This window comes from Pseudomonas shirazensis, assembly GCF_050496565.1.
Taxonomy (GTDB): Bacteria; Pseudomonadota; Gammaproteobacteria; order Pseudomonadales; family Pseudomonadaceae; genus Aquipseudomonas; species Aquipseudomonas shirazensis_A.
Genome location: NZ_JBNWAE010000016.1, coordinates 1 through 56219, shown reverse-complemented (window position 1 = coordinate 56219; position 56219 = coordinate 1). Strand labels below are relative to the sequence as shown.

The window sequence follows — 56219 nt, the reverse complement described above, 5'->3', positions numbered from 1 at the left end:
ACCCACCTGCTGGCCCTGTTCGAAGCCGACGCCGAGCCTGAGCAGGTGTTCGCTCACCTGCGCCTGCTGACCAACGCCGAGCTGCCCGAGCATCAGGCCGAAGTCATCGAAGACCAGGACTGGGAACGCAGCTGGATGGACAACTTCCAGCCCATGCGTTTTGGCCAGCGTTTGTGGATCGTGCCAAGCTGGCACGCAGCCCCTGAGCCGGAAGCGGTCAACCTGCTGCTCGACCCGGGCCTGGCGTTCGGCACCGGCACTCACCCGACCACTGCGCTGTGCCTGGAGTGGCTCGACGGCCAGCAGCTGACTGACGTGCAAGTACTGGACTTCGGCTGTGGCTCGGGCATCCTGGCTATCGCTGCGCTGCTGCTGGGCGCCCGTGAAGCGGTCGGTACCGATATCGATGTACAGGCGCTGGAAGCTTCGCGCGACAACGCCGGGCGCAACGGGATCGAAGCCGAGCGCTTCCCGCTGTACTTGCCTGAGGACATGCCGGCGATGAAGGCCGACGTGCTGGTGGCCAACATTCTGGCAGGCCCATTGGTCTCGCTGGCGCCGCAGTTGTCGGGCCTGGTACGACCGGGCGGCCTGCTGGCGTTGTCGGGGATCCTCGCCGAGCAGGGTGAAGAAGTCGCCGCCGCCTATGCTGCAGACTTTGACCTGGACCCGATCGTCGTCCGCGACGGCTGGGTTCGCATCAGTGGCCGCCGTCGCTCGGCAGGCCTGAAATAATTACCTGCACAGCCACCCGGATCGCCGCATGACCGACAGTTTCGTCACCCAGTGCCCGCATTGCCAGACCAGCTTTCGCGTCACGCATCATCAATTGAGCGTGGCCCGCGGGGTGGTTCGCTGCGGCCAGTGCCTGCAAGTGTTCAACGCCGCCAAGCAGCTGCTCGAGCAAAACCGCGCAGCCACTGCCGAGGCCGCGCCTGCGCAGCCGGAGCTGGCTACCCCGGTCGAAGCGCCAGCGCCTGCCGGGCCGGCGCCGAGCCAGGACGACTGGCAGGCCAGCGCTCAGGCCTTTGATGAAATCGACCTGGACCAGGCGCTGGCCAATCTGGAGCGGCGCGATCAGGCCAGCGAAGGCCAGAGCGAGGCGCGCAGCGATGCCCTGCAGGCACTGCGCGAGGTGCATGACCCGGACGAAGACGTCGACCGCCCGTTCGGCAACGCCACCGATGAGCCGCTGAGCGAGCCTTCGCCGCTGGTGCTGGAGCCGCCGCTGATCGAGACCGAAGCGCTTGAACAAGAGCCGCTTGAGCAGGAGGCCCTTAAGCACGAGCCATCGCCCCGGGAGCGCACCGAGCCACGCATTGACCTGGTGCTTGACCCGGACGATCAACCCAGCCGCCAGCAGCCCACGCTGGGCGCGCCGTTGACCGCAGCCGAGGCGCTGAGCCGCGAATCCCTGGCCGCCGACGACGACCAGGACACTGTGGTAAGCGGCCTGTCGGCGCTCGATGACGGCCGCCGCAAGGAAAACCTGTCAGCGCTGGACGCCCACGACGATGAACTCGAGCAGCCGCTCGATGAGCGCATCGAACCGGGCCTGAACAGCCGCGCCAACCGGCGCAAGGAGCCACTGATCGATGTGGTCGACGACCCGCTCCAGCTGGACTGGCAAAAACCCCAGGTCAACTGGGGCAAGCGCTTGCTGTGGGGCACCCTGACCCTGCTGGCGGCCGGCTTGCTGGCGTTCCAGTACGTGTGGTTCCACTTCGATGAAATGGCCCGTCAGGACCAATACCGGCCGTGGTTCCAGCAGCTCTGCCCGACGCTTGGCTGCAAGGTGCCGACCCGGGTCGACATTGCCCGGATCAAGAGCAGCAACCTGGTGGTGCGCAGCCATCCGGACTTCAAGGGCGCTCTGATCGTCGACGCGATCATCTACAACCGCGCGCCGTTCGCTCAGCCGTTCCCATTACTCGAGCTGCGCTTTGCCGACCTCAACGGCCAGTCGATTGCCAGTCGTCGCTTCAAACCCAGCGAGTACCTCTCCGGTGAACTGGCCGGGCGCGGCGAAATGCCCAGCCAGACGCCTATCCATATCGCCCTGGACATCCTCGATCCGGGCCCCAAGGCCGTCAACTACAGCCTGAGCTTCCGCTCGCCGGAATGACAAATGCCTGCAGACGCCGGTTTACCGGCGCCTGCAGCTTGTCCAGAACTGCGAGGCATAAGGCCGCAGCTGTTCAGATTTTATCCAAATTGACCTTTATCCAGTCATCCAGAGCGGGTATTATGCCCACCCTTTTTGACCTCAATGATCCGGCCCCACAACAGGGAACACCTATGTCGGCGGTACGCATCGGCCCATATACGCTTCGCAACAACCTGATCCTTGCGCCCATGGCCGGGGTTACGGACCAGCCTTTCCGCACGCTTTGCCAGCGCCTTGGCGCAGGCATGGTGGTGTCGGAGATGGTCAGCAGCGACATGAGTCTGTGGGACAGCCGCAAGTCACGTCTGCGCCGCATCCATGAAGGTGATCCCGAGCCGCGCTCGGTACAGATCGCCGGGGGTGACGCGCAGATGATGGCGGCGGCGGCCCGAGCCAATGTCGAGGCCGGTGCGCAGATCATCGACATCAACATGGGTTGCCCGGCAAAAAAAGTCTGCAACAAAGCTGCAGGCTCTGCTTTATTGAGAGATGAAGTGCTGGTCAGCGAGATCCTCGATGCCGTTATTGGCGCTGTGGATGTCCCGGTGACCCTGAAGATTCGTACCGGCTGGGACCGGTCGAGCAAGAACGGCCTGAACGTGGCAAAAATTGCCGAACAGGCCGGCATCCAGGCGCTTGCGGTGCATGGCCGCACACGCGCCGACCTGTACACCGGTGAAGCCGAGTACGACACCATTGCTGCGATCAAGCAGGCAGTGTCGATCCCGGTCTTTGCCAATGGCGATATCACCTCGCCAGATAAAGCCCGGGCGGTGCTGCATGCCACCGGTGCCGACGGCCTGCTGATTGGCCGTGCGGCCCAAGGCCGGCCGTGGATCTTCCGCGAGATCGAGCATTACCTGCAGACCGGCGAATACCTGCCGGCACCAGGGCTGGACGAAGTTGAACGCATTTTGCTGGAGCACCTGGCTGCGCTGCATGCCTTCTACGGCGATGTAATGGGCGTACGTATCGCCCGCAAGCACGTTGGCTGGTACCTGGCAACCCGACCCGGCGGCAAGGAGTTCCGCTCCCGGTTCAACGCTTTGGATGAGACACACGCGCAATGCGCCAACGTTCGCGAGTTTTTCTCCGAATGCCGACAGAGCCTTGAAACAAAGGACGAACAAGGGGTGGCCGCATGACGATGATGACCGAGACTTTAGTGAGTGGAACAACGCCCGTGAGCGACAACGCCAACCTCAAGCAGCACCTGAACACGCCGAGCGAGGAGGGCCAGACCCTGCGCGACAGCGTCGAGAAGGCGCTGCACAACTACTTCGCCCACCTCGAAGGCGCCTCCGTCACGGACGTGTACAACCTGGTGCTCTCGGAGGTCGAGGCGCCGCTGCTCGAAAGTGTGATGAATTACGTCAAGGGCAACCAGACCAAAGCCAGCGAGATGCTCGGACTCAACCGAGGCACCCTGCGCAAGAAGCTCAAGCAGTACGATTTGCTCTAAGGCCAGAATCCCAATCAGAAAAGGCGGCTCCCGCAGGAGGCGCCTTTTTTGCTGACTCCACCGCGTTATGGAATCCGAAATGACCGACCAGACTACCCGCCTGCCGATCCGCCGCGCCCTGATCAGCGTCTCCGACAAGACCGGGATCCTCGAATTCGCTCGCGAGCTGCAACAGCTCGGCGTCGAGATCCTGTCCACCGGTGGCACCTACAAGCTGCTCAAGGACAATGGCGTCGACGCGGTGGAAGTGGCCGACTACACCGGCTTCGCTGAAATGATGGACGGCCGGGTGAAGACCCTGCATCCAAAAATCCACGGCGGTATCCTCGGTCGTCGCGGTACCGACGACGCGATCATGAACGAGCACGGCATCAAGCCGATCGACCTGGTGGCTGTCAACCTGTACCCGTTCGAAGCCACCATCGCCAAGCCTGGCTGCGACCTGCCGACCGCGATCGAGAACATCGATATCGGCGGCCCGACCATGGTTCGCTCGGCCGCCAAGAACCACAAGGACGTGGCCATCGTGGTCAACGCCGGTGACTACGGCCAAGTCCTCGAAAGCCTCAAGGCCGGTGGCCTGACCTACGCCCAGCGCTTCGACCTGATGCTCAAGGCGTTCGAGCACACCGCCGCCTACGACGGCATGATCGCCAACTACATGGGCACCGTGAACCAGGCTGCCGAGACCCTCAGCACAGAAGGCCGCAGCCTGTTCCCGCGCACTTTCAACAGCCAGTTCGTCAAAGCCCAGGAAATGCGCTACGGCGAGAACCCGCACCAGAATGCGGCGTTCTACGTTGAAGCGAACAAGGGCGAAGCGAGCATCTCTACCGCCACCCAGCTGCAGGGCAAAGAGCTGTCGTTCAACAACGTGGCCGACACCGATGCCGCCCTCGAGTGCGTCAAGAGCTTCGTCAAGCCGGCCTGTGTGATCGTCAAGCACGCCAACCCGTGCGGCGTTGCCGTGGTTCCGGAAAACGAAGGCGGCATTCGTCAGGCCTACGAGCTGGCCTACGCCACCGACACCGAGTCGGCCTTCGGCGGCATCATCGCCTTCAACCGCGAGCTGGACGGCGAGACCGCCAAGGCCATCGTCGAGCGCCAGTTCGTTGAAGTGATCATCGCACCGAAGATCTCCCAGGCTGCCCGTGACGTCGTAGCCGCCAAGCACAACGTGCGTCTGCTCGAGTGCGGCGAGTGGCCAGCCGAGCGCAGCGCTGGCTGGGACTTCAAGCGGGTCAACGGTGGCCTGCTGGTGCAGAGCCGCGATATCGGCATGATTGGCGCCGACGACCTCAAGATCGTTACCCAGCGCGCACCGAGCGAGCAGGAAGTTCACGACCTGATCTTCGCCTGGAAAGTGGCCAAGTTCGTTAAGTCCAACGCTATCGTCTACGCCAAGCAGCGCCAGACCATCGGTGTCGGCGCTGGCCAGATGAGCCGCGTCAACTCGGCACGCATTGCTGCAATCAAAGCCGAGCATGCTGGCCTTCAGGTGCAAGGTGCGGTCATGGCCTCGGACGCGTTCTTCCCGTTCCGCGACGGTATCGACAACGCTGCCAAGGCCGGCATCACTGCAGTGATCCAGCCAGGTGGCTCGATGCGCGACGCTGAAGTGATCGCTGCAGCCGACGAAGCCGGCATCGCCATGGTATTCACCGGCATGCGCCACTTCCGCCACTAACATCAGCCGCCCCACCGCTCCCCGTAGGAGCGGCCTTGCGTCGCGAAAGGGTCGCGTAGCGGCCCCAAGATTTGTGCTGCAACGACAATTTTGGGGCCGCTCCGCGCCCCTTTCGCGACACAAGGCCGCTCCTACAGAGAAAAGCACGGGGTCGTCGCTAAACAGTTTTCGAGGTTTTAGACATGAAAGTTTTGATCATCGGCAACGGTGGCCGTGAACACGCCCTGGCCTGGAAAGTTGCCCAGGACCCACGCGTTGAAAAAGTCTTCGTCGCCCCAGGCAACGCTGGCACCGCCACCGAAGCCAAGTGCGAGAACGTCGACATCCAGGTGACCGCTCTGGAGCAACTGGCCGACTTCGCCGAACAGAACGTCGACCTGACCATCGTCGGCCCGGAGGCGCCACTGGTTGCCGGCGTCGTCGACCTGTTCCGCAGCCGCAAACTCGACTGCTTTGGCCCAACCAAGGGCGCAGCACAGCTGGAAGGCTCCAAGGCATTCACCAAGGACTTCCTGGCCCGTCACCAGATCCCTACCGCTGACTACCAGAACTTCACCGAAGTCGAGCCAGCTCTGGCCTACCTGCAAAAGGTCGGCGCGCCGATCGTGATCAAGGCCGACGGCCTTGCTGCGGGCAAAGGCGTGATCGTTGCCATGACCCTGCAGGAAGCCGAAGACGCCGTGCGCGACATGCTCGCCGGCAACGCCTTCGGTGATGCCGGTTCGCGGGTCGTCATCGAAGAGTTCCTCGATGGCGAAGAAGCCAGCTTCATCGTCATGGTCGACGGTGAAAACGTCCTGCCGATGGCCACCAGCCAGGACCACAAGCGCGTCGGCGACGGCGACAGCGGGCCGAACACCGGCGGCATGGGCGCCTACTCGCCAGCCCCGGTAGTGACCGCCGAGGTGCACCAGCGGGTCATGGACCAGGTGATCTGGCCGACCGTGCGCGGCATGGCCGCCGAAGGTAACGTCTACACCGGCTTCCTCTACGCCGGGCTGATGATCGACAAGGCCGGCAACCCCAAGGTAATCGAGTTCAACTGCCGCTTCGGCGACCCGGAAACCCAGCCAGTCATGCTGCGCCTGGAGTCGAGCCTGGTGCTGTTGATCGAAGCCGCCTTCGCCAAGGCCTTGAACAAGGTCGAAGCACAATGGGACCCACGGCCAAGCCTGGGTGTGGTGCTGGCTGCCGGCGGTTACCCGGCCGACTACGCCAAGGGCGCTGCCATTCATGGCCTCGACGCTGCGGCCAAGCTGGAAGGCAAGGTCTTCCACGCCGGCACCGCGCTGCAGAACGGCCAGGTCGTGACCAACGGCGGCCGCGTGCTGTGCGCCACGGCCCTGGGCAACACCGTTGCCCAGGCTCAGGAGCAGGCTTACCGCCTGGCCAGGGAAGTCAGCTGGGACGGTAGCTTCTACCGTACCGACATCGGCTACCGGGCAATTGCCCGCGAGCGTGGTGAAGCGCAGTAACAGCGCTCTGGCGAATGGCCGTGACACCCTTTGGTGCACGGCCTTCGGCTCGTCGACAGGATGCCGATGGGCCTTGCCTTCGCCTTCACCCGCCGCGCATAGTTGTGCTTCGGCACCCCCGCTAAGAAAGGATCTCGTCTTGCGTCGGCTTCGGATTGCCCTTGCCCTGTTCGTCAGCTTGCTGACCCTGCTCTGCCTGCTGCCGGCCTCGGCCGAGCAGAGTGACGGCTGGTCGCTGCTGCTCGATGAGCAGGCCAACCTGCAACTGAGCGACGTACGCTCCGAACGCTACCGCAACCAATTCAGTCCCCTCGAGCTCGACGAGCTGGAGGCTGCCGAGCCTGATCAAGCGCTCTGGCTGCATTACCGCCTGGAACCGGATGACCAGCAACGTCTGCTGCGCATCTTCGCTCCAGACCTGTCCCGCCTCGATCTCTACGTTCTTAACGGCGACAAGCTGCTGCGCCAGCGTCACCATGGCCCGCAGGCCAACACCGCCAGCGAGCCTACCCTGATCGGTAGTGACCACTTGCTGACGTTACCCAACAGCAGCCAGCCACTGGACGTGTACCTGCACCTGGTCTCGGAACACCAACTACGCCCGGCCATCAGTCTGTTGTCTGCCGCCCAAGCTGCGGGCGATCAACACTTGTTGCTGTTGTTCGGCCTGTTGTTCGGCGGCCTGGTCATGCTGATCCTGCACAACGTGATCCGCTTCCTCTACGTGCGCTCGAGCACCACCCTGATTCTTGCCCTTTACCACGGCCTGATGCTGCTCAGCGCGCTGATCCTGCTCAACCTCAGCGGTCCCTGGTGGCACGTCTGGCACAGTGCGCAAACGCCTGCCGCCTACCTGACCCTGGTCATGGCCGGGCTGGCCGGTCTGTACTTCACCCAGCACTTTTTCAGTGCCGGCAATTCGCCGCGGCTCAATCGGCTGTTGCAAGGCGAGATGCTGCTGGTTGGCGTCAGCAGCCTGATCCTGCTGTTCGTCGACACCCTGCCGCTCAACCTGATGACCTACGCCCTGCTCGCCCTTGGCAGCGCCAGCATGCTGCTGGTCAGCAGCTATCACTGGTACAAGGGCTACAGCCCGGCACGTTTGTTCGCGTTGGCGATGCTGGTGTACAACCTCGGCGGGCTGGTGTTGCTGCCAGCGTTGCTCGGACTGACCCGCACGCCGACGCCATGGTTGCTGTGCATTCTGATGGCACTGACGGTAAGCAGCGGCCTGCTGCTCAACCTGGCGGTGAGTGAGCGCCTGCGACGCATCAACGAGGACCGCTTCCGCGCCAGCCGCGCGCTGGCAGCCAGCGACGCCGAGCTCAACGCCAAGGCCGAGTTCCTGGCCAAGATCAGCCATGAAATCCGCACACCGATGAACGGCGTGCTGGGCATGACCGAGCTGTTGCTGGGCACACCGTTGTCAGTCAAGCAGCGCGACTACGTGCAGACTATCCACAGCGCCGGCAACGAGCTGCTGACCTTGATCAACGAGATCCTCGACATCTCCAAGCTGGAGTCGCGGCAGATCGAACTGGACGATGTGCAGTTCGACCTCAACGCCTTGATCGAAGACTGCCTGAATATCTTTCGGGCCAAGGCCGAACAGCGCAACATCGAGCTGATCAGCTTTACCCAACCGCAAGTCCCGCGGGTCATCAGCGGCGACCCGACGCGCTTGCGTCAGGCCCTTTCCAGCCTGCTGGAAAACGCCCTGAAAAATACCGAGCAGGGCGAAATCCTGCTGGTGGTGGCGCTGGATCAACGCGGCGAGCTGCCGCGCCTGCGCATTGCCGTGCAAGACAGCGGCAGCGCCATGCCACCGGCCGAGCGCGAAGCCTTGCTGCTGGCCGAGCTGCACAGCCATCAGTTTCTTTCCAGCAACAAGCTCGGCGGCCACCTGGGGCTGGTGATCGCCAAGCAATTGATTGGCCTGATGCAGGGCGAATTCGGCATCAAGAGCAGCAGCAACATGGGCAACACCCTGTGGTTGACCCTGCCGCTCGACCCGTCGCGTCTGGAGCAGCCACCGGCCGACCTGGACGGCCCGCTGCGCGACGCACGGGTATTGGTGGTCGACGATAACGACACCTGTCGCAAGGTCCTGGTGCAGCAATGCAGTGCCTGGGGCATGAATGTCAGTGCCGTGCCCTCGGGCAAGGAAGCGCTCGCCCTGCTGCGGACCAAGGCGCACCTGCGCGACTATTTCGACGCGGTCCTGCTCGACCAGAACATGCCCGGCATGACCGGCATGCAACTGGCCGCCAAGATCAAGGAAGACCCAAGCCTCAACCACGACATCCTGGTGGTGATGCTGACCGGCATCAGCAACGCCCCGAGCAAGGTCATCGCGCGCAACGCCGGGGTCAAACGCATCCTCGCCAAGCCGGTGGCCGGCTACACCTTGAAGACCACTCTGGCCGAAGAGCTGGCCCAGCGCGGGCGCGAGCAGGCTACGCCGCCGGCCGCGCTCGGCATGCCGCCGGCAACGCTGGAAGTGCCAGCCGACTTCCAGGTGCTGGTGGCCGAAGACAACAGCATTTCTACCAAGGTCATCCGCGGCATGCTCGGCAAACTCAACATCGAGCCTGATACCGCCAGCAATGGCGAGGAAGCGCTGCGGGCGATGAAAGCCCGGCGCTACGATCTGGTCCTGATGGATTGCGAGATGCCCGTGCTGGATGGCTTCTCGGCGACCGAACAACTGCGTGCCTGGGAAGCAGAGAGTCAGCGCCCGCGCACCCCGGTGGTGGCCCTGACCGCGCATATCCTCAGCGAGCACAAGGAGCGGGCCCGCCTGGCCGGCATGGACGGGCACATGGCCAAGCCGGTCGAGCTGTCGCAATTGCGCGAGCTGGTTCAGTACTGGGCCGGCCAGCGCGATGCACGCGCCGCTGCAGTAGACCCTTCCTGAATCGCGCCGGGCAAACCCTGCGCCCGGCGCCTGAGCTGCTGATACACTTGCCGCACCCTCCCCTTGCCACGGACCCTGGCCATGCTTCATGAGTTGTTCAGTGTTTACCTGAAGATGCTCGTGCTCTACAGCCCGTTCTTCGTGCTGTCCTGCTTCATCAGCCTGACCCGCGGTCACTCCAGCAAGGAGCGCAAGCAACTGGCCTGGCGTGTGGCGATCGCCGTGCTGATTGCCAGCGTACTGTTGTACCTGTTTGGCCGGGTCATCTTTGGCGTGTTCGGCATCACCGCCGACGCCTTCCGTATCGGCGCCGGCAGCGTGCTGTTCATCTCGGCGCTGGGCATGGCCCAAGGCAAGCCGGCAGTGCAAAGCGACAATGTGCAGCAGGATGTCACCATCGTGCCGCTGACCATCCCGCTGACCGTCGGCCCCGGCACCATCGGTGCGCTGCTGGTGATGGGGGTCAGCCAACCGCATTGGGATGACAAGCTGCTGGCCATCGTCAGTATCGCCCTGGCCAGCTTCACGGTCGGCCTGGTGCTCTACCTGTCCCACCGCATCGAGCGCATCCTCGGTGATCAGGGCCTGCAGATCGTCAGCCGCCTGATGGGTCTGTTCGTCTGCGCCCTGGCCGCGCAGATCATCTTTACCGGGATCAAGGGCTACCTGGTGCTGTGAGGTTCAGGTTACGCAGGAAGCTGGTGGCCTTGCCCTGCAACCGCGCCTGCACCCGCTGTTTGTGCTGATCGCGGAACAACCGCAGATTGAAGCGCACCAGTTGCAGGCGCGACTTGCTGTAGTCAATGTGCGCGACTACCGGGTTGTACAGCAAGGTGCGCGCATTCCACGTGCGGTCGACGACGGTCTCCATGTGGTACAGCACCATATCGAAGTAGTCGCCTGAATGGCGCACGCAGGGCATGAACTGCAGGTGCGCCTGCGTGCCATGGCGCATCGATACATCAAACAGGTCCAGTGCCTGGGGCTCGCGTGCGAGGGCATCGAGCGCATTACCGGTGGCCGCAGCGAGCGCCGCCGAGCCGTACTGCTTGATCTGCGCCAGCGCATTCAGTTTGACCCCGACCCGGTCCGGACCAGGCAGAGCCACACCCGGCGGCGGCGCTGCATCCCAACCGAGAAAGCTCAACTTGCGCCGATAATTGGCGAACCAGTCGGGTACCAGACCCTCGGCGTACTCCTCCCGTGCAGTCACCTGGGCGAACAGATTGCCGAGCAGAATATCTTCGCGATCCGCCGCACTCACTCCCGGCAGAAACACGGCCAGACTGCCAGCCACCACAGTGGCCTGCACATCGCTGACATTAGTCATGCTGATCTCCTTGATCAAAGCGATGGACGCCTGCCGCCCACACTGGGTGCAGCGTCCCGGTTCAAGCGCGCACCGGCAGGGCCGATGCGCAGCCCCTCACAGCTTGAGTGCCATGGTCAGCAGCGAGGTACGCGACTGGCTGGTAACGCGCGACACCAGCACATCACGCACCGCTTCGTACAGCCCACGATGGAACACCAGCGCGGCGGTGTTGGTCACCGTCACCTTGGAGTGGTAGCTCCAGCTGAACAGCTTGTTCTTGTGCTCCATCACCGGGTCGCCATCGCTCTGGATCGAAACCAGGAACATGGTGATTTCACCGCCGGCCGACTGTTCGCATTGAGCCAGGGTCAGCGTCGAGCCATCGACTTCGGTGGCGTCATGGGTGAACAGGTTGACCGCTTCCGGTGCATTGGCGATGGCCTCCAGGGCAGCCTCGCCGGCTTTTTTGACGCTGTCGCCGACGCCTGCGCCCATGCTGCCGACCGCTAGCTGCAGGGCTTTGCCCACCAGGTTGCTGATGTCCATGGCGAGGCCGCCGTTGGTGACGATTTCGGTCTTGTAGTGGACTGTCAGCCAGCCGCACTGCTGCATGACCGAGGTGTAGTTCTGGAACCACTCTTCGGTCTGAGCCAGGGGATTGAATGCGGCAGAGGCCGCGGCCATGGCGAACACATGGCACTCTTTGGCAGCAGCGCGATTGGCTGCATCCATGTTGTCGGGAAACACGAACAAATTGCGCTTGGGCAATACTTCAAGATCGTGGCTGGTCTTGTCGGTCATGAGCGTAGGCTCCTCGGTAGGGTGTGGATCGGAGCCGCATAGGCTCCGATCCACACCCTACTCAAGCGCCTGTCCGCTGAGCGCTGCGTAACGCTTCCCGCCCGGCTGCTTGTGCCCTCAGGCCTCGCGGCCGTACCAACGCGGCGTGTACACCCACTCGCCACCACCGGCTCGGTCGAAGCGGCAGGTCGTCGATGAGCCCACCAGCACCATGGTGCGCATGTCGACCATCTCGGGCAGCAGTTCGGCCAGGGTGACGACCCGCAGCGTCTGCCCCGGCCTGCCGATATCACGGCCAAGCACCACTGGCGTGTGCCCGTCACGGTGGCGCCTGACGATGCCCAGGGCCACGCCCAGCTGCCAGGGCCGAGCCTTGGAGATCGGGTTGTAGAAGGCCAGAACCAGGTCAGCCTGAGCGGCCAGATCAAGCCGGGTTTCGATGATCGACCAGGGTTTGAGGTTGTCGGACAGCGACATTACGCAGAAGTCATGGCCCAACGGTGCACCCGCCTGCGCAGCGGTCGCCAGCGATGCCGAGACGCCTGGCAGGATTTCCAGATCGACCTGATGCCAGGCCGGATCGGTGGACTCATGCAGCGCTTCGAGCACGGCAGCGGCCATGGCGAACACGCCGGGGTCGCCCGACGACACCACGACCACCGAGCGGCCCTGTGCGGCCAGCTCGAAGGCGTGGCGAGCGCGCTGCATCTCTTCGCGGTTGTCGGTGTTGTGCAGGGTCTGATCAGGGCGGAACGGGCCAGCCATGCGCACGTAGGTCTCGTAACCGAGCACATCCTGAGCCAGCGTCAGTTCGCGTTTGACCGCAGGCACCATCAGCTCGGCGGCGCCTGGGCCGAGGCCGATCACCGCCAGGCGGCCACGGCTGCGACCAACCTGCGCGGGTTCGACCGGTACACTGCCGACGGCCACCGCCAGCCCCGCATGTTCACTGACGCGCGCACCGGGCAGGGCCCGTTGCGCCAAGTCGACAAGGCTGGCCGCCGGCGCCGCAAAACGCAGCGCCACGCCCAGCACTTGCGCTGCCTGATGCAACGCGGGCTCAGCCATCTGCTGCTCGCTGGCGAGCAGGCAGGCCAGCGCGGGCTCGGCGATATTCGCCTCACGCAGGGCAGCACGCACCTGCTCGGCCAGGTCGGCAACCTCAGTGCTGACGGCAATCAGCACCGAACGCGGGTGGATCAGCAACTCATCACGGCTGGCCGGGCGCGCTTCGCAACCGACATGAATAGTCCGCTGCGCGGCAGCATCCGCGGGCAGTTGTGCCTGCGCCAACCACGGCGCATCACCTTCGATACGCACGCTTTCACCAGCCAGCAGGTCAGAGACAAAACGCTTGCCCTGCTCAAGGTCCGCAAGGGCGTAACCCGCCGGCGGGTTGAGCAGGCAGGTGCCAAAACGTAGCTCGCCACTGGTGGTGATCGCAGCAGCCACGCCCAACGCGCCAGCAATCTCGCGGGCCATGACATTGACCCCGCCCAGCCCACCGAGCAGCGGCACCACCGCGCTGCCGTCTTCGGCAACCACCAGCACCGGCGGCTCGACATCCTTGTCGCTGAGCATGCTGGCCAGGCTGCGGATGACGATGCCGGCGGCGCACAGGGCAATGATCGGGATGTCCTGCTGGTACAGCTCACGCAGGGTTGCGCCAAACGACTCATAGCCCGTGTCTGCGCCGACCACCCGGCCGTTGAGGCCATGGATGGTGGCATCGGCGTACAGCTGCTTGAGGCGCTGCGCGGTGGCCAGGCTGGCCTGGCCGAGGATGATGATGGCCGGTGCCTTGCGCATGTTCAGCCCTGCCATTTTTCACCCGGCACGATGATCAGCGAAAAGTACGGCGAGGACGAAGGGTCGACCGCATCCAGGGCGACGATCTTCTGGTTGGCCATGGTTGCGCGTTCGACATACAGCGCGCGCTGATCCAGACCCAGCTCGGCGAGCACCTGGCGCACCTTGGGGAAGTTACGCCCAAGCTTCATGATCACCGCCGCATCGGCATCGGCCAGCCGGCGCTTGAGCTCCTCGCCGGGCAGCACGCCCGAGAGCACGGTGAGGGTCTGGTTGCGATACACCAGCGGTGCGCCCAATACCGAGGCGCCACCGAGCATCGAGCAGACACCGGGGATCACTTCGGCCTCGAAGCGCTGGGCCAGGCGATCGTGCAGGTACATGTACGAGCCATAGAAGAACGGGTCGCCTTCGCAGATCACCGCCACATCGCGACCGGCATCCAGATGCGCAGCCACCTGCTCGGCAGCTTCATCGTAGAAATCGCTGATCACCTGCTCATACGACAGCGGCGCCGGCAGCGCCTCGGTGGTTACCGGGTAGACCAACGGCAGCAAGGTCTGCTGCGCCTGCAAGTGCGCCTCGATGATGCCGAAGGCATTGCCGCGCTTGCCCTTGGCGACGAAGTACGCCACCACCGGCGCCTCGCGCAGCAGGCGCAGCGCCTTGACTGTGATCAGTTCTGGATCGCCGGGGCCAACGCCGAGGCCGAGCAGTCGTCCGCGAGGGTTCATCATTCCACCTCCGTGGCCAGCGAGTTGACCGCGGCGGCGGCCATTGCGCTGCCGCCGAGGCGGCCCTGCATGATCACGAACGGCACCCCGCGGCTGTCGGCAGCCAGCATCGCCTTGGACTCGGCAGCGCCGACGAAGCCTACCGGGAAGCCAAGAATCAACGCTGGTTTCGGGGCACCCGCGTCGATCATTTCAAGCAGGTAGAACAGCGCCGTCGGCGCGTTGCCGATGACCACCACGCTGCCTCCCAGGTGCTCGCGCCACAGCTCCAGCGCGACTGCCGAGCGGGTATTGCCCTGCTCTTTGGCCATGGCCGGCACGCGCGGGTCGCGCAGGGTGCAGATCACCTCGTTGTTGGCAGGCAGCCTGGCGCGGGTAATGCCCTCGGCAACCATGTGCGCGTCACACAGAATCGGCGCGCCCTTGGCCAGGGCTTCGCGCCCGGCAGTGCCGGCGCCTGCGGAAAACTGCAGACCATCGATCGCCTCGACCATGCCGCAAGCGTGAATCACCCGCACCGCGAGCTTTTCCAGATCGGCCGGGATCCGCTCCAGGCGGGCCTCCTCGCGGATGATCCGGAAGGAATTGCGATAGATCTCCTGACCATCGCGAATGTAGTCAATCATCAAGGTGCTCCGTGAGCAGGTCGAGCATGGCGCCTGCTGCTTTCAAGGTAAGGTCGGTCGCGCGCAGGGCACCGAAACCGGGCTGCTGCGCGTCACGCAAATAAAGGTCGTAGCGGCCCGGCGAGCGGGCCAGCAAGGTCGCGGGGGCGACATGGGCCACGGCGCAGGAGCGCGGGCAGCCGCTGAGGTGCACGCTGGCCGGTGCGCCGGGCGCAATCAGCGCGGCGAGCTGGACGGCATCGGCCTTGGTCTCGGCCAGTGCCTTGGCACAACCGCTGGCGCCGCTGCAGGCGGTCACTCGCGCCAGTGGCTCGCGGCTGGAGCAGACCAGGCCAAGCGCTTGCAGCTGGGCTTGTGCGGCCTGCAGCTGATCTGCCGAGATGTCGCTCAACACCAGGCTCTGCCAAGGGCTCAAGTGCAACTCGCCGTCACCACAGGCGCGTGCTACCTCAGCGGCGCCACGCAGCATCGCCGGGGTAAAGCGGCCCAGCGGTGGGGCAACGCCAAACGCAGTGCCCTGGGCTTGCGCCAGCGGCCCGAGCCAGTTGGCGCAGGCCTTGGCCCGTCGCCATTGGAGGACTGCCGGGTCGCGCCGCAGCTCGATGCCGAGGCCTTCGATGAAATGCTCGACTGCGCAGGTCTGCAGCAACTGGCGCATGCGCGACTGCTCAGTACTGGCCAGCTCGAGAAAGCGCTCCAGCACCGCCCTGACCAGCGCCAGCCCAGCGGCCAACGGCACCGCCCCCAGCGGTCGATCGGTGCCTGGGCAACCGGCCAGACCGAAGGCCAGCCAGGTCTGCTGCTCCAGCTGCAGCGGCGACAGCCACAGGTCATGCGGGTGATCGAGCATGGTCAGGTGCTCGCCGCCATCCAACTGCACAGCAAACTTGGCCGACAGTTGATGCAGATGCGGCGTGCTTTCGAGCATCTCGAGGATTTGCCCGGCCAGCGGCCGGGTATCCAGCAGCATGGCCGGGTCGCGCCCGGCCAGCGGGCTCAGCATCAGGTTGCGGACATCATCACCAGCTGCCTGCCGCGGGCCGAGGCCAGCCGCCAGCAAGTGTTCGATCAGCTCTGCATGCTGCGCGCCGACCCCGCGTATCTGCAGATTGCCGCGGTTGGTCGCTTCGATCACGCCGCCGGCAAAGCGCTCGGCAGCCTCGGCCACAGCGTCAGCCTGATCGGCCAGCAGCAGGCCACCCGGCAGCTTGATCCGGCAGATGCCGCCATCGCGAGCGGCGACGATGCGCCACAACCCCGGGCAAGCCGAGGGGCGGGGCGAAACGGCAGGGTCAAGAGGCGGGGTCAAGAAGGCATCCGGCAATCGTCAAAGTGCGCTTGAGTATAGAAGGCGCGGTATTATGCCTGCTTTGCTCGACGGCATGAAAAACCGGCGGTCGAAGATCGTGTGATTTCCGGGCCGACGCGGCCCATTCAGGCTTGATGAGGAAGCAGATGGCCCCCTGGCTGACAGTTGTAGGCATCGGTGAAGACGGTTTCAGCGGCCTGGGCAAACCCGCCCGGCGTGCCCTGCTGGCGGCTTCGCGGATCTTCGGCAGCCCGCGCCAGTTGGCGCTGTTGCCCCACTGTGTCAGCGCTGAGCAGCTGCCCTGGTCGAGCCCGTTCAGCCTGGAACCGGTGCTGGCCCTGCGCGGCGAGCCGGTATGCGTATTGGCCAGCGGCGACCCGATGTTCTTCGGCGTTGGCGCCAGCCTGGCGCGGCAGGTGCCAGCCGAGCAGCTGCGAGTTCTGTCGGCGCCATCGTCCTGCTCCCTGGCCGCCGCGCGCCTTGGTTGGCCACTGCAAGAGGTGCAGATTGTCTCGCTGGTCGCCCGCCCGCTGGCCGCACTCAACGCCTACTGCTACACGGGCTTGCGTCTGTTGGTGCTGAGCAACGATGGCGACAGCCCGGCACAGATCGCTGCGCTGCTGCGCGACCAAGGCTTCGGCCCAAGCCGCTTGCAGGTGTTCGAACACCTGGGCGGGCCGCAGGAGCGGCATGTGCAGGGCACTGCCGAAGATTGGCTACACGGTCAGCTGGCGGCGCTGAATGTAGTCGCCATCGAATGCCTGGCTGCAGCGGACACACCGCGCTTGTCACCCGCTGCCGGTTTACCGGACTCGGCCTTCGAACACGACGGCCAGCTGACCAAGCGCGATGTTCGCGCGATCACCCTCGCCCGCCTGGCACCGCAACCCGGCGCGCTGTTATGGGATGTCGGCGCCGGCTGTGGCTCGATCGGCATCGAATGGATGCGCGCCCACCCCAGCTGCCGCACCCTGGCGATCGAAGCCGATGCAGGCCGGCAAGCGTTGATCGAGCGCAACCGCGACGCGCTTGGCGTCCCGGGGCTGCGCCTGATCCGCGGCAAGGCCCCGCAGGCGCTGGCCGAACTGGAGCGGCCCGACGCGATCTTCATCGGTGGAGGCGTCACCGGCGAAGGCATGCTCGCCCTGTGCTGGGAGCGCCTGCGCCCCGGTGGCCGGCTGGTGGCCAATGCCGTCACTCTGCAAAGCGAACTGGCCCTTGCCCAGTTTCGCGAAGCGCACGGCGGTGAGCTGACCCGCATCCACATTGCCCACACGCAGCCGCTGGGCAACTTCGACACCTGGCGCCAGGCCTTGCCGATCACCTTGCTCGACGTAGTGAAAGCCCTGGATGCGTGAAGAAACCCGCGAACAACCCGCGCCACTGCGCAGCGGCCTGACCACCGGCAGCTGCGCCACGGCAACCAGCCTCGCCGCCGCACGCCTGCTGCTGAGCGGCGTCGACGCCGACGCGGTGCACATCACCCTGCCCAAGGGCAAGGTGGTGCAGATGCGTCTGGAGTTCTGCAGGCGTAGCGGCGACTGCGCCGAGGCCGGCACCCTCAAGGACGCCGGTGACGACCCCGACGTGACCCACGGCGCCCTGCTCTACAGCCAGGTGCGCCTGCTCGCCACGCCCGGCGTGCAGTTTGTCGCAGGTGTCGGTGTCGGCACCGTAACCCGACCCGGACTAGTGCTGGCAGTCGGCGAGCCGGCCATCAACCCGGTACCGCGACGGATGATCAGCGAGCACCTGCAGCAACTGGCCAACGACTGTGGTTACAGCGGCGGTTTCGAGGTCACGGTGAACGTGCGTGACGGTGATCAGCTGGCCCTGAAAACCATGAACCCACGCCTGGGCATTCTTGGCGGGCTGTCGATTCTCGGCACCAGCGGTATCGTCCGGCCGTTCTCCTGCGCGGCCTACATCGCCTCGATCCAGCAAGGCATCGACGTCGCCCACAGCAACGGCTACACCCATGTCGCAGCCTGCACCGGCAATGCCAGCGAAGACACCATGCGCCGTGTCTACAATCTGCCGGAAATCGCCCTGATCGAGATGGGCGACTTTGTCGGCGCGGTGCTCAAGCACCTGCGCAAGGTGCCGATGGCGCGCCTGAGCCTGTGCGGCGGTTTCGGCAAGATCAGCAAGCTGGCGGCGGGCAACATGGACCTGCACAGCCGTCATTCCAGTATCGACCTGCCGCAGTTGGCCGGTTGGGCCGCGCAGCTTGGAGCCGATCAGGCAGTGCAACAGGCAATCCTTGCCGCCAACACTAGCCAGCAGGCGCTGGCGCTGGCACATGCAGCAGGTATTCCGCTGGGTGACGCAGTGTGCGCTCATGCCCGCGCCTTCGCCTGCAGCGTGGTGCCGACGCAGGTGCAGGTCGAGGTGTTTGCCATCGACCGCCAGGGCGGCATCGTCGGCCAGGCGGGTGTGCAATGAGCGAGCGGATTCTGCTGCTAGGCGGCGTCACCGAGGCCTTGGCGATTGCCAGGCGCTTGGGCCCACAGCACGTCTACAGCCTGGCCGGCGTCGGCCGTGTGCCGCAGGATTTGTCCTGCCAGCTGCGCGTCGGCGGCTATGGTGGCGCTGAGGGCCTGGCGCACTACCTGCGCGAAGCCGGCATCAGTTTGCTGATCGATGCGACCCACCCCTATGCGGCGCAGATCAGCGCCAATGCCGCGCAGGCTGCGCGCAGTGCCGGTGTGCCCTGCTGGGCACTGCGCCGGCCGGCCTGGCAGCCTCAGCCGGGAGATGACTGGCGCGAGGTGGCCGACTGGGCCGAGCTGATCACGGCACTTTCGCCGTTTGCCCGGCCTCTGTTCACATTGGGCCGCGAACCCCTTGCTCATCTGGACGAAATACCTGAGCAGCAGTTCTGGACCTTGCGCGCCCTCGACAACTACCCGGGCAATGACCGCTGCGAAGTCATCGGCGCCCGCGGGCCATTCGCGCTGGCGGATGAGCGTGCACTGTTCGCCCGCCGCCAGATCGACGTTCTGGTCAGCAAGAACAGCGGCAGCGTCGCCACCGAGCCCAAGCTTGAGGTCGCCCGCGAACGGGGCATACCGGTGCTGGTACTCAAGCGCCCGCAACTGCCTGCAGTGGACCGGGAATTTGCTCAGGTAGACACACTGCTGGCCGCGCTGGGGCTTTGATCGCGTTGCTACTGGCGCCGACGCCCAGGATGCCGAGGAAATTTCCTGCACGGTTTTAGGAACCGGCTTAATGGCCGCCATCAGGCCATCTGCCGTAAACTGCGCATTCCCCTTCTGGAAGGCCACCCATATGGAAATGCAATGGTGGATCTGGCTCGTCTTCGGCGTCGCCCTGGTCCTGCTTGAACTGGTCCTGCCCACGTTCTTCATTCTCTGGTTCGGCATCGGCGCCGTGCTGGTGGCTTTGATCGCCCTGATCGCGCCCAGCCTGCAACTGGATAGCCAGGTGCTGCTGTGGGTGCTGTTCTCGTCGGCCACCACTCTGCTCTGGTTCAAGCTGTTTCGCCGGAAAAAACCCGACGTGCGCTGGACTGGCGACAGCGTGATCGGCGAGGTCGGCCTGCTTACCGTGGCCGTCTCGGAGTTCCAGAAGGGTCGTGTGCGATTCCAGAAGCCGATCCTCGGCAACGAGGAATGGGTGTGCATCGCCGACAGTGACATCGCCGCCGGCGAGCGCGTGCGCCTGACCGCCATCGAAGGCAACACCGCCCGGATCACCCGGGCCTGAATCCGTACTTAAAGGACGCTGCACCATGACCAGCCTTATCGTCGTCGCCTGCCTGGCACTGTTTGTTCTGATCACCCTGTTCAAAGGGGTGCGCATCGTGCCCCAGGGCGAAGAGTGGATCGTCGAGCGCCTGGGCCGCTACCACAGCACACTCAAGCCCGGCCTGAACATCCTCATCCCGTACATGGACGTGGTTGCCTATCGCCTGCCGACCAAGGACATCATCCTCGATGTCCAGCAGCAGGAAATCATCACCAAGGACAACGCCGTCATCGTCGCCAACGCGCTGTGCTTCGCCAAGGTCATCGACCCGCAGAAGGCCTCCTACGGCGTGCAGAACTTCTCGTTTGCCGTGACCAGCCTGACCATGACCTCGCTGCGGGCGATCGTCGGTGCCATGGACCTCGACGAAGCGCTGTCCAGCCGCGAGCAGATCAAGGCGCGCCTGCGCGAAGCGATGTCCGAGCAGACCGAAGACTGGGGCGTGACCGTGCGCTCGGTAGAAATCCAGGACATCAAGCCGTCGCCGAACATGCAGCTGGCCATGGAACGCCAGGCCGCCGCAGAGCGTGAGCGTAAAGCCGACGTGACCCGCGCCGAGGGTGCCAAGCAAGCGGCGATTCTTGAAGCTGAAGCGCGCTTGCAGTCAGCCCGATTGGACGCCGAGGCACAAATCAGCCTGGCCGAAGCGTCGGCCCGAGCGATCACCCTGGTGCGCGATGCCGTTGGCAGCGAAACCACCCCAGCCATGTACCTGCTTGGCGAGCGCTACATCGGTGCGATGGAAACCCTGGCGGCGAGCAACAATTCCAAGATCGTGGTATTGCCGGCCGACCTGCAAGAAACCGTGCGCGGGCTGCTCGGGCGCAAGGCCTGATACACCGCCGCCCAGCCTCGGTCAGGGCTCGGCGGCCATTGCACAGGTGCAGCTGCGGCACTTCACCGCACCGGGGTATTTTTACCTATACTGCGCCGTACAATAGCCACCACGATTCCTGACCGGATCTCTCCATGCCCCCACGTCGGCCCATCGCCTGGATCGCCTGCCTTGCAGTGCTGTTCAATCTGCTGGCCATGCCGCTGTCTTCCGCTGCGCCGAAAAGCGCGGCCGAGCAGCTGCTGTGGGGGGCGTTCTGCTCCAGCATGGGCGTCAAGCCCACGCCGGCAGTGCAGGCGCTGGCCAAGATCGACCTCGGCCCGCAAGGCGACGAGCACGCGAGCATGCAACATTGCTGGTGTTGCTCGGGCGGCCTGACGCTGCTGGCCCTGCCCGGCCATCCGCCGCAGTTGCACAGCCGGGTAGCCGTTGCCAACGACACCACGGCCGTTCTCGCCAGCTACCAACCGACGCCGCGCCAGTTGTGGCCTGCGCTCAATCCACGAGCCTCTCCCCTGACCTGAGTTACAGCCGCCCCGCGCCCTGAACCTGTCCAGATCGGAGATTTCCCCATGCTCAAGCAAGCCCTCGTCGTGGCCGCCCTGTTGCTGCCTGGCGCTTTCGCCGTTGCCCACGAATACACCCAAGGTGACCTGCACATCACTCACCCGTGGTCACTGCAGCTGCCGCCCAATGCGCCCAACGTGGCGGCCTACTTCACCGTGCACAACAGCGGCAGCAGCGACGACCGCCTGCTCAGCGTCGACAGCCCGATCAGTGATGACGCGCAGCTGCATGAGCACGCCATGAACGCCGCAGGCCTGATGAAAATGCAGCAGGTCGACGGCGTGACCGTCCCCGCTGGCAAAGACCTGCTGTTCGCCCCCAGCGCCTACCACGTGATGCTGATGCAGCCCAAGGACCGCAGCCTGCTCACCGACGGCAAGCGCTTCCCGCTGACCCTGCACTTCGAAAAAGCCGGCGACATCACCGTGCAAGTGGCGGTGCAGAAGCAGCCGCCGGCCGACCAGCCGCAACAGCAACACGCGCACTGACCGCTGACAGGCGCCAGCCGTGAACGTGCTGGGCAAACACAGCTACCGCCGTACCACCCGCCCTGCTCGCAGGCGCGCCGGTGGCGGCTGGCTGAGCCTGTTTGCCATGTGGATGATCTTCATCGGGCCGCTGATTTCTCAGTCGATGCCGATGGAGCACCACACCGGCATGAGCATGAGCATGTCCAGCGACATGGCCATGAACATGCCCATGCCCGCCAGCCATGCCCACGCCGGCAGCAAGCAACACCATCACAGCGATGACGCCGAGCTGCACGCGCTGTGGGCCAAGTGCGGCTATTGCACCCTGCTGTTCAACTGCCCGGCGCTGCCGCAGAGCTTCAGCCCGCTCAACGCCAGCCGTGTCCCGCCTGCCCAACCCCTGCCAAGCGCCACCCGCCACGGCCACGCGCGTCAGGCGATTTTCCCCGGTGCCCGCAGCCGGGCGCCACCTGCCCAGTCGATCTACGTCTGAACATCCATTGACCGCACGCAGCCAGGAGGCTGTTCGCTCATATTCGACTGATCGACTGGAATCACTATGTCCGGCTGCATCCCCGTTTTCACCCTTTCCTTGCGCGGCACTATCGCCGTGCTCTGCGGCTCGCTGTTGAGCCCCTTGGCCATCGCCGCCGATAGCGGCCATGTCGGCCATGTCGGCCACGACCACGACAGTGCCGAGCTGAGCCCGACGGTAATTACCGCCGTCGCCCCCAGCTCGCCGCTGACCATCGTCACCAACCCCAAGGACCCGCGCCAACCGGTGCCGGCCAGCGATGGTGCCGACTACCTGAAGACCATCCCCGGCTTTTCGGCGATCCGCGCTGGCGGCACCAACGGCGATCCGGTGTTGCGCGGCATGTTCGGCTCGCGCCTGAACATCCTCACCAATGGCGGCCAGATGCTCGGCGCCTGCCCCAACCGGATGGACGCGCCAACCTCGTACATCTCGCCGGAAACCTACGACCGCCTGACCGTGATCAAAGGCCCACAAAGCGTGATCTGGGGCCCCGGCGGCTCGGCCGGGACGATCCTGTTCGAGCGCGAGCCCGAGCAGTTCGGCGAACTTGGCAGCCGGGTCAACGCCAGCCTGCTGGCTGGCTCCAATGGCCGTTTCGACAAGCTGCTCGACGTCGCCGCCGGCAACAGCCAGGCGTATGCGCGCTTTGTCGGCAACCAGTCGCGCTCGGATGACTACCGCGATGGCAACGGCGACACAGTGCCGTCGCGCTGGGACAAGTGGAACGGCGACGTCAGCCTCGGCTGGACGCCGGATGCCGACACCCTGCTCGAACTCACCGCCGGCAAAGGTGACGGTGAGGCCCGTTACGCCGGGCGCGGCATGGATGGCTCGCAGTTCAAGCGCGAAAGCCTTGGCCTGCGCTTCGAGAAATCCAATCTTGGCGAGGTGCTCGACAAGATCGAAGCGCAGGTCTACTACAACTACGCCGATCACGTGATGGACAACTACAGCCTGCGCACCCCGTCCGGCAGCGGCATGATGGGCATGCCGATGGTCGCCAACGTCGACCGGCGCACCCTCGGCGCGCGGATCAAAGCCACCTGGCGATGGGCCGATGTGCAGTTGATCAGCGGTATCGATGCGCAAAGCAGCGAGCACCGCCAGCGCAGCGGCATGGGCGTTGACGCGCACCGTGGCCAGCCGTGGAGCAAGGATGCCGAGTTTCATAACTACGGCGCGTTCGCCGAGCTGACCTGGTACGCCAGCGGCGAAGACCGGCTGATCAGCGGCGCCCGTCTTGACCGCGCTTCGGCGCGCGATTTGCGCAGCGACCAACCCACTGCCGGCGACACTCGCGCCGATACCCTGCCCAGCGGCTTTGTCCGTTATGAGCACGACCTCAGCGCGCTGTCGGCCACCACCTACATTGGCCTTGGCCATGCGCAACGCTTCCCCGATTACTGGGAGCTATTCTCGGCCGACGGCCCGGCCGGTACGCGCAACGCCTTCGACGCGATCAAACCGGAGAAAACTACCCAGCTCGACTTCGGCATCCAGTACCGTGACGAGCGCCTGGAAGCCTGGGCCTCGGGCTATGTCGGGCAGGTTCGCGACTACATCCTGTTCGATTACCAGACCGGCATGATGGGCATGAGCACCACTCAGGCGCAGAACATCGATGCGCGGATCATGGGCGGCGAGCTGGGCGCGGCGTACAAGCTGTCGGAAAACTGGAAGGCCGACGCGACCCTCGCTTACGCTTGGGGCAAAAACAGCAGCGACGGCAAGGCACTGCCGCAGATGCCGCCACTGGAAAGCCGCCTGGGCCTGACCTACAGCCAGGACAACTGGAGCACCGGTGCGCTGTGGCGACTGGTCTCGGCGCAGAACCGCGTCGCTGAAAATCAGGGCAATGTGGTCGGCAAGGACTATCAACAAAGCGCAGGCTTTGGCGTGTTCTCGCTCAATGGCGCCTACAAGGTCATGCGCAATCTCAAGCTCAGCGCCGGCGTCGACAACCTGTTCGACAAGGCTTACGCCGAGCACCTGAACCTGGCCGGCAACGCCGGTTTTGGTTACCCGGCGAACGATCCGCAACCGGTGCCTGAACCTGGCCGGACCTTCTGGACCAAAGTCGATCTCAGCTTCTGACAATTACAACGGGCGCGGCCATGACCGCGCCCCTCTGATGGGAGGTTCCATGGGCGGACCGCGTATTTCCTTCTACAACCTGGCCTGGCGCTGGCACTTCTATGCCGGGCTGTTCGTTGCACCCTTCATGATTCTGCTGGCGCTGACCGGGATCATCTACCTGTTCAAGCCACAGCTTGACCCGCTGATGTACCGCGAGCTGATGGTGGTCGAAGCCGGCCACCATCGCCAAAATGCCGACGCGCTGCTGGCACAGGTTCAGCAGGCTTATCCACAGGGCCACGTCGGCCAGTACCTGCCGCCGCTGAACAGCGAGCGCAGCGCGCAATTTGTGGTGCATGACGGCGGCCGTGAGCTGAATGTGTTCGTCGATCCGTACAACGCCAAGGTACTCGGCGAACAGGATGCCAAGCAGAACCTGCAGGCCATCGCCCGCGCCCTGCATGGCGAGCTGATGGTCGGCACGGTCGGCGACCGGCTGGTGGAGCTGGCTGCTGGCTGGGGCATTGTGCTGGTGGTGTCGGGGCTGTACCTGTGGTGGCCGCGCGGGCGCAACGGTGCCGGCGTGCTCTGGCCACGTTTTGCTGCCCGCGGCAGGCTGCTGTGGCGCGACCTGCATGCGGTCAGCGGCTTCTGGGGTTCGGCGCTGTTGTTGCTGATGCTGCTCAGCGGCATGACCTGGACCGGCATGTGGGGCAAGCAATATGCCGATCTGTGGAACCGCTTCCCGGCGGCGATGTGGAATGACGTGCCCAAGTCGGACCAGCAGGCGCGCGTGCTCAACCAGGCGCATCGGCAGACCGTGCCCTGGGCGATGGAGAACACGCCGATGCCGCAGTCCGGCGCCCATGCCGAACACGCCGGGCACCACATGATGTCGAGCAAGCCAGCGGCGCCGCAGGTCAGCCTGCAGCAGGTCGAGGACATTGCCAGCAGCCGCCAGGTCGAGCCGGGCTACAGCATTACCCTGCCGACCACCGCCGACGGCGTGTTCACCATTGCGGTGTTTGCCGATGATCCGCGCAACGACGCCACCCTGCATGTCGATCAGTACACCGGCCAGGTGCTGGCCGATGTGCGCTGGCAGGATTACAGCCCGGTCGCCCGTGCGACTGAACTGGGCGTGATGCTGCATGAAGGCAAGATGTTTGGCGCGTTCAACCAGATCGTGATCTTGCTGGTGTGCCTGATGATTCTGCTCGGCTCGGTGAGCGGTCTGGTGATGTGGTGGAAGCGCCGGCCTGAGGGTGGGTTGGGGGTGCCGCCACTGCGCCATGATCTGCCGCGGTGGAAGGCGGCGACGGTGGTGATGCTGGTGTTGGGCGTCGCGTTTCCGTTGGTGGGGGTGTCGATGTTGGTGATGTGGGGGGTTGATCGGTTGGTGCTTCGGGCTTGAGAGAGCCGGGGGCGCGTTGCGCCCCTATCGCGACACAAGGCCGCTCCTACAGGGACCGCGCTGGTCTCATGCTGGCGCGGTCCCTGTAGGAGCGGCCTTGTGTCGCGATAGGGCCGCAAGGCGGCCCCAGGCTGCACTGCAATACTCGTGTCGATCTGTCACGCCCGGTTCTGGAACGGGCGTGTTAGCCTACTCGGCTAGCAAAAAAAGACTGAACCAATAATGGAATGCAGCCAATGACCGTGACCTCTACCCCTGAGCCAGATGACCAGCATCTGCAACGCAACCTGAGCAACCGCCACATTCAGCTTATCGCCATCGGCGGCGCCATCGGCACCGGCCTGTTCATGGGCTCGGGCAAGACCATCAGCCTCGCTGGCCCGTCGATCATCTTCGTCTACATGATCATCGGCTTCATGCTGTTCTTCGTCATGCGGGCGATGGGCGAGCTGCTGCTGTCGAACCTCAACTACAAGTCCTTCATCGACTTCTCGGCCGACCTGCTCGGGCCCTGGGCCGGTTACTTCACCGGTTGGACCTACTGGTTCTGCTGGGTTGTCACCGGTATCGCCGACGTGGTCGCGATCGCCGCCTATACCCAGTTCTGGTTCCCTGACCTGCCGCAGTGGATCCCGGCGCTGAGCTGCGTGGCGCTATTGCTGTCGCTGAACCTGGTGACGGTGAAGATGTTCGGCGAGATGGAATTCTGGTTCGCCCTGATCAAGATCGTCGCCATCCTCGGCCTGGTCGCCACCGGCCTGTACATGGTCATCACCGGCTTCCAGTCGCCCTCCGGCAGCACCGCCCAGTTGGCCAACCTGTGGAACGATGACGGCATGTTCCCCCATGGCCTTATGGGCTTCTTCGCCGGCTTCCAGATCGCCGTGTTCGCCTTTGTCGGGATCGAGCTGGTCGGCACCACCGCCGCCGAAGCAAAAGACCCGGAGCGCACCCTGCCACGGGCAATAAACTCGATCCCGATCCGCATCATCGTTTTCTACGTGCTGGCCCTGATCGCGATCATGGCGGTGACGCCGTGGCGCGACGTGGTGCCGGGCAAGAGCCCGTTCGTCGAACTGTTCGTCCTCGCCGGCCTGCCCGCTGCGGCCAGCATCATCAACTTCGTGGTGCTGACCTCGGCCGCCTCGTCGGCCAACAGCGGCGTGTTCTCCACCAGCCGCATGCTGTTCGGCCTGGCCCAGGAAGGTGATGCACCGAAGGCCTTCGAGAAGCTCTCGCGCCGCGCGGTCCCGGCCAACGGCCTGTTCTTCTCCTGCGCCTGCCTGCTGCTGGGCGCGGTATTGATCTACCTGGTGCCGAACGTGATCGAAGCGTTCACCCTGGTGACCACGGTGTCGGCAGTGCTGTTCATGTTTGTCTGGACGCTGATCCTGCTGTCGTACCTCAAGTACCGCAGCCAGCGCCCGGCGCTGCATCAACGCTCGATCTACAAGATGCCCGGCGGGCGCTTCATGTGCTACGTGTGCCTGGTGTTCTTCGCAGCGATTCTGGTGCTGCTCAGCCTTGAGGCCGACACCCGCTCCGCACTGGTCGTGACGCCGATCTGGTTCCTGCTGTTGGCAGTGACCTACCAGTTCGTGCGCAGCAAGCGCCAGCCGCGGGCCGCACTGGACCGCTGACTGATTGGGGCTGCCCTGCGGCCCCAATACCGTGCACGCTTCGGGCGCCAGCACCAAGCTGGACCCGGCTTTCCCCGCAAAGCCCCGAAATCCGGGGCTTTGGCCGTGTCCGAAAAGCGGGCACAGCGCTTGCAATGCCTCCTGCAGAGTCGCCAACAGCATAAAAAACTCAGCGGAGAGAGCACATGAAGCGTCGCAGTCTGATCAAGGCCTTTACCCTTAGCGCATCGATTGCGGCGATGGGCCTGAGCTGGAGTATCCAGGCCGCCGAGACCATCAAGGTCGGCATCCTGCATTCGCTGTCGGGGACCATGGCCATTTCCGAGACCTCGCTGAAGGACATGGCGCTGATGACCATCGACCAGATCAACGCCAAGGGCGGGGTCAATGGCAAGATGCTCGAAGCGGTGGTGGTCGATCCGGCTTCCAACTGGCCGCTGTTCGCGGAAAAGAGCCGCCAGCTGCTGACCCAGGACAAGGTCGCGGTGGTGTTCGGCTGCTGGACGTCGGTGTCGCGCAAGTCGGTGCTGCCGGTGTTCGAAGAGCTCAATGGGCTGCTGTTCTACCCGGTGCAGTACGAAGGTGAAGAGATGTCGCCCAACGTCTTCTACACCGGCGCGGCGCCTAACCAGCAAGCGATCCCGGCGGTCGAATACGTGATGAGCGAAGACGGCGGCAGCGCCAAGCGCTTCTTCCTGCTCGGCACCGACTACGTCTACCCGCGCACCACCAACAAGATTCTGCGAGCCTTCCTGCACAGCAAAGGTGTGGCCGACAAGGACATCGAAGAGGTGTACACGCCGTTCGGCCATGCCGATTACCAGACCATTGTCGCCAACATCAAGAAGTTCTCTGCCGGCGGCAAGACCGCGGTGATCTCCACCGTCAACGGCGACTCCAACGTGCCGTTCTACAAAGAACTGGCCAACCAGGGCCTGAAGGCCACCGATGTGCCGGTGGTGGCGTTCTCGGTGGGCGAAGAAGAACTGCGCGGTATCGACACCAAGCCGCTGGTTGGCCACCTGGCGGCGTGGAACTACTTCGAGTCGGTGGATAACCCGGTCAACCAGAAGTTCGTCGCTGACTGGAAGGCCTACGCCAAGGCGAAAAATCTGCCGGGCGCCGACAAGGCGGTGACCAACGACCCGATGGAAGCCACCTACGTGGGTATCAACATGTGGGCGCAGGCGGTCGAGAAAGCCAAATCCACCGATGTCGACAAGGTTCGCGAAGCGCTGGCCGGGCAGACCTTCGCCGCGCCGTCGGGCTACACCCTGACCATGGACAAGACCAACCATCACCTGCACAAGCCGGTGATGATCGGCGAGATCCAGGATGACGGTCAGTTCAGTGTGGTCTGGGAGACCGAGCAGCCGCTGCGTGCGCAGCCGTGGAGCCCGTTCATTCCTGGCAACGACAAGCGCCCGGATTATGCGGTGAAAGGCAATTAAGTAACCCGGGGGCCGCGCTGCGGCCCATTGCACCCGATCCGACCAGGCCGCTGCCACTGACAAAGCGCGATGCACAGCCAACGCAGTCCGTGTAGGAGCGGCCTTGTGTCGCGATCGAGGGCGCAGCCCTCGCCTCCCCCTGACACAACAGGATCAACAAATGCTCAGATTCCTGCTCGCCCTGCTCCTGCTGCTGCCGCTGGCAACCCAGGCCAGCGAAGGCGACCTTTTCTACGCCGCCAAGCCCGCAGACCAGGCCCGCCTGCTGCAGGACTGGGCCGCCCAGCCAGAGCCCGCCCGGCTGGCCCTGCTGACCGCGCTGCAACAAGGCCGCATCGCCGAAGGCGACACCCGCAAACTGCGCCTGAACAACCGCCTGCGCGGCCTGATCGACAACGCCCTGGCCAGCCATCAACTGCTGAGCGATGACGCCAAGCTGCGCCTGGCTGCAGCGGGCGAGCTGCAACGCAGCGCCCAGCCGGCGCAGATGGCATTCCTTGATCGGCGCTTCGCCAACGAGCCAGACCCAGCCGTGCACGCCGCCCTGGCGCTGGCCCTGGCCAACCTGCAACTGGTCGCCAGCGAGCCCTCGGTGCGCCTCGCCGCCGTGCGCCTGCTCGGCGAAACCGGCGACCCGCTGGCGCGTACTCGTCTCGAAACCCTGCTGCAGCCTGGCGTCGAGAGCGATGCCGGCGTGCGCACCGCCGCCGAAACCAGCCTGGCCCAGGTCAAGCGCAAGTTGCTCATCGGCGAACTGCTCGGGCAGGCCTTCAGCGGCCTGTCGCTGGGCTCGATCCTGCTGCTGGCAGCACTGGGCCTGGCGATCACCTTCGGCTTGCTCGGGGTGATCAACATGGCCCACGGCGAGATGCTCATGCTCGGCGCCTACAGCACCTACATGGTCCAGGTGCTACTGCAGCGCTATGCGCCCGGCGCCATCGAGTTCTACCCGCTGATCGCCCTGCCGGTCGCGTTTGCGGTCAGTGCCGGAGTCGGTATGGCGCTGGAGCGCACGGTGATCCGCCATCTGTACGGTCGCCCGCTGGAAACCCTGCTGGCGACCTGGGGCATCAGCCTGATCCTGATGCAGGCGATCCGCCTGCTGTTCGGCGCGCAGAACGTCGAGGTGGCCAACCCGGCGTGGCTATCCGGCGGGATTCAAGTGCTGCCGAACCTTGTCCTGCCCTACAACCGCATGGTCATCATCGGCTTTGCCCTGGCGGTGGTGCTGCTGACCTGGCTGTTGCTCAACCGCACCCGGCTGGGGCTGAACGTGCGCGCGGTAACGCAGAACCGCAACATGGCAGCCTGCTGCGGGGTGTCCACCGGCCGCGTCGACATGCTCGCCTTCGGCCTGGGCTCAGGTATTGCCGGCCTGGGTGGAGTCGCCCTGAGCCAGGTCGGCAACGTCGGCCCGGACCTTGGCCAGAGCTACATCATCGACTCGTTCCTGGTGGTGGTACTCGGTGGCGTCGGCCAGCTTGCCGGCACGCTGTGGGCCGCGTTCGGCCTGGGCATCGCCAACAAATTGCTCGAGCCGCAGATCGGTGCGGTGCTGGGCAAGATCCTTATCCTTGCGCTGATCATCCTGTTCATTCAGAAGCGCCCGCAAGGCTTGTTCGCTCTCAAGGGACGGGTAATCGACTGATGAACCAGCCACTGCTTGTCACCGCCGCACAAAAGGCCGGGCCGCGCCTGTCGCTGGCCATCGGCATCGTTGTCGTCCTGCTGCTGCTGGCCTTGCCGCTGTTGTCGCTGCTACCCGCAGAGCACTCGTTGCAGGTCTCAGCCTACACCCTGACGCTGGTCGGCAAGATCCTTTGTTACGCGATCGTCGCGCTGGCGTTGGACCTGGTCTGGGGCTATGCCGGCATGCTCTCGCTGGGGCATGGCCTGTTCTTCGCCCTCGGCGGCTACGCCATGGGCATGTATCTGATGCGCCAGGCGGCGGGTGACGGCCTGCCGGCGTTCATGACTTTTCTATCGTGGACCGAGCTGCCCTGGTTCTGGGTCGGCACCCAGCATCTGGCCTGGGCGCTGTGCCTGGTAGTGCTGGCGCCGGGGCTGCTCGCGCTGGTGTTCGGCTGGTTCGCCTTCCGCTCGCGAATCAAGGGCGTGTACTTCTCGATCATGACCCAGGCGCTGACCTTCGCCGGCATGCTGCTGTTCTTCCGGAACGAGACCGGTTTTGGCGGCAACAACGGCTTCACCAACTTCCGCACCATTGCCGGCTTCGATGTTGCCGCGCAAGGCACCCGGGCGGTGTTGTTCCTGCTCACCGTCGGCCTGCTGCTGGCCAGCCTGTACCTGTGCTGGCGGCTGACCCAGAGCAAGTTCGGCCGCCTGCTGACGGCGCTGCGTGATGCGGAAAACCGACTGATGTTCTGTGGCTACGACCCGCGCGGTTTCAAGCTGCTGGTGTGGGTGCTCAGCGCCGTGCTGTGCGGCCTGGCCGGGGCGTTGTACGTGCCGCAGGTAGGCATCATCAACCCCAGCGAAATGTCGCCGACCAACTCCATCGAGGCTGCCGTATGGGTGGCACTGGGCGGGCGCGGCACGTTGATCGGGCCACTGCTCGGGGCGGGCCTGGTCAACGGCATGAAGAGCTGGTTCACCGTGGCCTTCCCGGAGTTCTGGCTGTTCTTCCTCGGCGCGCTGTTCATCATCGTCACCCTGTACCTGCCCAAAGGCGTGGTCGGCCTGTTGAAGAAAAGGAACCAGCCATGAGAGGCATCCCACCGGTACACCCGGAGTTCATGCTCGAACCGGTATTCGACCAGATCGGCGCCGGCCGCGATGCGATCGGCCTTGGCCAGCGTCGCGGCAAAGGCCTGGATGTGCGCCACGGCACGGTGCTGAGCCTGGAAGACATCAGCGTCAGCTTCGATGGCTTCAAGGCACTCAATGCGCTGAACCTGTACATCGGCGTCGGCGAGCTGCGCTGCATCATCGGCCCCAATGGCGCCGGCAAGACCACCATGATGGACGTGATCACCGGCAAGACCCGCCCGGACACCGGCACGGCGTTTTTCGGCGACACCCTCGACCTGACCCGCATGAGCGAGTACCAGATCGCCCAGGCCGGGATCGGTCGCAAGTTCCAGAAGCCGACGGTGTTCGAGGCGCTGACCGTCTATGAAAACCTCGAGCTGGCGCTCAAGACCGACAAGTCGGTATGGGCCAGCCTGGCTTCGCGGCTGTCCTCCGAGCAGCGCGAGCGGATCGAGTCGGTGTTGACCCAGTTGCGCCTGCTGCCCTTGGCCCAGCGCCAGGCCGGGCTGCTGTCCCACGGGCAAAAGCAGTTTCTGGAAATCGGCATGCTGTTGGTGCAGGAGCCGCAGTTGCTGCTGCTCGATGAGCCCGTGGCAGGCATGACCGATGTCGAAACCGAATTTACCGCCGAGCTGTTCAAGGGCCTGGCGCGCAGCCATTCGCTGATGGTGGTGGAGCACGACATGGGTTTTGTCGGCAGCATCGCCGACCACGTCACCGTGCTGCACCAAGGCAGCGTGCTGGCCGAAGGCTCGCTGGAGCAGGTGCAGGCGGATGAGCGGGTGATCGAGGTTTACCTGGGCCGCTGATCGTTGTTTGCCAACAGACCGCGTCAACCGTTGCGTTCAAGGATTTGCACATGCTGAAAATCGATACCTTGCATCAGTACTACGGCGGCAGCCATATCCTGCGTGGCCTGTCATTCGAGGCCAAGGTCGGTGAAGTGACCTGCCTGCTCGGGCGTAACGGGGTCGGCAAGACCACCTTGCTGCGCTGTTTGATGGGCCTGGTGCCGGCGCGCGAAGGCAGCGTGCACTGGGAAAACCAGCCGATCACCAGCCTCAAGCCGCAGCAGCGGGTGCATGCCGGCATCGCCTACGTGCCACAGGGGCGCGAGATCTTTGCCCGGCTGACCGTTGAAGAGAACCTGCTGATGGGCTTGTCGCGCTTCCCGGCCCGCGAGGCGCGCGAAGTGCCGGCATTTATCTACGAGCTGTTCCCGGTGCTCGAGCAGATGAAGCAGCGCCGTGGCGGTGATTTGTCCGGCGGCCAGCAACAGCAGCTGGCCATCGGCCGCGCCCTGGCCAGCCGGCCACGCTTGCTGATCCTCGACGAGCCTACCGAAGGCATCCAGCCCTCGGTGATCAAGGAAATCGGCGCGGTGATTCGCAAGCTGGCCGACCGTGGCGACATGGCCATTTTGCTGGTCGAGCAGTTCTATGACTTTGCCGAGGAGCTGGCCGACCAGTACCTGGTGATGGCCCGCGGCGAGATCATCCAGCAGGGCCGTGGCGAAAACATGCAGGCTGAAGGTGTGCGCGGGTTGGTAACCATTTAATCTGCAGGCAATCCTTCTGCGAGACGTCGTCATGAGCTACCCGATTCGCGATGCCCAGGCTGCCGATGTGCCGGGCATTCTCGCCATCTACAACGATGCCGTGCGCAACACCACGGCGATCTGGAACGAGACACCGGTGGACCTGGCCAACCGCCAGGCCTGGTTCGCGGCGCGGGCTGAGCAGGGTTATCCGATCCTGGTGATGGCTGATGACAGCGGCGTGCTGGGTTATGCGTCATTTGGCGATTGGCGGCCGTTCGAGGGGTTTCGACATACCGTCGAGCATTCGGTGTATGTGCGCGATGATCAACGTGGCAAGGGCCTGGGGCCGTTGCTGCTGGCGGCATTGATCGAGCGTGCGCGTGGCTGCGGCAAGCATGTGATGATGGCCGCGATCGAGAGCGGCAATGCAGCGTCGGTGCGGCTGCATGAGCGGTTGGGGTTTGTCGTGACCGGGCAGATGCCGCAGGTCGGCATCAAGTTTGGTCGCTGGCTGGACCTGACCTTCATGCAACTGATCCTGAACCCCGCTCCTACAGGTACGCGCCAGCCGATGATGCCGCAGCGGATCACATCTGGGTAAACCGCCCCAAGCGCTGGCGCAGCATGGTGTTTTCGCTACGCAGGTGCTGCACTTCTTCCAGCAACTCCAACGCCAGCGCCACGCCTTCCCACTCCAGTTCCAGCTCCTGATGCAGCTTGACCGCGCGCTTGAGGGTTACCGGCGCGCGGTCGTCGAACAGCCAGTCTTCCGGCGTTCGCCCCGATGGTTGAACAATGCCGTGCTCGACGATTTCGATCACCCAGTCAGCCGTGATATCGGCTTCCTGGCAGAGGGTGCGCATGTCCAGTTGAACGATCAGGGTGCTGCTCATGATCAACTACTCCATTGAGTCCTCGGGTTGAACGCGGCCTTCTCGGCAAGCTTGGCCCACAGTTCACGGGTGGCGTCGTCCGACTGCGCCGGCATCACCACCTTCAGTTGCGCGTACAGATCACCGCGCTCGCCCTGCTTGTTGCTCAAACCCATGCCTTTGACGCGCAGGCGCTGGCCGCTCTGGCTGTCCGGGCGGATGGTCAGGTTGATCTTGCCGGTCAGGGTCGGTACCGCGACCTTGGTGCCCAGCGCGGCTTCCCACGGCGCCAGCGGCACGGTGATGATCAGGTCATGGCCCTCGACATCGAACAGCGGATGCGGCGCCATGCGAATGGTCAGGAACAGATCGCCATTGGCGCCACCGCCAACCCCTGGCGCGCCCTGGCCTTTGAGGCGGATGCGCTCGCCGTCGGTGACCCCGGCGGGGATCTTGACGTTGAGGGTCTTGGTGGTGAACCCGGTGCGCTGCCCGGCGGCGTTGGTCTGCGGGATCTGGAAGCTGATCTGCTTGGACTCTTTGTTCAGGGTTTCCTCAAGGAAAACCGCCAGCTCCAGTTCCACGTCCTGCCCTCGTCTGCCCGCACTGCGTTGCTGTTGCTGCTGTCCGCGTCCGAACGGGCTGCCGCCACGTGCGCCAAAGATCGAGCTGAAGAAGTCGGAGAAGTCGCCGCCTTCAAAACCATTGTCCGCGCCAGCGCCGCGACCCTGCCAGCCAGGCGGGGCCTGGAACGGCCGGCCGTGCTGGCCGCCATACTTGCGGATCTCGTCGAATTCAGCGCGTTTCTGCGCGTCACCGAGCACTTCGTAGGCCTCGTTGGCCTCTTTGAACTTGTCCTCGGCGTCGCGCTCCTTGCTGACATCGGGGTGATACTTGCGGGCCAGCTTGCGGTACGCGGCCTTGATCGCCTTATCGTCCGCGGTGGGCTCTACGCCGAGTATCTTGTAATAGTCTTTGAAGTCCATCTATGGATCACCAGTGTGAATTTGCGTGTTGCATCTGAAGATAGGGACCAAGCATAGCCTTTCAAGGGCGGTTTGGGGTTGCCGTGGAGCAGACGACTGGTCTTGATTCTGCTGGCAAAGGGCATAAACTGCGCGGCCGTTTTGCCTCCGGAAGTAAATTGTCCATGTCCGACGTATCCCCGGCCCGTGCCCTGGGCATCGATTTTGGCACCTCCAACTCCACGGTCGGCTGGCACCGCCCGGGTGCCGAGTCGCTGATCGCCCTCGAGCAAGGCAAGATCACCTTGCCCTCGGTGGTGTTCTTCAATATCGAGGAGCGTCGCCCGGTGTACGGCCGCCTGGCCCTGCACGAATACCTCGAAGGCTACGAAGGGCGCCTGATGCGCTCGCTCAAAAGCCTGCTCGGCTCCAAGCTGATCAAGCATGACACCAGCGTGCTCGGCACCGCCCTGCCGTTCAAGGACCTGCTCGGCATGTTTATCGGCGAGCTGAAAAAACGCGCCGAAGCCGACGCTGAGCGCAGCTTCGAGCAAGTCGTGCTGGGCCGCCCGGTCTTCTTCGTCGACGATGATCCAGCGGCCGACCAGGAAGCCGAAGACACCCTCGCCGACGTCGCGCGCAAGATCGGTTTCAAGGACGTCTCGTTCCAGTACGAGCCAATCGCCGCAGCGTTCGACTACGAGTCCGGCATCAGCCGCGAAGAGCTGGTTCTGATCGTCGATATCGGCGGTGGTACCTCCGACTTCACCCTGATCCGCCTGTCGCCCGATCGCCACCATCTGGCCGAGCGCCAGAGCGATATTCTCGCCACCGGCGGCGTGCACATTGGCGGTACCGACTTCGACAAGCAGTTGAGCCTGCAAGGCGTGATGCCGCTGTTCGGCTACGGCAGCAAGATGAAGAGCGGCGCGCTGATGCCAACCAGCTACCACTTGAACCTGGCTACCTGGCACACCATCAACGCCGTGTATTCGCAGAAGTCACAGCTGGCGCTGGGCAACATGCGCTATGACATCGAAGACGCGCTGGGCATCGATCGCCTGTTCAAGCTGATCGAGCAGCGTGCCGGGCACTGGCTGGCGATGGAGATCGAAGCCAGCAAGATCGAGCTGACCGATCAGCCCAGCCGCCAGATCGACATGCGCCGGGTCGAGCCGGAACTGACCGTCGAGCTGACCCGCGCGTTGTTCGAGGACGCCATTGGCGGCCTGCTGCAACGGGTCCGTGGCAGCGTCAGCGAATTGCTGAACAAGGCTGGCGTCAGTGAGAGCCAGGTCGATACGGTGTTCTTCACCGGCGGCTCAAGCGGCATCCCGGCGCTGCGCAACAGCGTAGCGGCAATGTTGCCCAATGCCCGTCACGTTGAAGGCAATATCTTCGGTAGCATCGGCAGTGGTCTGGCGATTGAGGCGCGTAAGCGTTACGGCGCGGTGTAGGGCTCTGAAATTGCGTCTCGGTTGAGTATGTCGGGGCTGCTTTGCAGCCCTTTCGCGACACGAGGCCGCTCCTACAGGGACCGCGCAAGCAGGTAGTTCGCGGTCCCCTGTAGGAGCGGCCTCGTGTCGCGAAAGGGGCGCAAAGCGCCCCCAAAATCTCAGCCTCACACCAACTCAGCGCGGCGCAGCTCACTTTTCAGATACGCATAATAGATCGGCCCAGCCACCACCCCAGGCAAGCCGAACGCCGCCTCGAACACCAGCATCGCCAGCAGCAACTCCCACGACTTGGCCCTTATCTGCCCGCCGACGATCCGCGCGTTGAGGAAGTACTCGACCTTGTGGATCACGATCAGATAGCCCAACGCCGCCAGCGCCACCCAGATCGACAGCGACAAGCCGACAATGGTGATCAGCGTGTTCGACATCAGGTTGCCGATCACCGGCAGCAGGCCGAGCAGGAAGGTCAGCACGATCAGGGTCTTGGTCAGCGGCAGGTGCACGCCGAACAGCGGCAGCACCACGGCGAGGAAGATCCCGGTGAAGAAGGTGTTGAGCAGCGAGATCTTGATCTGGGCGAAGACGATATTGCGAAACGCCTGCACCAGCAGCGCCAGCCGTTCGAACATCGCCGCGGCCAGTGGCTTGCGCCGGGAGATATCCGGGATGCGCTGCAAGGCGACGATGGCACCGAGGATCATCCCGATCAACAGGGTGACGAACATGTGCGCCATGCCCTTGCCAACCAGCTGCAGCTCGCCCAGGTGGCTCCTCAGCCATTCGCCAATGGCCACCTTGAACTCGGCCGCACTGGCCGGCAGGTAGCCTTCGATGAACGGCGGCAACTGGCTGCGCGCCTGCTCCACCAGCAGCATGAACTTGTCCAGCGAGGCGCCAGGGTTTTCCGCTTCATGCAGCAGGAAGCTGAACGCGCCAGCAATCAGCAAGGTCAGGCTCAGCACCACCAAGGTGCCCAGCAACGCCACTGCCAGCCAACGCGCGCGCTGCCCGGCAATGATCGGCTGTAGCCGTGGGGTAAGCATATTGACCAGTTCGAACACCAGCAGGCCGGCGAGCAGGCTTGGCAACAACTTCAACGGCAGGGCCAGCAACAGGCCGGCAAAGACGATGATCCAGCTGGCCAGGGTGACCTGGCGAGGGGTGAAAGTCATACAGCCTCAGGGGCAGACAGCGGAAAAGAATCGCAGTCTGCCAGCCTTCGGCGCGCAAACATAGATACAGCTCATTTCTTCTTCAGGCAGGTACTCATGAATGCTTTGCGCTCGTCACCCTTGAGGGTCTTCTCGGTGGCAGTAGCGTTGCAGCGGCTCATTTTCTCCTGCTGGGTGACCTTCAGACACTTGCTCATGAACGCCTTGCGCTCATCACCCTTGAGGGTCTGCGCAGTGGCGTCGGCGTTACAGCTCTTCATCTTTTCCTGCTGGGCGGTGGCGGCAAAGCCCTGCGCGCAGATCAACATCCCCAATACCAGCAATGGCGCTTGCAGTCGCTTCATGGAGTGGTCTCCTTGTTCCGCGCCCGATGCACGGATCCAAGCCTGAGTGTAGCCAACTATTTCCACCTGCCAGCGTCGGCGCCATCAGAGCCCCGCGGCTTTCAGGCGCACAGCGTGCTCGGTAAACAGCCGCACCGGTTCGGCGCCCTTGCCCACCGCGCCAAGTGACTGGTTGACGATGTCCAGATGATCCAGCGGGTGGTCATCGCCCAGCACCTGGCCCAGGTGCGAGCTGTTGCGCCCGACCATGCCGTCGCACTGGCCTTTCTCGCGGACGAAGCTGCGGGCGAACAGGCGGCAGAAGCGGTTGCTGCCGTCAAAGCGGTTGCGGCCCTGGTCGGTCAGGCCGGGCTGGAGCGTGCCCGACCACGAGTAGTAGCGCACGCCATTGACCTCATAGGCGCCCTCGCCGCCCCATTGCTGCGGCACGCCCTGTGGATAAGCCTGGTTGAACAGCGCCACCCCGGCGCAGGTCAGCGACTGATGCGAAGCGTGCACATCGATCGGCAGCCGCTCACGGCGCCAGCCTGTTTCCAACCAGCCCATCAACCGCGCCAGGCCGTGCAACACGACGCGCAGCATACGCCCTTTGGGCGAGTGGCCAGGCGCTGTGCGTTCGAGGTGGTCGGCCAGCTCCGAGCCGTGATTGGGCCCCGCTACCGACGTCACCGAGGCGACCCGGTCTGGCCGCTTGGCAGCAGCATAGCGCGCGCTGAGTGCGCCCTGGCTGTGGCCGATCAGGTTGACCTTGGCGGCGCCGCTGCGCTGGCAGATGTCTTCGATGATCGCCAGCAACTGCTCGCCACGCACCTCGCTGGAGTGCAGCGGCGACAGCTGCACCGGATAGACCTTGGCCCCGCCACGGCGCAGGGCCGCAACGATGCCGAACCAGTACGGATAAACCAGCAATCGCACAAAACCGAGCATGCCCGGCACCAGCACCACTGGGTATCGCGTCGCCAGATCCTGCTTCATCGCTGTCTCCTCGGGCTTGACCGTGCGCCAACACTAACGCGAGCTAGATGACGGCCACAATCGAACTCCTGAGCCGCGCTGCGGTTCCAATCCTGCACACACCCTGAGCAAGGAGCGGGACCATGTACAAACAGACTTTGGCAATCCTTCTGGCCAGCGCAACCCTGGCCGCCTGCGGCAGCCGCCCGGAAAACCCGGTGGATTACGTTACCTACCGTGACGAGCCGCTGGTCAAGCAGGTCGAGAACGGCATGACCATGCAGAAGGTAATCGCCATCGGTGGCAGCCCGTCGATGGTCATTGACCTGCCCAACGGCGGCACCTGCAACGACTACATCCTCAACCGTGATGGCCATCAGCAGCCGTACTACGTGCGCTTCGATGCCACCGGCCATGTCGATGCCAAAGGTTTCAAGACCTGCAAACAACGCGAAGAAGACAAGAAAGCCGCAACTGGCGCCTGAGTCTTCCTGAAGCCCTGACCACCCTGATATCTCGGAGATGAGCATGAGCAACGTTGAACTAACTGATAAACACACCCTGCGCGAACGCGCCCGCCAGCACGTTGAAGACGGCGCCGTGACCGAAGGCTATAGCGCCGACCGCGAGAAGATCATCCAGCTGCTCAACGAGTCGCTGGCGACCGAGCTGGTGTGCGTGCTGCGCTACAAGCGCCACTACTTCATGGCCAGCGGGATCAAGGCAGCAGCAGCTGCTGACGAGTTCCTCGAGCACGCCACCCAGGAAGCCGAACACGCCGACAAACTGGCCGAGCGTATCGTCCAGCTGGGCGGCGAGCCGGACTTCAACCCGGATAACCTGAGCAAGAACTCCCACGCGCAGTACGTCGCGGGCAACTCGCTCAAGGAGATGGTGCTGGAAGACCTGGTAGCTGAACGCATCGCGGTCGACAGCTACCGCGAAATCATCCAGTACATCGGCGAGAGCGACCCGACTACCCGTCGCATCTTCGAAGACATCCTGGCCCAGGAAGAAGAGCACGCCGATGATATGGCCGACCTGCTCAAGGGTCTGTGATCCGCTAGCGATTTGGCCTCTGCCCGCAATCGCGGTGCAGAGGCCGATATCCAACCCGCCTTACTTCTTCGTCTTGACCTCAGCCGGCGCCTTGCCGGCTTTCATTTGCTCGAGCAATGGCGTGCACTGGTTCTGCTCGCCGTCACCCGGTGCAATCAGCGCCAGTAGCCCTGCTGCGGGGCCAATCGCAACACCCAGGGCAACCATGCCGGCGCCGCGCAAGGCCAGCGGCAGCGCCTGCACACCAGCACTGGGTTTGGCGAACTTGCCGCGTACGTACAGCGGCGAGCGCAGCGAGAACAGACGCAGGCCCTTGGACTCCGGGGTGATCTTCAGGTCGAGTTGTTCGCTGGCCAGGTTGACCGTGCCATCGACATAGATGATTGCGTTCTCGGTATCGAAGACAAATACGCGCGTACTCGCCAGGCCGTCCTTGATGCCAACATCGGCTGCTGCGCAGTTGATCTGCACATCCTTGTCGCCGAACAGTTTACCGACCACGTAGTTACCCACGTTAAGGCCAGCCAGCTCCATCAGCTCGCGGCTGATGGCGCCATCGTTGATCAGCATGCGCATCTCGCCGTTGGCGGTGCCGAGCAGCGCCGCGACCGAATTGCCGCGCCCGCTGATATCGGCATCGCCGTTGAGCTGACCAAAGCTGGTCTGCATCGGCGCAAAGCCCGGGAACAGCTCCTTGAGCTTGAAGCCACGCGCAGTCAGCCGGGCCCGGCCCTGCATCGGCACGTTGCGCCCGTCCAGGCGGATGTTGGCGGCGAGGTTGCCCCCAGCCACGCCAAAGCGCAGCGGCTGCAGGCGCAGCAGGCCGTCATCGAGGATCAGGTGCACGGCCAGGTCGTTGAATGGCAACTTGGAGCTGTGCACGATGCGCTTGCCGCTGAAGCTGACGTCGGCATCCATTGCACGCCAGCGCTCGGTCCGAAACTCTTCGACCGGCAGCACTTTGTCGCCTGGCTGCTTGCTGGCACCGCCACGGGCCTTTTGCTCGGCGTTGGAGTCAGCGCCGATCAAGGGAGCAAGGTCCTTGAACAGCAGTTGGTTGGAGACCAGCTTGCCGCTCAGTTTGGGCCGCGGCTTGCTCGCGACAAAGGCCAGATCGCCATGAATATCGCTGTCGCCGATCTTGCCGTTGAAGCCTTCATAGCTGAACCGCGCACCCTCGGCGGCGTGCAGGTTGGCCAGCAGATGGCCGTCGGTGGAGTACGCCGGCGTGTCCGGCAGGGTCACGCCCGTCAGCGGGAAGAGGTTGCCCAGGCTAGCGCCGGACAGCTTCAGCCGCAGGTCCAGCGCGCCCAGGTTACGCGGGTCGGTCAGGGTGCCGGCGACCACCACATGGGTGTCGGCAATACGCACGTCGGCCTGCAGCGGGAACGGCTGGCTGGCGTCCTGCAGCGCCAGCAGGCCGCCGATCTTGCCGGTGCCGGATACCGGCTGATCCTTGTAGCGGCCGCTGGCTTTGAGGCCAAAGGCATAGTCCTGAGCGCCGGCGCTTTTCTCGGCGCGGGCCTTGCCGACGATCTCGCTGAACGGGATTGGCTTGCCCAGCGGGTCGATCTGCACTTTCATGTCGGCCTTGAGGATCTGGTCGTTGTAGCTGACATTGCCCTGATCAAAACCGATGGCGCCGATATCCAGCACCCATTTCGACGGTTCGGCATTTTCATCCTTGGGCCCGAAATCGAAGGTCCAGTTGGCGCGGCCATCGGCCAGGCGGGTCAGGCTGGCGTTGGGCTTGGTCAGGTTGATGCGCGGGATGACAATGTGCTGAACGATCAGCGGCAGCGGTGACAGGCGAAATTCGACCTTCTCCAGGCCGACCATCTGCGGCTGTTTGAGCCACTCCGGGTTGCCCAGGGTCAGGTCCTCGGCAATGAAGTGCGGCCATGGCACCCAGGCGCGCCAGCCGCCTTCTTCGGGCTCGGTGCGCCATTTGACGGCGAGGTTGCCGTTGATCGCGAACGGTCGCTGCAAGGCGGCCGAGACTTTCTCATTGAGAAACGGCTTGGCGCGGTTCCAGTCGAAGGTGGCGATCACCACCACCAGGATCGCCAGCAAGGTGATCAGTGTGGCGAGGGTCCAGGTGATGATTCTGGCGGGGCGCGTCATTGCGTGATTCTCCTGACTGCATGGCTCATGGCGCCACGACGGTGACACTTAACAAGTGGGACTGATGAAAAGCCGCTGGGTTTAATCCATGGCGCATTCTAGCCAGGAATTTTCTGTCGACCTCATCAACTTTGCGGTGAGATTGACGGGTTGCCAAGTGGCTCAGTGGCATGCGCGAAGCGCCGAAATGCCTGGGCTAGAGGCGCTGCTGCAACAGTATCAATCCCGTCGATTGTTACCATTATCCTTATGAACTTTTCTCTGGCGGTGCGGCGGGTAGCATTGGCTTCGTACCCACTTTCCAGCCCTCCAGAGGAGCGCCCTGATCATGAAACGCCAATTACTGCTTAGCCTTGCCCTGTCCATCGCAGCCACCAGTGCCTTCGCCTTGCCTGGTCAGGAGCAGCACCTGACCGCCGAATCGCGCTCCAGCGACGCCGCCGCCGTGCAAACCCTGAATACCCTTGCCGAAGGTGGCTCGGATCGTTTGATCGAACGTACTGACCGCGTAGCTGAAGGCGGCTCTGATCGCCTGATCGAACGCACTGGCCGCGTCGCCGAAGGTGGCTCGGATCGCCTGATCGAGCGCACTGGCCGCGTCGCTGAAGGTGGCTCGGACCGTCTGATCGAGCGCAGTGGCCGAGTAGCCGAAGGTGGCTCCGACCGCCTGATCGAGCGTAATGGCCGAGTAGCCGAAGGTGGCTCGGATCGTCTGGTTGAACTCAGCCGTGTGAGCTGATTGCCATGGCAGAAAAGGTCGATCCTCGATACTGCGCCTGCTACCCTCCAAGCCCGGTCCATTGACCGGGCTTTGTTTTTTTATCCAGAATAACCCGTCGTACAGCCACAGAAGCCTGCCCCATGCTGCCTCGCGCCGAACAGAAGCTCCAGACCCGTCAAGCCCTGCTGGACGCTGCCTGCCAGTTGATGGAGAGCGGCCGTGGCTTTGGCAGCATCAGCCTGCGCGAAGTGGCCAAGACCGCCGGCATCGTGCCCACCGGTTTCTATCGCCACTTCCCCGACATGGACGCCCTCGGCCTGGCCCTGGTCGAAGAAGTCGACGCGACCTTCCGCCATGCGATCCGCCTGGTGCGGCAAAACGAATTTGAAATGGGCGGCATCACCGATGCCTCGGTACGCATCTTTCTCGACATGGTCGCCGCGCACCGCACTCAGTTCCTGTTTCTCGCCCGCGAGCAGTACGGTGGCTCGCAGCCGGTGCGCCAGGCCATCGCTCGCCTGCGCCAGCACATCAGTTCCGACCTTGCCACTGACCTCGGCCTGATGCCGCGCTGGAAGCACCTTGATGCGGCAGCCCTGGAAGTGATGGCCGACCTGGTGGTCAAGACCGTGTTCGCCACCCTGCCCGAGCTGATCGACAGCCCTGACCCGCACACCGCCCAGCCGCTCAGCGCGCAAGAGAAGATCACCCAGCAACTGCGCTTCATCTTTGTCGGTGCGCGCCACTGGCAGGGTTTGAGCAGCCCCGGCTGACGACCCTTGGCCGCTAGCTGCTATCATGGCGCCCTGCCCGATTGCGACGAGCGTTGCCATGTCCGACCCCCGCCCCACCCTGCCCGAGCTGAGCACCCGCCTTGCACACTTCCGTCAGCATTTCGCTGAACGCATCGTGCCGCTGTGGCAAGGCCCAGGCTGGAACGACGAACTGGCTCTGCCCTTCGAAGCCCTCGATGAACAGCACCAGCCGTTACCGGTACAGCGCTACCGGGCGATGGCCGTCGCGCGTCAGCTGTACCTGTTCAGCAGCCGCATCGAGCAAGCCGGCGCCGCCGAGCGCGCTGCAGCGTTGTTCCGTTCGCTGCAGCGCCACTTCCATGATGCCGAGCACGGCGGCTGGTTCTACAGCGTGGACGCTGCCGGCAAGCCGCTGGACCGGCGCAAGGACCTGTACACCCATGCGTTCATCGTGTTCGCCTGCGCGCATTACTGGGGCAAGGTGCAGGAGGGGCTGGTCGAGGCCACTCTGAACGCAGCGCTGGAAGTGGTAGCCGAACGCTTCGCTCGCGACGACGGCCTGTATGAAGCAAGCCTGAGCGAGGACTGGGCCGACCTGGGCAGCGGCCCGCTGCAAAACCCGCAGATGCACCTGGCCGAGGCCTTCCTGCAAACCCTCGCAGTACGCGACGATCAGGACGTGCAGCAAGCGCTGCTGCAACTGTGTGAGGCGCTGCAAACGCACTTCATCGAGCCCGAACACGGCCTGATGCTGGAAAAACCGCGCGGTGATGTGGATAACTGGTTCGAGCCTGGGCATCAGTTCGAGTGGTTCTACCTGCTCGAAACATCGCCGCTGCTCAACGGCGGCGCGCTGCATGGGTCGATCGCCCGTGGCTTTGATTACGCCGAGCGCCATGGCGTGATCAATGCGGCGGTACTCGCCAGCCTGGATATCCACGGCAAGATACTCGACCCGACTCAGCGTATCTGGGCCAAGGCTGAATACCTGCGCGCGTTGGCATTGCGCCCGGGCAGTGAGCAGGAGCTGTTGCAACAGCTACGCTCGCTGGAGGACAAGTTCCTGCATGCAGGCGGCTGGCGCGAGTGCCTGGACGCCACAGGCGCGGTCAGCCGGCACGACATGCCGTCGACCACGCCTTATCACCTGGCGACCTGCCTTGAAGGGCTGGCGAAAAAGGCTTGACCTAGTATTTTTACCAGTACCCGCCGGCCAGCAGCGTTGATAGTGTTGTTTCACTATTCATTATCGAGTGACTACCCATGGCGACCAGCGAGCTGGGCACGATCAAGCGTCAGCTGGCGGAGTTCATCGAAGGCAAGACCGATAGCGCCGCCAACAACATTCGCACGCTGAAACCGCGGCACGACCATTTCGCCCAGGGCCAGCTGAGCGTGTGCCAAAGCCAGCCGCAGGCGCCGCTGTCCTCTGCGCTCAACCCACAGGCCACGCTCACTCCGCGCAACCAGGCCCTCGAATCATTCGTTGAGTCGAGGATCAACGCCACGGCGGGGATCATCTGGGGCAACAAGGCCTGCGAAGGGCAGCAGCAGGCGTTTGGCCAGGTCAACTATCTGCTGAGCGTGCGCCGGATGCTCGACGGAACCGCCACCAGTGAGGACGTCGGTTTGCACACTGCAATCAGCCATGTCCTGAGGGAGCTCAAGGTTCTCGACCTGCTTGAGAACAACGGACTGTTGCAAACGGGGCAGAGCTACACTCAGCTGTTCAAGTGAACTGGCAACCGGCAGCGCAGCTGCCGGCTTCGCCTCCTCAGCCTTTGTTCGCGCGATCGATCGAGAACCCAGCCCAATCCTGACTTACCGGCATCAACTCAAGGCTGTTGATGTTGATGTGCGCCGGCTGGTTGAGAATCCAGAAGATGGTCTCGGCGATGTCCTGCGGCTGGATCGCTTCGGCGCCAGCGTAGGTTGCATCGTACTTGGACTGATCGCCACCGAAGCGCACCAGTGAAAACTCGCTTTCGCACAGGCCAGGCTCGATGTTGCTGACCCGCACGCCAGTACCGCGCAGGTCGCAGCGCAGGCTCAGCGAGAACTGACCGACAAACGCCTTGGTGCCGCCGTAGACGTGGCTGCCAGGGTATGGATAGTTACCTGCCACCGAGCCCACGTTGAGGATCGACGCGCCACGACCATAAGCGATCAGCCGCGGCAGGAGCAGGCGGGTGGTGTACATCAGGCCCTTGATGTTGGTGTCGACCATGGTGTCCCAGTCGTCCAGGTCGCACTTCTGCGCAGGGTCTGCACCCAGTGCCAGCCCGGCGTTGTTGACCAGCCCGCGCAGCTTGTCGAACGCAGGCGGCAGGTTGGCGATGGCCTGTTCCATCGCCGCACGGTCGCGCACGTCGACCACGATGCCATGCACGTCGGTCTTGGCCGACAACTCGGCGCACAGCGCATCCAGGCGCTCTTTACGGCGGCCGGTCAGGACCAGCTTCCAGCCAGCGTCGGCAAACAGGCGGGCTGTGGCCTCGCCGAAACCGGAAGTGGCGCCCGTGATGAATACGGTAGACGTCATGCTGTTCTCCTTCGCAATGGGGTGTCGTCGGCAGGCCTTGAAGCATGCCCGTGGCCGGCCCAGCCAGCAAGCCGTTTAAGCGCCTGGTCAAAAAACGTACATAGTGCGCAAAGCCACGCGGCACAAGGCGCGGTGCAGGCTATGCGCATGTTATCCACAGGCCTTTCCCCACAGAATGGGGGCAACTTGCAACCAGCCCGGACGCGGTCCCTGTAGGAGCGGCCTTGTGTCGCGAAAGGGCTGCGGAGCGGCCCCAGACCTCAGCTTCGCCGCCGAAATCGCCGGGCCCGCTTTGCGGGCCTTTCGCGACACAAGGCCGCTCCTACAGGGACTGCGTGCACTTTATAAAGGTTGAGTCGAGCAAAGCCATGCTAGCTGCCACTTGCAGCAGTCTGTCCAAGGCTTTTGCACAGAGTTATCCACAGCTTGGATACACGCGAAATCCATCTTCTGCAGAGCCAATCTGGGCGCCGTTACAGGCATTTAAATAGCATTGATCAAAATATGATCCATCCTCTACAGGCCTCTAACACAAAGGGCTGCAACAGAGTGCCACCATGTTGTCCACAGGCAGTTCCACTCGATCCGTGGACAAGTTTCAACCTGTGCAAACAAGGGCTTGGCGAGGGATTTGAAGAAGCGAAATCAACGGTGTGCGACAAGTTGTCCACATTTGCTGGAAGAAGGGGCCGCATGGCGACCCCTGAACATCAATGGCCGCCGAGATAGGCGTTGCGCACATCCTCGTTGACCAACAGCTCCTGGCCGGTGCCGGTCATGCGGATCTCGCCGTTCACCATCACATAGGCGCGGTCCGACAGCTTCAAGGCATGGTTGGCGTTCTGCTCCACCAGAAAGATGGTCATGCCGCTTTGGGCCAGCTCGCGCAGGGTGGCAAAGATCTGTTTGACCACGATCGGTGCCAGGCCCAGCGACGGCTCATCAAGCAGCAGCAGCTTGGGCCGGCTCATCAGTGCGCGGGCGATAGCCAGCATCTGCTGCTCGCCGCCGGACATGGTCATGGCCCGCTGGCTGCGGCGCTCCTTGAGCCGCGGAAACAGCTCGTACATGCGCTGCATGTCTTCGCTGGCATGCTTGTCGCCGATGGGGATGGTGCCCATCATCAGGTTTTCCTCGACGGTCATGTCGGGGAACACCCGGCGCCCTTCCGGCGACTGGGCAATGCCGTTGGAAGCGATGAAGTGCGGCGATTTGCGGGTGATGTCGGTGCCGCGATAAAGGATTTGCCCGGAGGCTGCCCGTGGCTGGCCAAAGATCGACATCAGCAACGTCGACTTGCCGGCACCGTTGGCGCCGATCAGGCTCACCGTCTCACCCTCGTTGATGTGCATTGAGACCTTTTTCAGGGCCTGGATCGGCCCGTAGAACACGTCCAGCTCTTTCAGTTCGAGAATGGGTGCACTCATACCAGTTCCTCTTCATCTGCACCCAGGTAGGCGGCGATCACCGTCGGGTTGTGGCGGATTTCCTGCGGCGCGCCTTGCGCGATCACCGTACCGTGATCGAGCACAACGATATGGTCGGAGATGCTCATGACCATGCCCATGTCATGCTCGATCAGCACCACGGTGATGTCGTGCTCGTCGCGCAGCACGCGGATCATCCGGCTCAGTGCCTCGGTTTCCTGCGGGTTGAGGCCGGCGGCCGGTTCGTCCAGGCAGATGATCTTGGGCCGGGTACACATGGCCCGAGCGATCTCCAGACGGCGCTGCTGGCCGTACGACAACTCGCCAGCCAGGCGGTTGGCGCAGTCGACCAGGTCGACCACTTCGAGCCAGTAGAAGGCGTGGTCCAGCGCATCGCTTTCGGCTTTGCGGTAGCTCTTGGTGTTGAGCACGCCAGCGAGCAGATTGCGGTTGACCCACATGTGCTGCGCCACCAGCAGGTTCTCTACTACCGACATTTCCTTGAACAGACGAATGTTCTGGAAGGTCCGCGCCAGCCCGGCGCGGTTGACCAGGTGGGTTCCGCCGAACATCTTGTAGTACACGCGGCTGGCAAAGCGCGCCGGCGACACGAAGTCGCTGGGCTGGAAGCGCTCGCCCAGCAGCTGGATCACGTCAGTCTGGTTACCGCGCAGGTTGAGCTGGATGCGCCCGCCGCTGGCCTTGTAAAAGCCGGTCAGGCAGTTGAACACGGTGGTTTTGCCGGCGCCGTTGGGGCCGATCAAGGCAAAGATCTGGTTGCGCCTGACCTGCAGGCTGACGTCGCTCAATGCCTTGATACCGCCGAACTGCATCATCAGGTGTTCGACCGAGAGAATGACTTCGTCGCTCATGGCGCCACTCCTTTACGCGGGACTACCCCGGTGCGGCTGATGCGGATCAGCCCTCGCGGTCGCCAGATCATCATCAGCACCATCAGTACCCCGAACAGCAGCACGCGGTATTCCGAGAAACTGCGCAGCAACTCAGGTGCCACGGTCAGCACGAAGGCCGCAATCACCACACCTACGGTTGAGCCCATGCCGCCCAGCACCACGATGGCGAGGATCAATGCCGACTCGAAGAAGGTGAACGAAGACGGGTTGACGAAGCCCTGGTAAGTGGCAAAGAACACCCCCGCCAGGCCCGCGGTAGAGGCGCCCAGGGTGAATGCCGAGAGTTTTACCAGCACGTGGTTCAGGCCCATCGAGCGGCACGCGATCTCGTCTTCGCGCAGCGCTTCCCAGGCGCGGCCAACCGGCATCCGGGTTAGCCGGTGCTTGATGTACAGCACCGCCAGCACGACCAGGAACAGCACGATGTAGATGAACAGGAATTTCACGTTGGGGTTGTAGTCCAGGCCAAAGAACTCATGGAACGGCACCCCGCCGTCCTTGGCCCGGCGGCCAAACTCCAGGCCGAAGAAGGTCGGCGATGGCGCCGGCATGCCGTTCGGCCCGCCGGTGAACGACAGCCAGTTGTTCAGCACCAGGCGGATGATCTCGCCAAAGCCCAGGGTCACGATCGCCAGGTAGTCGCCGTGCATGCGCAACACCGGAAAGCCCAATATGCAGCCGGCCAGTGCCGCCGCGATGGCCGCCAGCGGCAACACCGTCCAGAAGCCCAGGCCCAGGTACTGGTAACCAAGCGCCAGGCCATAGGCGCCGATGGCATAGAACGCCACGTAGCCCAGGTCGAGCAAACCGGCTAGGCCGACCACGATGTTCAGACCAAGGCCCAGCAACACATAGATCAGGCCGAGAATCACCACTGTCAGCAGGTACTTGTTGGCAAAGATCGGGAACACGATGGCGATCACGATGAGCGCCGGAATGATGTAGCGCAGTCGCGACTTGTAGTCCGGCGCCAGCACATGCACGCCCGAGCCACCACTGTCGAAGCCCTGCAGCATGCGCTGGCCGGTGCCGCTCTGGAAGAACAGGCTGAGCACGAAGCGCCCGACCATCACCGCACCGACCAGCCAGGCCACGCGGGCGGGCTCGGCGTTGAAGGTGTAGCCATCGAGCACCACGCCGACCACCGGGCCGAACACGATCAGCGCCAGCAGGCCGGCGACGATGGTCTCGATCAGGCTGCGTTTGATATCAAAACCGGGAGAAGCAGAATTGGCAGCAGACATGTTCACACCTTAGCCACGAGCGGGCGGCCCAACAGGCCTTGTGGCCGGAAGATAAGGATCAGCACCAGCAGCGAGAAACTGAACACGTCCTTGTAGTCGGAGTTGATCAGGCCGGCGAAGAGTGATTCGGAGATGCCCAGGATGATCCCGCCCAACATGGCTCCAGGCAGCGAACCGATGCCGCCGAGCACTGCGGCAGTGAACGCCTTGATGCCGATGATGAAGCCGGCATAGAAGTCGAAGGTGCCATAGTTCATGGTGATCAATACGCCAGCCAGGGCGGCCATGACGGCGCCGATGACGAACACGTAGGAGATCACCCGGTCGGTGTTGATGCCCAGAATCGAGGCCATTTTGCGATCTTGCTGGGTGGCGCGGCACATCCGCCCAAGCTTGGTGTACTTGATCACGTAGGTGAGCAGGGCCATACCGGCAAAGGCTGCAATCAGAATGAAGATCTTGGTGTAGGTCAGTTGCACGAAGCCACTACCAACCTCGACCCGCAGCGCGCCTTCGAGCAGGGTCGGCACGCCTTGCTGGCGAGCGCCCTGGCTGATCTGCGCGTAGTTCTGCAGGATAAGCGAGATACCGATAGCGCTGATCAGCGGCGCCAGGCGAGTGGAGTTACGCAGGGGTTTGTACGCGATACGTTCGATGGTGAAGCCGTACACACCGGTCACCACCACGGTGAACAGCAGCGTGCCGAGCATCAGCAGCGGGAAGGATTCGACACCGAAATAAGCCAGCAATGCCAGGCTGATTGCCGCCAGGTAGGCGGAAATCATATACACCTCGCCGTGCGCGAAGTTGATCATGCCGATGATGCCATAGACCATTGTGTAGCCGATGGCGATCAGGCCGTAGACCGACCCGAGGGTCAGGCCGTTGACCAGTTGCTGCAGGAAAATACCATCCATAACGCAATCTCGCTGAGTGAGATCGCCCCTGTGCTGGGCACAACCGGGCTGCCGTCAGGCGGCCCGTGTGGTGCAGCACAGGTGCAGATCTACGGATAAAGACAGATACCGCCTGGGCGTCGGCCCGGATCTGTGCCCGGGCCTTGCGCCGTTGTTATTTTTGTTTTTCCAGCTGGTGGTACTTGCCGTCCTTATCCCACTGATAGACCACGTAGTCGGAGATCTTCAGGTCACCCTTGGCGTCCCAGGTCTTCTCGCCCATGACGGTCTGCACCGGGTTGGCCTTGAGCCACTTGGCGGCGTCTTCGCCCTTGTTCGACTTGGCGCCATTGAATGCAGCAGCCAGGGCCTGGACCGAGGCGTAGGCATACAGGGTGTAGCCTTCAGGCTCGGTGCCGTTCTTGCGGAACTGATCCACTACCGCCTTGCTGTCTGGCAGAAGGCGTGGGTCGGCGCCGAAGGTCATGTACACGCCATCGACGTATTGCGCGCCGCCTGCGGTGGTGACCAGTTCGTCGGTAACGATACCGTCATCGGACATGAACTTGACGTCCTTCAGGCCCGCTTCACGCAGCTGACGTACCAGCGGACCGGCTTCCGGGTGCAGGCCGCCGAAGTAGACGACATCGGCGCCGGCGCCACGAATCTTGGTGACCACCGCGCTGAAGTCTTTCTCGCCGCGGGTCAGGCCTTCATACAGCACCGGTTTGACGCCGCGTTTTTCCAGCTGCGCCTTGGTCGCATCGGCCAGGCCCTGGCCATAGGTGTCCTTGTCGTGCAGCACTACGACTTTTTTGCCCTTGAGCACATCAACGATGTAGTCGCCGGCAACAACGCCCTGCTGATCGTCACGCCCGCACATGCGGAACATGGCCGACAGGCCACGCTCGGTGACCTGCGGGTTGGTCGAGCCTGGGGTGATCGCGATGATGCCGGCCTCGTCGTACACCTCGGAGGCTGGGATGGTGTTGGACGAGCAGAAGTGCCCGACCACGCCAACCACTTTCTCCTGGTCGACCAGCTTGTTGGCTACCGCTACGGCCTGTTTCGGTTCGCAGGCGTCATCGCCGGCGACCAGTTTGATCTGCTCACCGTTCACCCCGCCGGCTTTGTTGATCGCGTCGGCCGCAGCCTGCGCACCTTTCATGTACTGCTCGCCAAACGCTGCGTTGGCCCCGGTCATTGGCCCCGCGACGCCGATCTTGATGTCGGCCTGCACATAAGAAGAAACACCCAGTGCCGTTGCCACGGCCAGAGCCAGGAAGCCTTTCTTGTAAAACGTCTGCGACATGAGGTGGTGCTCCTAGAGTCTTTTTTTTGGTTGGCACTACAACGTTCTGCTTGCTGATCAGAGCAAGCGCCGTGCCACTGACTTGGCATTTTGCGCAAACACGCCTGGCAGGCCGGCTGGAGGCTGGCCGCGGGCATCGTTCATTGAGCGTGCAACCGTCTACAACGAGGCGGGCGCCACCATCCCTCCAATATAGGCGCAACCGCTCAGTGCCATCATTGCAACCAGCACCAGTGTTTACGTGCAACCTGCCGGTAACTGTCGACGTCACCGAAGTGCACACCGCTGGTGCGTGACTGCTACGGGGGCACTGTTTCAAGGCTAGTCGCTGCCCGCGCGAACGTCCGGGTTTTGGCAGTTACGGCCCTGTTGCAGGGCTGCGCGACGCTTGCCCGCACCAGCCGCGACACAAGGCCGCTCCTACAGGCTCCGCGCAACGTAAAGGTAATGCGGTCAACCGTGAGTGCCCCTGTGAAGCACAAAGGCTGGCACAATGACGCCCATTCCCGCGCGCTTGCGTCGTTTCAGCAAGCGCCGCCGACCTGGAGCTTTCAATGAGCGAGAGCGCATTCTCCGAGCGCATCGTGCACAACCTGCTCGACACCGATTTCTACAAGCTGACGATGATGCAGGCGGTGCTGCACAACTACCCCGATGCTGACGTCGAGTGGGAGTTTCGCTGTCGCAACGGCGAAGACCTGCGCCCCTACCTGGGCGAGATTCGTCGCCAGATCGAGCTGCTCAGTGAGCTGACCCTGGACGACGGCCAGTTGGCGTTTCTTGAGCGCATCAGCTTCCTCAAGCCAGACTTCCTGCGCTTTTTGCGCCTGTTCCGCTTCAACCTGCGCTATGTCCATCTAGGCATCGAAGACGATCAGCTGTGCCTGCGTCTAAAAGGCCCGTGGCTGCATGTGATCCTCTTCGAGGTGCCGCTGCTGGCGCTGATCAGCGAGGTGCGCAACCGTCATCTGCATCCGCACATGCCGCTGGCGGCCGCCCGCGATCAGCTCTACCGCAAGTTCGACTGGCTCAGGGCCAATGCCAGCGAGGACGAACTGGCCGAGCTGCAGGTCGCCGACTTCGGCACCCGGCGGCGCTTCTCCAGCCGCGTCCAGGAAGAAGTCGTACGGGTGCTGCGCGATGACTTCCCCGGGCGCTTCGTCGGCACCAGCAATGTCGACCTGGCATGGAAACTGGATATCAGGCCACTGGGCACCATGGCCCATGAATGGCTGATGGCCCATCAGCAGCTCGGCCCGCGCCTGATCGACAGCCAGATCGCCGCACTCGACTGCTGGGTCCGCGAGTACCGCGGCCTGCTCGGCATCGCCTTGACCGATTGCATCACCATGGATGCCTTCCTCAATGATTTCGATCTGTACTTTGCCAAGCTGTTCGACGGCCTGCGCCACGACTCCGGCGAGCCGGTGGCCTGGGCGGAAAAGGCCATCGCTCATTACCAGCAGCTAGGCATTGATCCGATGACCAAGACCCTGGTGTTCTCCGACGGTCTCGACCTGCCGCGTGCGTTGCAGATATTCCGCGCCCTGCGTGGTCGCATCAATGTCAGCTTCGGCATCGGCACCAACCTCACCTGCGACCTGCCGGGGGTAGCGCCGATGAGCATCGTGCTTAAAATGACCGACTGCAATGGCTCGCCGGTAGCGAAGATTTCCGACGAGGCCGCCAAGACGCAGTGCCGCGATGAAAACTTCGTCGCCTACCTGCGTCACGTATTCAAAGTTGCCCACAAGGAGTAACCCATGCAAGCCGTTCAGCAAGAGATCGCGCAGCAGCTCAAGGTGCAGCCGCCGTTCGCCGACGCCGCCGCGCTCGACGCCGAAATTGCCCGGCGTGTGGCCTTCATCAAGGACTGCCTGGCCAACGCCCGGCTCAAGACCCTGGTGCTGGGCATCAGTGGCGGGGTCGACTCGCTGACCGCCGCCCTGCTCGCCCAGCGCGCCGTCAATGAACTGCGCGCCAGCAGCGGCGATGACGGCTACCGCTTCATCGCCGTGCGCTTGCCGTACAACGTGCAGCACGACGAACACGACGCGCAGGCCTGCCTGGACGTGATCAAGGCCGATGAAGTGCACACCATCGACATCGCGCCCGCTGTGCTTGGGCTCAAGAGCAAGGTCGATGTGCTGCAGGACGGCGCGCCGGCCATGGTCGATTTCGTAGTCGGCAACATCAAGGCGCGCATGCGCATGGTGGCCCAGTACAGCGTTGCCGGCGCCCGCGCCGGTCTGGTGATCGGCACCGACCATGCGGCCGAGGCGGTGATGGGCTTCTTCACCAAGTTCGGCGACGGCGCCTGCGACCTGGCGCCGCTCAGCGGCCTGGTGAAGAACCAGGTACGCGCCATTGCTCGTGCCTTTGGTGCGCCTGAGTCACTGGTCGAGAAAGTACCGACCGCGGACCTCGAAGACCTCGAGCCAGGCAAGCCGGATGAAGCTGCGCATGGCATCACTTACCAGCAGATCGATGCCTTCCTGCATGGCCAGCCAGTCGACCAGCATGCCTTCGATATCATCGTCAGCACCTACCGCAAGACCCAGCACAAGCGCGAGCTGCCGTTCGCGCCTTGATCTGCGGCGATAAAAAAGCCCGGCCGCGACGTTGATCGCGACCGGGCTTTTTCTGTGGCGTGGCTTACTTGACCACGACCTTGCCTTTCATCATCGAGATGTGGCCTGGGAAGGAGCAGAAGAAGCCGTAATCACCGCCGGCCTCCAGCTTGGAGGTGTCGAAGGTGATTTTGTCACTCTCTCCAGCGCCGATCAGCTTGGTGTGGGCGATGATTCGCGCGTCGCCGTCCTTCAAGTAACCTTTATCGATACCTGCGGACAATCCATCAGTGGCAATCGGCTGCATGTCGGCAGTCTTGCTGACCACCAGGTTATGGCCCATGACGTTCTTCGGCAGGTTGCCGGAGTGGGTCAGGGTCACGGTGAATTTCTTGCAGCTCTTGTCGACGGTGAATTCTTTGCTGTTGTAGGACATCTGGTCAGTCGAATCAATGGTCACCGCGCACTTGTCTTCATCGGCTGCAAACACAGAAGCGCTGGCGAGGGTCAGCAGGGATACCGCTACAGCTTTCGCAAACATCGTGAATCTCCTTGGCAGGGTTTATCAATTGCGAGTCTGCCTGAAAGCGGAACGAGCGTGCCTGATATGCATCAAGGCAGTGTTCGGCCGGCAGCCAGTAAATTTGTTCTATGGATTGTATACAACCAATCTAAGTGCACATCATGCCTGTATAACCGACGATGGGACAACCTCTCATTTAGGAGCAAACGACATGTCCCTTGGTAGCCTGATGAACAGCCTGCTCGCCGCGTACGCCCATGGCGCCACTGGCGCGGCCTGCGAGTTTTCCCGCCCCGAATAAATCCGATCTTGGAAGCGACAGGCATGCGCTTTACCCTTGAACGTCTGTGAAGGGAGAGAAGCAATGCCTGTACGTTCCGTTTGTGTGTTCTGCGGCGCCAGTATCGGTGCCAATCCTGCCTACCGCGCAGCGGCGGTTGCCCTTGGTGAAGCGATTGCCCGCCGTGGCCTGCGCCTGGTCTACGGCGGCGGCGCGGTCGGCCTGATGGGCGTGGTTGCCGACGCGGCGATGGCGGCCGGTGGTGAAGTGGTCGGGATCATCCCGCAGAGCCTGCTGGACGCCGAGGTCGGTCACAACGGCCTGAGCCGGCTGGAAGTGGTCGACGGCATGCACGCGCGCAAGGCGCGCATGGCCGAGCTCAGCGATGCCTTCATCGCCCTGCCGGGTGGCCTGGGTACGCTGGAAGAGTTGTTCGAGGTGTGGACCTGGGGGCAACTGGGCTATCACGCCAAGCCGCTGGGGCTGCTCGATGTGAACGGCTTTTATACCAAGCTGGGCGACTTCCTCGACCATATCGTCGAGGAGGGTTTTGTCCGCCCGCAGCATCGGGCGATGCTGTTGCTCGAGCAGCAGGCCGATGTGCTGCTGGATGGCATGGAGCAGTTCGTCGCGCCGGTGGTGCCGAAGTGGGTCGACAAGGCACCTGATTGATACTGCAGCTTACTTGGGGCCGCTTTGCGTCCCTTCGCGGCGG

General features: G+C 63.6%; 54 protein-coding genes (1 of these 54 running past the window's edge). 35 read left to right on the top strand and 19 right to left on the bottom strand.

The genetic code is table 11. The features are described 5' to 3' along the window. The 8 genes from prmA to ACQZ2L_RS20585 all read left to right on the top strand — a co-directional run. Positions 1-735 carry the 3' portion of a 50S ribosomal protein L11 methyltransferase gene (prmA, locus tag ACQZ2L_RS20620; RefSeq protein WP_430327623.1) on the top strand. It extends 159 nt beyond the left edge of the window, so only the last 735 of its 894 coding nucleotides appear in the window; the start codon falls outside the window, past its left edge; its stop codon occupies positions 733-735. A 28-nt stretch (positions 736-763) separates the two neighbouring features. After that, a complete protein-coding gene (locus ACQZ2L_RS20615) occupies positions 764-2125 on the top strand; it encodes a DUF3426 domain-containing protein (RefSeq protein ID WP_430327622.1) in 1362 nt (453 codons plus the stop codon). A 173-nt stretch (positions 2126-2298) separates the two neighbouring features. Further along, entirely contained in the window at positions 2299-3312 is a 1014-nt protein-coding gene (gene dusB / locus ACQZ2L_RS20610) for a tRNA dihydrouridine synthase DusB (protein WP_430327621.1), read from the top strand. Next, a complete protein-coding gene (gene fis, locus ACQZ2L_RS20605; protein WP_101316071.1) occupies positions 3309-3629 on the top strand; it encodes a DNA-binding transcriptional regulator Fis in 321 nt (106 codons plus the stop codon). The genes dusB and fis overlap by 4 nt, the downstream gene beginning before the upstream one ends. A gap of 79 nt (positions 3630-3708) precedes the next feature. After that, positions 3709-5316, top strand: coding sequence for a bifunctional phosphoribosylaminoimidazolecarboxamide formyltransferase/IMP cyclohydrolase (purH, locus tag ACQZ2L_RS20600; protein ID WP_430327620.1), 1608 nt, complete (start codon positions 3709-3711; stop codon positions 5314-5316). Between the two features lie 182 nt (positions 5317-5498). Next, positions 5499-6791 carry a phosphoribosylamine--glycine ligase gene (gene purD, locus ACQZ2L_RS20595; protein ID WP_430327619.1) on the top strand — a complete coding sequence of 431 codons (1293 nt, stop codon included), beginning with the start codon at positions 5499-5501 and terminating at the stop codon, positions 6789-6791. Between the two features lie 139 nt (positions 6792-6930). Continuing rightward, a complete protein-coding gene (locus ACQZ2L_RS20590; RefSeq protein ID WP_430327618.1) occupies positions 6931-9708 on the top strand; it encodes a response regulator in 2778 nt (925 codons plus the stop codon). Between the two features lie 81 nt (positions 9709-9789). Beyond that, positions 9790-10386 (top strand): MarC family protein, encoded by a 597-nt coding sequence (locus tag ACQZ2L_RS20585; RefSeq protein WP_314876463.1) that lies wholly within the window; start codon positions 9790-9792, stop codon positions 10384-10386. Here the strand turns inward: ACQZ2L_RS20585 and ACQZ2L_RS20580 are convergent. From ACQZ2L_RS20580 to cobG, 6 genes are all read right to left on the bottom strand, one after another. Further along, on the bottom strand, positions 10364-11038 hold the full coding sequence (locus ACQZ2L_RS20580) for a hypothetical protein (RefSeq protein WP_430327617.1): 675 nt from the start codon (positions 11036-11038) through the stop codon (positions 10364-10366). The two genes, ACQZ2L_RS20585 and ACQZ2L_RS20580, sit on opposite strands and share 23 nt — an antisense overlap. 96 nt (positions 11039-11134) lie before the next feature. Continuing rightward, entirely contained in the window at positions 11135-11821 is a 687-nt protein-coding gene (locus tag ACQZ2L_RS20575; RefSeq protein WP_430327616.1) for a hypothetical protein, read from the bottom strand. Positions 11822-11938: 117 nt separating this feature from the next. Continuing rightward, positions 11939-13645: a precorrin-3B C(17)-methyltransferase gene (gene cobJ, locus ACQZ2L_RS20570; RefSeq protein WP_430327615.1), complete on the bottom strand. Its 1707-nt coding sequence runs from the start codon at positions 13643-13645 to the stop codon at positions 11939-11941. Beyond that, a complete protein-coding gene (locus ACQZ2L_RS20565; protein WP_314876459.1) occupies positions 13633-14367 on the bottom strand; it encodes a precorrin-2 C(20)-methyltransferase in 735 nt (244 codons plus the stop codon). The genes cobJ and ACQZ2L_RS20565 overlap by 13 nt, the downstream gene beginning before the upstream one ends. Continuing rightward, positions 14364-14990 carry a precorrin-8X methylmutase gene (locus ACQZ2L_RS20560; RefSeq protein WP_430327614.1) on the bottom strand — a complete coding sequence of 209 codons (627 nt, stop codon included), beginning with the start codon at positions 14988-14990 and terminating at the stop codon, positions 14364-14366. Before ACQZ2L_RS20560 ends, ACQZ2L_RS20565 begins: the two co-directional genes overlap by 4 nt. Further along, on the bottom strand, positions 14983-16314 hold the full coding sequence (gene cobG, locus ACQZ2L_RS20555) for a precorrin-3B synthase (protein ID WP_430327613.1): 1332 nt from the start codon (positions 16312-16314) through the stop codon (positions 14983-14985). Before cobG ends, ACQZ2L_RS20560 begins: the two co-directional genes overlap by 8 nt. A 131-nt stretch (positions 16315-16445) precedes the next feature. Here cobG and cbiE point away from each other — a divergent pair, with 131 nt between their 5' ends. The 17 genes from cbiE (at position 16446) to ACQZ2L_RS20470 (ending at position 33974) form a co-directional block, all read left to right on the top strand. Beyond that, positions 16446-17657: a precorrin-6y C5,15-methyltransferase (decarboxylating) subunit CbiE gene (cbiE, locus tag ACQZ2L_RS20550; protein ID WP_430327612.1), complete on the top strand. Its 1212-nt coding sequence runs from the start codon at positions 16446-16448 to the stop codon at positions 17655-17657. After that, positions 17650-18744, top strand: coding sequence for a cobalt-precorrin-5B (C(1))-methyltransferase (locus tag ACQZ2L_RS20545; RefSeq protein WP_430327611.1), 1095 nt, complete (start codon positions 17650-17652; stop codon positions 18742-18744). The genes cbiE and ACQZ2L_RS20545 overlap by 8 nt, the downstream gene beginning before the upstream one ends. Further along, on the top strand, positions 18741-19460 hold the full coding sequence (locus ACQZ2L_RS20540; protein WP_430327610.1) for a cobalt-precorrin-6A reductase: 720 nt from the start codon (positions 18741-18743) through the stop codon (positions 19458-19460). The genes ACQZ2L_RS20545 and ACQZ2L_RS20540 overlap by 4 nt, the downstream gene beginning before the upstream one ends. Before the next feature lie 130 nt (positions 19461-19590). Continuing rightward, positions 19591-20028 (top strand): NfeD family protein, encoded by a 438-nt coding sequence (locus ACQZ2L_RS20535; RefSeq protein WP_430327670.1) that lies wholly within the window; start codon positions 19591-19593, stop codon positions 20026-20028. Between the two features lie 25 nt (positions 20029-20053). Next, a complete protein-coding gene (locus ACQZ2L_RS20530; protein WP_430327609.1) occupies positions 20054-20905 on the top strand; it encodes an SPFH domain-containing protein in 852 nt (283 codons plus the stop codon). Positions 20906-21039: 134 nt separating this feature from the next. After that, complete coding sequence (locus ACQZ2L_RS20525) at positions 21040-21429, top strand: DUF2946 domain-containing protein (RefSeq protein WP_430327608.1); 390 nt, start codon at positions 21040-21042, stop codon at positions 21427-21429. Positions 21430-21477: 48 nt separating this feature from the next. Beyond that, on the top strand, positions 21478-21960 hold the full coding sequence (locus ACQZ2L_RS20520; protein WP_430327607.1) for a copper chaperone PCu(A)C: 483 nt from the start codon (positions 21478-21480) through the stop codon (positions 21958-21960). 25 nt (positions 21961-21985) lie between these two features. Then, entirely contained in the window at positions 21986-22435 is a 450-nt protein-coding gene (locus tag ACQZ2L_RS20515) for a DUF2946 domain-containing protein (RefSeq protein WP_430327669.1), read from the top strand. Between the two features lie 66 nt (positions 22436-22501). Continuing rightward, the gene (locus ACQZ2L_RS20510; RefSeq protein WP_430327606.1) at positions 22502-24574 is read left to right on the top strand and encodes a TonB-dependent copper receptor; all 2073 of its coding nucleotides are present in this window, start codon (positions 22502-22504) and stop codon (positions 24572-24574) included. Between the two features lie 49 nt (positions 24575-24623). After that, on the top strand, positions 24624-25970 hold the full coding sequence (locus tag ACQZ2L_RS20505) for a PepSY-associated TM helix domain-containing protein (protein WP_430327605.1): 1347 nt from the start codon (positions 24624-24626) through the stop codon (positions 25968-25970). Positions 25971-26206: 236 nt separating this feature from the next. Then, positions 26207-27610 carry a D-serine/D-alanine/glycine transporter gene (cycA, locus tag ACQZ2L_RS20500; protein ID WP_430327604.1) on the top strand — a complete coding sequence of 468 codons (1404 nt, stop codon included), beginning with the start codon at positions 26207-26209 and terminating at the stop codon, positions 27608-27610. 185 nt (positions 27611-27795) lie between these two features. Then, complete coding sequence (urtA, locus tag ACQZ2L_RS20495; RefSeq protein ID WP_101316028.1) at positions 27796-29061, top strand: urea ABC transporter substrate-binding protein; 1266 nt, start codon at positions 27796-27798, stop codon at positions 29059-29061. A gap of 160 nt (positions 29062-29221) precedes the next feature. After that, positions 29222-30709 carry an urea ABC transporter permease subunit UrtB gene (gene urtB, locus ACQZ2L_RS20490; protein WP_430327603.1) on the top strand — a complete coding sequence of 496 codons (1488 nt, stop codon included), beginning with the start codon at positions 29222-29224 and terminating at the stop codon, positions 30707-30709. Continuing rightward, positions 30709-31788, top strand: coding sequence for an urea ABC transporter permease subunit UrtC (urtC, locus tag ACQZ2L_RS20485; protein ID WP_430327602.1), 1080 nt, complete (start codon positions 30709-30711; stop codon positions 31786-31788). Before urtB ends, urtC begins: the two co-directional genes overlap by 1 nt. After that, complete coding sequence (urtD, locus tag ACQZ2L_RS20480) at positions 31785-32642, top strand: urea ABC transporter ATP-binding protein UrtD (protein ID WP_430327601.1); 858 nt, start codon at positions 31785-31787, stop codon at positions 32640-32642. Before urtC ends, urtD begins: the two co-directional genes overlap by 4 nt. A gap of 50 nt (positions 32643-32692) precedes the next feature. Further along, positions 32693-33391: an urea ABC transporter ATP-binding subunit UrtE gene (gene urtE, locus ACQZ2L_RS20475; RefSeq protein ID WP_430327600.1), complete on the top strand. Its 699-nt coding sequence runs from the start codon at positions 32693-32695 to the stop codon at positions 33389-33391. A 31-nt stretch (positions 33392-33422) separates the two neighbouring features. Next, positions 33423-33974, top strand: a complete 552-nt coding sequence (locus ACQZ2L_RS20470; protein ID WP_430327599.1) for an N-acetyltransferase family protein — start codon at positions 33423-33425, stop codon at positions 33972-33974. Here ACQZ2L_RS20470 and ACQZ2L_RS20465 read toward each other — a convergent pair. Next, on the bottom strand, positions 33961-34266 hold the full coding sequence (locus tag ACQZ2L_RS20465) for a chaperone modulator CbpM (RefSeq protein WP_430327598.1): 306 nt from the start codon (positions 34264-34266) through the stop codon (positions 33961-33963). The genes ACQZ2L_RS20470 and ACQZ2L_RS20465 overlap by 14 nt on opposite strands. Positions 34267-34268: 2 nt before the next feature. Further along, positions 34269-35231, bottom strand: a complete 963-nt coding sequence (cbpA, locus tag ACQZ2L_RS20460) for a curved DNA-binding protein (protein WP_430327597.1) — start codon at positions 35229-35231, stop codon at positions 34269-34271. Positions 35232-35395: 164 nt separating this feature from the next. Between cbpA and ACQZ2L_RS20455 the strand changes: the two genes are divergently transcribed. Further along, positions 35396-36667, top strand: coding sequence for an Hsp70 family protein (locus tag ACQZ2L_RS20455; protein WP_430327596.1), 1272 nt, complete (start codon positions 35396-35398; stop codon positions 36665-36667). A 164-nt stretch (positions 36668-36831) separates the two neighbouring features. Here ACQZ2L_RS20455 and ACQZ2L_RS20450 read toward each other — a convergent pair whose 3' ends face one another. The 3 genes from ACQZ2L_RS20450 to ACQZ2L_RS20440 form a co-directional block, all read right to left on the bottom strand. Then, entirely contained in the window at positions 36832-37839 is a 1008-nt protein-coding gene (locus ACQZ2L_RS20450) for an AI-2E family transporter (protein ID WP_430327595.1), read from the bottom strand. Between the two features lie 71 nt (positions 37840-37910). Further along, on the bottom strand, positions 37911-38183 hold the full coding sequence (locus ACQZ2L_RS20445; protein ID WP_430327594.1) for a PsiF family protein: 273 nt from the start codon (positions 38181-38183) through the stop codon (positions 37911-37913). 84 nt (positions 38184-38267) lie between these two features. After that, entirely contained in the window at positions 38268-39158 is an 891-nt protein-coding gene (locus tag ACQZ2L_RS20440; RefSeq protein WP_430327593.1) for an esterase/lipase family protein, read from the bottom strand. Between the two features lie 122 nt (positions 39159-39280). Here ACQZ2L_RS20440 and osmE point away from each other — a divergent pair, with 122 nt between their 5' ends. After that, a complete protein-coding gene (osmE, locus tag ACQZ2L_RS20435; RefSeq protein WP_101316004.1) occupies positions 39281-39622 on the top strand; it encodes an osmotically-inducible lipoprotein OsmE in 342 nt (113 codons plus the stop codon). A 43-nt stretch (positions 39623-39665) separates the two neighbouring features. Then, positions 39666-40196, top strand: a complete 531-nt coding sequence (locus ACQZ2L_RS20430; protein ID WP_101316002.1) for a ferritin-like domain-containing protein — start codon at positions 39666-39668, stop codon at positions 40194-40196. A 60-nt stretch (positions 40197-40256) separates the two neighbouring features. Here the strand turns inward: ACQZ2L_RS20430 and ACQZ2L_RS20425 are convergent, their stop codons facing one another. Then, on the bottom strand, positions 40257-42320 hold the full coding sequence (locus tag ACQZ2L_RS20425; RefSeq protein ID WP_430327592.1) for an AsmA family protein: 2064 nt from the start codon (positions 42318-42320) through the stop codon (positions 40257-40259). Between the two features lie 328 nt (positions 42321-42648). On the opposite strand from ACQZ2L_RS20425, the gene ACQZ2L_RS20420 reads away from it, so the two are divergent. The 4 genes from ACQZ2L_RS20420 to ACQZ2L_RS20405 all read left to right on the top strand — a co-directional run bounded on the left by ACQZ2L_RS20420 (position 42649) and on the right by ACQZ2L_RS20405 (position 45533). Continuing rightward, entirely contained in the window at positions 42649-43059 is a 411-nt protein-coding gene (locus ACQZ2L_RS20420) for a phage infection protein (RefSeq protein ID WP_430327591.1), read from the top strand. 122 nt (positions 43060-43181) lie between these two features. Continuing rightward, positions 43182-43814: an HTH-type transcriptional repressor FabR gene (gene fabR / locus ACQZ2L_RS20415; RefSeq protein ID WP_103435870.1), complete on the top strand. Its 633-nt coding sequence runs from the start codon at positions 43182-43184 to the stop codon at positions 43812-43814. A 58-nt stretch (positions 43815-43872) separates the two neighbouring features. Beyond that, positions 43873-44982, top strand: a complete 1110-nt coding sequence (locus tag ACQZ2L_RS20410) for an AGE family epimerase/isomerase (protein WP_430327590.1) — start codon at positions 43873-43875, stop codon at positions 44980-44982. A gap of 77 nt (positions 44983-45059) precedes the next feature. Next, entirely contained in the window at positions 45060-45533 is a 474-nt protein-coding gene (locus tag ACQZ2L_RS20405) for a hypothetical protein (RefSeq protein WP_430327589.1), read from the top strand. Positions 45534-45570: 37 nt separating this feature from the next. Here the strand turns inward: ACQZ2L_RS20405 and ACQZ2L_RS20400 are convergent, their stop codons facing one another. The 6 genes from ACQZ2L_RS20400 to ACQZ2L_RS20375 form a co-directional block, all read right to left on the bottom strand. Then, positions 45571-46338: an SDR family oxidoreductase gene (locus tag ACQZ2L_RS20400; protein ID WP_430327588.1), complete on the bottom strand. Its 768-nt coding sequence runs from the start codon at positions 46336-46338 to the stop codon at positions 45571-45573. Between the two features lie 710 nt (positions 46339-47048). Beyond that, positions 47049-47765, bottom strand: coding sequence for an ABC transporter ATP-binding protein (locus ACQZ2L_RS20395; RefSeq protein WP_103435867.1), 717 nt, complete (start codon positions 47763-47765; stop codon positions 47049-47051). Continuing rightward, a complete protein-coding gene (locus tag ACQZ2L_RS20390) occupies positions 47762-48637 on the bottom strand; it encodes an ATP-binding cassette domain-containing protein (protein WP_101315989.1) in 876 nt (291 codons plus the stop codon). Before ACQZ2L_RS20390 ends, ACQZ2L_RS20395 begins: the two co-directional genes overlap by 4 nt. Beyond that, complete coding sequence (gene livM / locus ACQZ2L_RS20385) at positions 48634-49923, bottom strand: high-affinity branched-chain amino acid ABC transporter permease LivM (RefSeq protein ID WP_430327587.1); 1290 nt, start codon at positions 49921-49923, stop codon at positions 48634-48636. Before livM ends, ACQZ2L_RS20390 begins: the two co-directional genes overlap by 4 nt. Before the next feature lie 2 nt (positions 49924-49925). Continuing rightward, positions 49926-50840 carry an ABC transporter permease subunit gene (locus ACQZ2L_RS20380; protein WP_101315985.1) on the bottom strand — a complete coding sequence of 305 codons (915 nt, stop codon included), beginning with the start codon at positions 50838-50840 and terminating at the stop codon, positions 49926-49928. 154 nt (positions 50841-50994) lie between these two features. Next, on the bottom strand, positions 50995-52131 hold the full coding sequence (locus ACQZ2L_RS20375; RefSeq protein ID WP_430327586.1) for a branched-chain amino acid ABC transporter substrate-binding protein: 1137 nt from the start codon (positions 52129-52131) through the stop codon (positions 50995-50997). A gap of 554 nt (positions 52132-52685) precedes the next feature. On the opposite strand from ACQZ2L_RS20375, the gene pncB reads away from it, so the two are divergent. Together pncB and nadE are read left to right on the top strand one after the other, a co-directional pair. Then, positions 52686-53891, top strand: coding sequence for a nicotinate phosphoribosyltransferase (gene pncB / locus ACQZ2L_RS20370; RefSeq protein WP_430327585.1), 1206 nt, complete (start codon positions 52686-52688; stop codon positions 53889-53891). A 3-nt stretch (positions 53892-53894) separates the two neighbouring features. Next, on the top strand, positions 53895-54722 hold the full coding sequence (gene nadE, locus ACQZ2L_RS20365) for an ammonia-dependent NAD(+) synthetase (RefSeq protein ID WP_430327584.1): 828 nt from the start codon (positions 53895-53897) through the stop codon (positions 54720-54722). Between the two features lie 64 nt (positions 54723-54786). Here nadE and azu read toward each other — a convergent pair whose 3' ends face one another. Next, positions 54787-55242 (bottom strand): azurin, encoded by a 456-nt coding sequence (azu, locus tag ACQZ2L_RS20360; protein ID WP_430327583.1) that lies wholly within the window; start codon positions 55240-55242, stop codon positions 54787-54789. A 346-nt stretch (positions 55243-55588) separates the two neighbouring features. Between azu and ACQZ2L_RS20355 the strand changes: the two genes are divergently transcribed. Then, on the top strand, positions 55589-56176 hold the full coding sequence (locus ACQZ2L_RS20355) for a TIGR00730 family Rossman fold protein (protein WP_430327582.1): 588 nt from the start codon (positions 55589-55591) through the stop codon (positions 56174-56176). Positions 56177-56219 lie beyond the last annotated feature (43 nt).

Coding starts and splice junctions, on each gene's coding strand:
- ACQZ2L_RS20465 (WP_430327598.1), bottom strand. CDS start 34,266: ATGAGCAGCACCCTGATCGTTCAACTGGACATGCGCACCCTCTGCCAG.
- ACQZ2L_RS20510 (WP_430327606.1), top strand. CDS start 22,502: ATGTCCGGCTGCATCCCCGTTTTCACCCTTTCCTTGCGCGGCACTATC.
- ACQZ2L_RS20530 (WP_430327609.1), top strand. CDS start 20,054: ATGACCAGCCTTATCGTCGTCGCCTGCCTGGCACTGTTTGTTCTGATC.
- ACQZ2L_RS20375 (WP_430327586.1), bottom strand. CDS start 52,131: ATGTCGCAGACGTTTTACAAGAAAGGCTTCCTGGCTCTGGCCGTGGCA.
- ACQZ2L_RS20560 (WP_430327614.1), bottom strand. CDS start 14,990: ATGATTGACTACATTCGCGATGGTCAGGAGATCTATCGCAATTCCTTC.
- urtC (WP_430327602.1), top strand. CDS start 30,709: ATGAACCAGCCACTGCTTGTCACCGCCGCACAAAAGGCCGGGCCGCGC.
- cycA (WP_430327604.1), top strand. CDS start 26,207: ATGACCGTGACCTCTACCCCTGAGCCAGATGACCAGCATCTGCAACGC.
- cobJ (WP_430327615.1), bottom strand. CDS start 13,645: ATGGCAGGGCTGAACATGCGCAAGGCACCGGCCATCATCATCCTCGGC.
- ACQZ2L_RS20395 (WP_103435867.1), bottom strand. CDS start 47,765: ATGAGTGCACCCATTCTCGAACTGAAAGAGCTGGACGTGTTCTACGGG.
- ACQZ2L_RS20355 (WP_430327582.1), top strand. CDS start 55,589: ATGCCTGTACGTTCCGTTTGTGTGTTCTGCGGCGCCAGTATCGGTGCC.
- cbpA (WP_430327597.1), bottom strand. CDS start 35,231: ATGGACTTCAAAGACTATTACAAGATACTCGGCGTAGAGCCCACCGCG.
- ACQZ2L_RS20470 (WP_430327599.1), top strand. CDS start 33,423: ATGAGCTACCCGATTCGCGATGCCCAGGCTGCCGATGTGCCGGGCATT.
- urtD (WP_430327601.1), top strand. CDS start 31,785: ATGAGAGGCATCCCACCGGTACACCCGGAGTTCATGCTCGAACCGGTA.
- ACQZ2L_RS20540 (WP_430327610.1), top strand. CDS start 18,741: ATGAGCGAGCGGATTCTGCTGCTAGGCGGCGTCACCGAGGCCTTGGCG.
- ACQZ2L_RS20380 (WP_101315985.1), bottom strand. CDS start 50,840: ATGGATGGTATTTTCCTGCAGCAACTGGTCAACGGCCTGACCCTCGGG.
- ACQZ2L_RS20520 (WP_430327607.1), top strand. CDS start 21,478: ATGCTCAAGCAAGCCCTCGTCGTGGCCGCCCTGTTGCTGCCTGGCGCT.
- fabR (WP_103435870.1), top strand. CDS start 43,182: ATGCTGCCTCGCGCCGAACAGAAGCTCCAGACCCGTCAAGCCCTGCTG.
- nadE (WP_430327584.1), top strand. CDS start 53,895: ATGCAAGCCGTTCAGCAAGAGATCGCGCAGCAGCTCAAGGTGCAGCCG.
- urtB (WP_430327603.1), top strand. CDS start 29,222: ATGCTCAGATTCCTGCTCGCCCTGCTCCTGCTGCTGCCGCTGGCAACC.
- purH (WP_430327620.1), top strand. CDS start 3,709: ATGACCGACCAGACTACCCGCCTGCCGATCCGCCGCGCCCTGATCAGC.
- purD (WP_430327619.1), top strand. CDS start 5,499: ATGAAAGTTTTGATCATCGGCAACGGTGGCCGTGAACACGCCCTGGCC.
- fis (WP_101316071.1), top strand. CDS start 3,309: ATGACGATGATGACCGAGACTTTAGTGAGTGGAACAACGCCCGTGAGC.
- azu (WP_430327583.1), bottom strand. CDS start 55,242: ATGTTTGCGAAAGCTGTAGCGGTATCCCTGCTGACCCTCGCCAGCGCT.
- ACQZ2L_RS20585 (WP_314876463.1), top strand. CDS start 9,790: ATGCTTCATGAGTTGTTCAGTGTTTACCTGAAGATGCTCGTGCTCTAC.
- ACQZ2L_RS20405 (WP_430327589.1), top strand. CDS start 45,060: ATGGCGACCAGCGAGCTGGGCACGATCAAGCGTCAGCTGGCGGAGTTC.
- ACQZ2L_RS20580 (WP_430327617.1), bottom strand. CDS start 11,038: ATGACTAATGTCAGCGATGTGCAGGCCACTGTGGTGGCTGGCAGTCTG.
- ACQZ2L_RS20450 (WP_430327595.1), bottom strand. CDS start 37,839: ATGACTTTCACCCCTCGCCAGGTCACCCTGGCCAGCTGGATCATCGTC.
- livM (WP_430327587.1), bottom strand. CDS start 49,923: ATGTCTGCTGCCAATTCTGCTTCTCCCGGTTTTGATATCAAACGCAGC.
- ACQZ2L_RS20615 (WP_430327622.1), top strand. CDS start 764: ATGACCGACAGTTTCGTCACCCAGTGCCCGCATTGCCAGACCAGCTTT.
- osmE (WP_101316004.1), top strand. CDS start 39,281: ATGTACAAACAGACTTTGGCAATCCTTCTGGCCAGCGCAACCCTGGCC.
- ACQZ2L_RS20430 (WP_101316002.1), top strand. CDS start 39,666: ATGAGCAACGTTGAACTAACTGATAAACACACCCTGCGCGAACGCGCC.
- ACQZ2L_RS20445 (WP_430327594.1), bottom strand. CDS start 38,183: ATGAAGCGACTGCAAGCGCCATTGCTGGTATTGGGGATGTTGATCTGC.
- ACQZ2L_RS20575 (WP_430327616.1), bottom strand. CDS start 11,821: ATGACCGACAAGACCAGCCACGATCTTGAAGTATTGCCCAAGCGCAAT.
- ACQZ2L_RS20390 (WP_101315989.1), bottom strand. CDS start 48,637: ATGAGCGACGAAGTCATTCTCTCGGTCGAACACCTGATGATGCAGTTC.
- ACQZ2L_RS20505 (WP_430327605.1), top strand. CDS start 24,624: ATGGGCGGACCGCGTATTTCCTTCTACAACCTGGCCTGGCGCTGGCAC.
- ACQZ2L_RS20425 (WP_430327592.1), bottom strand. CDS start 42,320: ATGACGCGCCCCGCCAGAATCATCACCTGGACCCTCGCCACACTGATC.
- ACQZ2L_RS20565 (WP_314876459.1), bottom strand. CDS start 14,367: ATGATGAACCCTCGCGGACGACTGCTCGGCCTCGGCGTTGGCCCCGGC.
- pncB (WP_430327585.1), top strand. CDS start 52,686: ATGAGCGAGAGCGCATTCTCCGAGCGCATCGTGCACAACCTGCTCGAC.
- urtE (WP_430327600.1), top strand. CDS start 32,693: ATGCTGAAAATCGATACCTTGCATCAGTACTACGGCGGCAGCCATATC.
- ACQZ2L_RS20440 (WP_430327593.1), bottom strand. CDS start 39,158: ATGAAGCAGGATCTGGCGACGCGATACCCAGTGGTGCTGGTGCCGGGC.
- ACQZ2L_RS20535 (WP_430327670.1), top strand. CDS start 19,591: ATGGAAATGCAATGGTGGATCTGGCTCGTCTTCGGCGTCGCCCTGGTC.
- ACQZ2L_RS20410 (WP_430327590.1), top strand. CDS start 43,873: ATGTCCGACCCCCGCCCCACCCTGCCCGAGCTGAGCACCCGCCTTGCA.
- ACQZ2L_RS20455 (WP_430327596.1), top strand. CDS start 35,396: ATGTCCGACGTATCCCCGGCCCGTGCCCTGGGCATCGATTTTGGCACC.
- cbiE (WP_430327612.1), top strand. CDS start 16,446: ATGGCCCCCTGGCTGACAGTTGTAGGCATCGGTGAAGACGGTTTCAGC.
- ACQZ2L_RS20400 (WP_430327588.1), bottom strand. CDS start 46,338: ATGACGTCTACCGTATTCATCACGGGCGCCACTTCCGGTTTCGGCGAG.
- ACQZ2L_RS20420 (WP_430327591.1), top strand. CDS start 42,649: ATGAAACGCCAATTACTGCTTAGCCTTGCCCTGTCCATCGCAGCCACC.
- ACQZ2L_RS20545 (WP_430327611.1), top strand. CDS start 17,650: ATGCGTGAAGAAACCCGCGAACAACCCGCGCCACTGCGCAGCGGCCTG.
- ACQZ2L_RS20525 (WP_430327608.1), top strand. CDS start 21,040: ATGCCCCCACGTCGGCCCATCGCCTGGATCGCCTGCCTTGCAGTGCTG.
- dusB (WP_430327621.1), top strand. CDS start 2,299: ATGTCGGCGGTACGCATCGGCCCATATACGCTTCGCAACAACCTGATC.
- urtA (WP_101316028.1), top strand. CDS start 27,796: ATGAAGCGTCGCAGTCTGATCAAGGCCTTTACCCTTAGCGCATCGATT.